61 protein-coding genes and 1 tRNA gene (1 of these 62 running past the window's edge) are annotated in these 53,615 nt (G+C 64.9%); 35 read left to right on the forward strand and 27 right to left on the reverse strand.

The window, feature by feature from the left end; translation table 11 throughout:
- Nucleotides 1–364: 364 nt before the first annotated feature.
- The 6 genes from KVT37_RS21855 to hrcA form a co-directional block, all read right to left on the reverse strand.
- Complete coding sequence (locus KVT37_RS21855; protein ID WP_217576897.1) at nt 365–988, reverse strand: glutathione S-transferase family protein; 624 nt, start codon at nt 986–988, stop codon at nt 365–367.
- Between the two features lie 333 nt (nt 989–1,321).
- Nucleotides 1,322–2,302, reverse strand: coding sequence for a cysteine synthase A (gene cysK / locus KVT37_RS21860; RefSeq protein ID WP_217576899.1), 981 nt, complete (start codon nt 2,300–2,302; stop codon nt 1,322–1,324).
- A 188-nt stretch (nt 2,303–2,490) separates the two neighbouring features.
- Complete coding sequence (locus tag KVT37_RS21865) at nt 2,491–3,108, reverse strand: LysE family translocator (protein WP_217576901.1); 618 nt, start codon at nt 3,106–3,108, stop codon at nt 2,491–2,493.
- A 509-nt stretch (nt 3,109–3,617) separates the two neighbouring features.
- Entirely contained in the window at nt 3,618–4,958 is a 1,341-nt protein-coding gene (locus KVT37_RS21870) for a sorbosone dehydrogenase family protein (RefSeq protein WP_217576903.1), read from the reverse strand.
- 121 nt (nt 4,959–5,079) lie between these two features.
- Nucleotides 5,080–5,280, reverse strand: a complete 201-nt coding sequence (locus KVT37_RS21875; RefSeq protein ID WP_112098167.1) for a hypothetical protein — start codon at nt 5,278–5,280, stop codon at nt 5,080–5,082.
- 25 nt (nt 5,281–5,305) lie between these two features.
- Nucleotides 5,306–6,403, reverse strand: coding sequence for a heat-inducible transcriptional repressor HrcA (gene hrcA, locus KVT37_RS21880; RefSeq protein ID WP_217576904.1), 1,098 nt, complete (start codon nt 6,401–6,403; stop codon nt 5,306–5,308).
- Between the two features lie 198 nt (nt 6,404–6,601).
- Here hrcA and rph point away from each other — a divergent pair, with 198 nt between their 5' ends.
- The 6 genes from rph (at nt 6,602) to KVT37_RS21910 (ending at nt 10,518) form a co-directional block, all read left to right on the forward strand.
- A complete protein-coding gene (gene rph / locus KVT37_RS21885; RefSeq protein ID WP_217576905.1) occupies nt 6,602–7,318 on the forward strand; it encodes a ribonuclease PH in 717 nt (238 codons plus the stop codon).
- A 184-nt stretch (nt 7,319–7,502) separates the two neighbouring features.
- Nucleotides 7,503–7,913, forward strand: a complete 411-nt coding sequence (locus KVT37_RS21890; protein ID WP_217576907.1) for a VOC family protein — start codon at nt 7,503–7,505, stop codon at nt 7,911–7,913.
- Complete coding sequence (gene rdgB, locus KVT37_RS21895) at nt 7,913–8,575, forward strand: RdgB/HAM1 family non-canonical purine NTP pyrophosphatase (RefSeq protein WP_217576909.1); 663 nt, start codon at nt 7,913–7,915, stop codon at nt 8,573–8,575. The genes KVT37_RS21890 and rdgB overlap by 1 nt, the downstream gene beginning before the upstream one ends.
- Complete coding sequence (hemW, locus tag KVT37_RS21900) at nt 8,572–9,750, forward strand: radical SAM family heme chaperone HemW (RefSeq protein ID WP_217576911.1); 1,179 nt, start codon at nt 8,572–8,574, stop codon at nt 9,748–9,750. Before rdgB ends, hemW begins: the two co-directional genes overlap by 4 nt.
- Nucleotides 9,751–9,846: 96 nt before the next feature.
- On the forward strand, nt 9,847–10,167 hold the full coding sequence (locus tag KVT37_RS21905) for a hypothetical protein (RefSeq protein ID WP_217576913.1): 321 nt from the start codon (nt 9,847–9,849) through the stop codon (nt 10,165–10,167).
- Between the two features lie 30 nt (nt 10,168–10,197).
- Nucleotides 10,198–10,518: a low molecular weight protein tyrosine phosphatase family protein gene (locus KVT37_RS21910; protein ID WP_217576915.1), complete on the forward strand. Its 321-nt coding sequence runs from the start codon at nt 10,198–10,200 to the stop codon at nt 10,516–10,518.
- A 187-nt stretch (nt 10,519–10,705) separates the two neighbouring features.
- Here KVT37_RS21910 and KVT37_RS21915 read toward each other — a convergent pair whose 3' ends face one another.
- Nucleotides 10,706–10,894 (reverse strand): hypothetical protein, encoded by a 189-nt coding sequence (locus tag KVT37_RS21915; RefSeq protein WP_217576917.1) that lies wholly within the window; start codon nt 10,892–10,894, stop codon nt 10,706–10,708.
- A 157-nt stretch (nt 10,895–11,051) separates the two neighbouring features.
- Here KVT37_RS21915 and rsmI point away from each other — a divergent pair, with 157 nt between their 5' ends.
- Both rsmI and KVT37_RS21925 read left to right on the forward strand, forming a co-directional pair.
- Entirely contained in the window at nt 11,052–11,948 is an 897-nt protein-coding gene (gene rsmI, locus KVT37_RS21920) for a 16S rRNA (cytidine(1402)-2'-O)-methyltransferase (protein ID WP_217576919.1), read from the forward strand.
- Nucleotides 11,941–12,318, forward strand: coding sequence for a YraN family protein (locus KVT37_RS21925; RefSeq protein WP_217577174.1), 378 nt, complete (start codon nt 11,941–11,943; stop codon nt 12,316–12,318). Before rsmI ends, KVT37_RS21925 begins: the two co-directional genes overlap by 8 nt.
- A gap of 258 nt (nt 12,319–12,576) precedes the next feature.
- Here the strand turns inward: KVT37_RS21925 and KVT37_RS21930 are convergent, their stop codons facing one another.
- On the reverse strand, nt 12,577–13,383 hold the full coding sequence (locus tag KVT37_RS21930; protein ID WP_217576921.1) for an undecaprenyl-diphosphate phosphatase: 807 nt from the start codon (nt 13,381–13,383) through the stop codon (nt 12,577–12,579).
- A 160-nt stretch (nt 13,384–13,543) separates the two neighbouring features.
- Here KVT37_RS21930 and KVT37_RS21935 point away from each other — a divergent pair, with 160 nt between their 5' ends.
- The 12 genes from KVT37_RS21935 (at nt 13,544) to KVT37_RS21990 (ending at nt 25,443) form a co-directional block, all read left to right on the forward strand.
- The gene (locus KVT37_RS21935) at nt 13,544–14,236 is read left to right on the forward strand and encodes a glutathione S-transferase family protein (RefSeq protein ID WP_217576923.1); all 693 of its coding nucleotides are present in this window, start codon (nt 13,544–13,546) and stop codon (nt 14,234–14,236) included.
- Nucleotides 14,217–15,365, forward strand: a complete 1,149-nt coding sequence (gene queG, locus KVT37_RS21940; protein ID WP_217576925.1) for a tRNA epoxyqueuosine(34) reductase QueG — start codon at nt 14,217–14,219, stop codon at nt 15,363–15,365. Before KVT37_RS21935 ends, queG begins: the two co-directional genes overlap by 20 nt.
- 13 nt (nt 15,366–15,378) lie before the next feature.
- Complete coding sequence (locus KVT37_RS21945; protein ID WP_217576927.1) at nt 15,379–16,284, forward strand: SDR family oxidoreductase; 906 nt, start codon at nt 15,379–15,381, stop codon at nt 16,282–16,284.
- 90 nt (nt 16,285–16,374) lie between these two features.
- A complete protein-coding gene (gene mepA / locus KVT37_RS21950) occupies nt 16,375–17,472 on the forward strand; it encodes a penicillin-insensitive murein endopeptidase (RefSeq protein WP_217576929.1) in 1,098 nt (365 codons plus the stop codon).
- Nucleotides 17,473–17,662: 190 nt separating this feature from the next.
- Nucleotides 17,663–18,679, forward strand: coding sequence for a glucokinase (locus KVT37_RS21955; RefSeq protein ID WP_217576931.1), 1,017 nt, complete (start codon nt 17,663–17,665; stop codon nt 18,677–18,679).
- Nucleotides 18,680–18,811: 132 nt separating this feature from the next.
- Entirely contained in the window at nt 18,812–20,683 is a 1,872-nt protein-coding gene (locus KVT37_RS21960) for an ABC transporter ATP-binding protein (RefSeq protein ID WP_217576934.1), read from the forward strand.
- The gene (gene dapB, locus KVT37_RS21965) at nt 20,680–21,501 is read left to right on the forward strand and encodes a 4-hydroxy-tetrahydrodipicolinate reductase (protein ID WP_217576937.1); all 822 of its coding nucleotides are present in this window, start codon (nt 20,680–20,682) and stop codon (nt 21,499–21,501) included. Before KVT37_RS21960 ends, dapB begins: the two co-directional genes overlap by 4 nt.
- Before the next feature lie 35 nt (nt 21,502–21,536).
- Nucleotides 21,537–22,157 (forward strand): 2,3-bisphosphoglycerate-dependent phosphoglycerate mutase, encoded by a 621-nt coding sequence (locus tag KVT37_RS21970; protein ID WP_217576939.1) that lies wholly within the window; start codon nt 21,537–21,539, stop codon nt 22,155–22,157.
- A gap of 174 nt (nt 22,158–22,331) precedes the next feature.
- Nucleotides 22,332–22,416, forward strand: a tRNA-Leu gene (locus tag KVT37_RS21975).
- 220 nt (nt 22,417–22,636) lie between these two features.
- Nucleotides 22,637–23,170, forward strand: a complete 534-nt coding sequence (locus KVT37_RS21980) for a dihydrofolate reductase family protein (RefSeq protein WP_217576941.1) — start codon at nt 22,637–22,639, stop codon at nt 23,168–23,170.
- 194 nt (nt 23,171–23,364) lie between these two features.
- On the forward strand, nt 23,365–25,044 hold the full coding sequence (locus tag KVT37_RS21985; protein WP_217576943.1) for a cyclic nucleotide-binding domain-containing thioredoxin-disulfide reductase: 1,680 nt from the start codon (nt 23,365–23,367) through the stop codon (nt 25,042–25,044).
- 93 nt (nt 25,045–25,137) lie between these two features.
- Nucleotides 25,138–25,443 carry a UBP-type zinc finger domain-containing protein gene (locus KVT37_RS21990; protein WP_217576945.1) on the forward strand — a complete coding sequence of 102 codons (306 nt, stop codon included), beginning with the start codon at nt 25,138–25,140 and terminating at the stop codon, nt 25,441–25,443.
- Nucleotides 25,444–25,477: 34 nt separating this feature from the next.
- Here the strand turns inward: KVT37_RS21990 and KVT37_RS21995 are convergent, their stop codons facing one another.
- Together KVT37_RS21995 and KVT37_RS22000 are read right to left on the reverse strand one after the other, a co-directional pair.
- Nucleotides 25,478–25,660 carry a hypothetical protein gene (locus KVT37_RS21995; RefSeq protein ID WP_112128832.1) on the reverse strand — a complete coding sequence of 61 codons (183 nt, stop codon included), beginning with the start codon at nt 25,658–25,660 and terminating at the stop codon, nt 25,478–25,480.
- Between the two features lie 179 nt (nt 25,661–25,839).
- The gene (locus KVT37_RS22000) at nt 25,840–26,532 is read right to left on the reverse strand and encodes a DUF4336 domain-containing protein (RefSeq protein WP_217576947.1); all 693 of its coding nucleotides are present in this window, start codon (nt 26,530–26,532) and stop codon (nt 25,840–25,842) included.
- A gap of 63 nt (nt 26,533–26,595) precedes the next feature.
- Between KVT37_RS22000 and KVT37_RS22005 the strand changes: the two genes are divergently transcribed.
- Nucleotides 26,596–27,177: a TetR/AcrR family transcriptional regulator gene (locus tag KVT37_RS22005; protein WP_254634188.1), complete on the forward strand. Its 582-nt coding sequence runs from the start codon at nt 26,596–26,598 to the stop codon at nt 27,175–27,177.
- Between the two features lie 270 nt (nt 27,178–27,447).
- Here the strand turns inward: KVT37_RS22005 and KVT37_RS22010 are convergent, their stop codons facing one another.
- The 4 genes from KVT37_RS22010 to KVT37_RS22025 form a co-directional block, all read right to left on the reverse strand.
- The gene (locus tag KVT37_RS22010; protein ID WP_217576951.1) at nt 27,448–28,254 is read right to left on the reverse strand and encodes an aspartate/glutamate racemase family protein; all 807 of its coding nucleotides are present in this window, start codon (nt 28,252–28,254) and stop codon (nt 27,448–27,450) included.
- Nucleotides 28,255–28,291: 37 nt separating this feature from the next.
- A complete protein-coding gene (locus tag KVT37_RS22015; protein WP_217576953.1) occupies nt 28,292–29,533 on the reverse strand; it encodes a D-amino acid dehydrogenase in 1,242 nt (413 codons plus the stop codon).
- Nucleotides 29,534–29,808: 275 nt separating this feature from the next.
- On the reverse strand, nt 29,809–30,978 hold the full coding sequence (locus tag KVT37_RS22020; RefSeq protein WP_217576955.1) for a PLP-dependent aspartate aminotransferase family protein: 1,170 nt from the start codon (nt 30,976–30,978) through the stop codon (nt 29,809–29,811).
- Nucleotides 30,975–32,411 carry a pyridoxal-phosphate dependent enzyme gene (locus KVT37_RS22025; RefSeq protein WP_217576957.1) on the reverse strand — a complete coding sequence of 479 codons (1,437 nt, stop codon included), beginning with the start codon at nt 32,409–32,411 and terminating at the stop codon, nt 30,975–30,977. Before KVT37_RS22025 ends, KVT37_RS22020 begins: the two co-directional genes overlap by 4 nt.
- 572 nt (nt 32,412–32,983) lie before the next feature.
- On the opposite strand from KVT37_RS22025, the gene KVT37_RS22030 reads away from it, so the two are divergent.
- Complete coding sequence (locus KVT37_RS22030) at nt 32,984–33,313, forward strand: hypothetical protein (RefSeq protein ID WP_217576959.1); 330 nt, start codon at nt 32,984–32,986, stop codon at nt 33,311–33,313.
- On the forward strand, nt 33,310–33,957 hold the full coding sequence (locus KVT37_RS22035; protein WP_217576961.1) for a cysteine hydrolase: 648 nt from the start codon (nt 33,310–33,312) through the stop codon (nt 33,955–33,957). The genes KVT37_RS22030 and KVT37_RS22035 overlap by 4 nt, the downstream gene beginning before the upstream one ends.
- A gap of 64 nt (nt 33,958–34,021) precedes the next feature.
- On the opposite strand, the gene KVT37_RS22040 is transcribed toward KVT37_RS22035, so the two are convergent.
- Nucleotides 34,022–34,375 carry a helix-turn-helix domain-containing protein gene (locus KVT37_RS22040; protein WP_217576963.1) on the reverse strand — a complete coding sequence of 118 codons (354 nt, stop codon included), beginning with the start codon at nt 34,373–34,375 and terminating at the stop codon, nt 34,022–34,024.
- Between the two features lie 110 nt (nt 34,376–34,485).
- On the opposite strand from KVT37_RS22040, the gene KVT37_RS22045 reads away from it, so the two are divergent.
- The gene (locus tag KVT37_RS22045) at nt 34,486–35,256 is read left to right on the forward strand and encodes a type 1 glutamine amidotransferase domain-containing protein (RefSeq protein WP_217576965.1); all 771 of its coding nucleotides are present in this window, start codon (nt 34,486–34,488) and stop codon (nt 35,254–35,256) included.
- A gap of 161 nt (nt 35,257–35,417) precedes the next feature.
- Here KVT37_RS22045 and KVT37_RS22050 read toward each other — a convergent pair whose 3' ends face one another.
- Nucleotides 35,418–36,758, reverse strand: a complete 1,341-nt coding sequence (locus KVT37_RS22050; protein ID WP_217576967.1) for an FAD/NAD(P)-binding protein — start codon at nt 36,756–36,758, stop codon at nt 35,418–35,420.
- Nucleotides 36,759–37,469: 711 nt separating this feature from the next.
- Between KVT37_RS22050 and tauA the strand changes: the two genes are divergently transcribed.
- The 5 genes from tauA to KVT37_RS22075 all read left to right on the forward strand — a co-directional run bounded on the left by tauA (nt 37,470) and on the right by KVT37_RS22075 (nt 41,484).
- Nucleotides 37,470–38,486, forward strand: coding sequence for a taurine ABC transporter substrate-binding protein (tauA, locus tag KVT37_RS22055; RefSeq protein WP_217576969.1), 1,017 nt, complete (start codon nt 37,470–37,472; stop codon nt 38,484–38,486).
- 163 nt (nt 38,487–38,649) lie between these two features.
- A complete protein-coding gene (locus tag KVT37_RS22060) occupies nt 38,650–39,423 on the forward strand; it encodes a taurine ABC transporter ATP-binding protein (protein ID WP_217576971.1) in 774 nt (257 codons plus the stop codon).
- Nucleotides 39,420–40,283, forward strand: a complete 864-nt coding sequence (locus tag KVT37_RS22065; RefSeq protein ID WP_217576973.1) for an ABC transporter permease subunit — start codon at nt 39,420–39,422, stop codon at nt 40,281–40,283. The genes KVT37_RS22060 and KVT37_RS22065 overlap by 4 nt, the downstream gene beginning before the upstream one ends.
- 22 nt (nt 40,284–40,305) lie before the next feature.
- Nucleotides 40,306–40,506 (forward strand): hypothetical protein, encoded by a 201-nt coding sequence (locus KVT37_RS22070; RefSeq protein WP_217576975.1) that lies wholly within the window; start codon nt 40,306–40,308, stop codon nt 40,504–40,506.
- A gap of 48 nt (nt 40,507–40,554) precedes the next feature.
- Nucleotides 40,555–41,484 (forward strand): TauD/TfdA family dioxygenase, encoded by a 930-nt coding sequence (locus tag KVT37_RS22075; RefSeq protein WP_217576977.1) that lies wholly within the window; start codon nt 40,555–40,557, stop codon nt 41,482–41,484.
- Nucleotides 41,485–41,547: 63 nt separating this feature from the next.
- Here the strand turns inward: KVT37_RS22075 and KVT37_RS22080 are convergent, their stop codons facing one another.
- Nucleotides 41,548–41,733 carry a hypothetical protein gene (locus tag KVT37_RS22080; protein WP_217576979.1) on the reverse strand — a complete coding sequence of 62 codons (186 nt, stop codon included), beginning with the start codon at nt 41,731–41,733 and terminating at the stop codon, nt 41,548–41,550.
- A 310-nt stretch (nt 41,734–42,043) separates the two neighbouring features.
- Here KVT37_RS22080 and KVT37_RS22085 point away from each other — a divergent pair, with 310 nt between their 5' ends.
- From KVT37_RS22085 to KVT37_RS22100, 4 genes are all read left to right on the forward strand, one after another.
- Nucleotides 42,044–42,406, forward strand: a complete 363-nt coding sequence (locus tag KVT37_RS22085) for a septal ring lytic transglycosylase RlpA family protein (RefSeq protein ID WP_217576981.1) — start codon at nt 42,044–42,046, stop codon at nt 42,404–42,406.
- Nucleotides 42,407–42,749: 343 nt separating this feature from the next.
- A complete protein-coding gene (locus tag KVT37_RS22090) occupies nt 42,750–44,027 on the forward strand; it encodes a polyhydroxyalkanoate depolymerase (protein ID WP_217576983.1) in 1,278 nt (425 codons plus the stop codon).
- A 253-nt stretch (nt 44,028–44,280) separates the two neighbouring features.
- Complete coding sequence (locus tag KVT37_RS22095; RefSeq protein ID WP_217576984.1) at nt 44,281–44,898, forward strand: transglutaminase-like cysteine peptidase; 618 nt, start codon at nt 44,281–44,283, stop codon at nt 44,896–44,898.
- A 316-nt stretch (nt 44,899–45,214) separates the two neighbouring features.
- Nucleotides 45,215–45,445: a hypothetical protein gene (locus tag KVT37_RS22100; protein WP_217576986.1), complete on the forward strand. Its 231-nt coding sequence runs from the start codon at nt 45,215–45,217 to the stop codon at nt 45,443–45,445.
- 78 nt (nt 45,446–45,523) lie between these two features.
- On the opposite strand, the gene KVT37_RS22105 is transcribed toward KVT37_RS22100, so the two are convergent.
- The 5 genes from KVT37_RS22105 to KVT37_RS22125 are packed head-to-tail and all read right to left on the reverse strand — an operon-like array spanning nt 45,524 to nt 48,830.
- On the reverse strand, nt 45,524–46,093 hold the full coding sequence (locus tag KVT37_RS22105; protein WP_217576988.1) for an Imm42 family immunity protein: 570 nt from the start codon (nt 46,091–46,093) through the stop codon (nt 45,524–45,526).
- Nucleotides 46,090–46,461, reverse strand: coding sequence for a helix-turn-helix domain-containing protein (locus KVT37_RS22110; protein WP_217576990.1), 372 nt, complete (start codon nt 46,459–46,461; stop codon nt 46,090–46,092). Before KVT37_RS22110 ends, KVT37_RS22105 begins: the two co-directional genes overlap by 4 nt.
- Nucleotides 46,462–46,471: 10 nt before the next feature.
- Nucleotides 46,472–46,993, reverse strand: coding sequence for a Smr/MutS family protein (locus KVT37_RS22115; RefSeq protein ID WP_217576992.1), 522 nt, complete (start codon nt 46,991–46,993; stop codon nt 46,472–46,474).
- Entirely contained in the window at nt 46,990–48,096 is a 1,107-nt protein-coding gene (locus KVT37_RS22120) for a murein transglycosylase A (RefSeq protein WP_217576993.1), read from the reverse strand. The genes KVT37_RS22115 and KVT37_RS22120 overlap by 4 nt, the downstream gene beginning before the upstream one ends.
- Before the next feature lie 23 nt (nt 48,097–48,119).
- Nucleotides 48,120–48,830, reverse strand: coding sequence for a Tim44/TimA family putative adaptor protein (locus tag KVT37_RS22125; protein ID WP_217576994.1), 711 nt, complete (start codon nt 48,828–48,830; stop codon nt 48,120–48,122).
- Between the two features lie 203 nt (nt 48,831–49,033).
- Here KVT37_RS22125 and KVT37_RS22130 point away from each other — a divergent pair, with 203 nt between their 5' ends.
- Nucleotides 49,034–49,528 carry an FxsA family protein gene (locus KVT37_RS22130; RefSeq protein WP_217576996.1) on the forward strand — a complete coding sequence of 165 codons (495 nt, stop codon included), beginning with the start codon at nt 49,034–49,036 and terminating at the stop codon, nt 49,526–49,528.
- Between the two features lie 118 nt (nt 49,529–49,646).
- On the forward strand, nt 49,647–50,147 hold the full coding sequence (secB, locus tag KVT37_RS22135) for a protein-export chaperone SecB (RefSeq protein WP_217576997.1): 501 nt from the start codon (nt 49,647–49,649) through the stop codon (nt 50,145–50,147).
- Between the two features lie 258 nt (nt 50,148–50,405).
- Here secB and dnaQ read toward each other — a convergent pair whose 3' ends face one another.
- The 5 genes from dnaQ to KVT37_RS22160 all read right to left on the reverse strand — a co-directional run.
- Nucleotides 50,406–51,113: a DNA polymerase III subunit epsilon gene (dnaQ, locus tag KVT37_RS22140; RefSeq protein ID WP_217576999.1), complete on the reverse strand. Its 708-nt coding sequence runs from the start codon at nt 51,111–51,113 to the stop codon at nt 50,406–50,408.
- A 73-nt stretch (nt 51,114–51,186) separates the two neighbouring features.
- Nucleotides 51,187–51,792 carry a dephospho-CoA kinase gene (gene coaE, locus KVT37_RS22145; protein WP_217577001.1) on the reverse strand — a complete coding sequence of 202 codons (606 nt, stop codon included), beginning with the start codon at nt 51,790–51,792 and terminating at the stop codon, nt 51,187–51,189.
- Between the two features lie 4 nt (nt 51,793–51,796).
- Complete coding sequence (locus tag KVT37_RS22150; protein WP_217577003.1) at nt 51,797–52,630, reverse strand: shikimate dehydrogenase; 834 nt, start codon at nt 52,628–52,630, stop codon at nt 51,797–51,799.
- Nucleotides 52,623–53,222, reverse strand: coding sequence for a Maf-like protein (locus tag KVT37_RS22155; RefSeq protein WP_217577005.1), 600 nt, complete (start codon nt 53,220–53,222; stop codon nt 52,623–52,625). Before KVT37_RS22155 ends, KVT37_RS22150 begins: the two co-directional genes overlap by 8 nt.
- A gap of 348 nt (nt 53,223–53,570) precedes the next feature.
- Nucleotides 53,571–53,615: the 3' portion of a pyruvate, water dikinase regulatory protein gene (locus KVT37_RS22160; RefSeq protein WP_217577007.1), read on the reverse strand. The gene runs 777 nt beyond the window's last position; only the last 45 of its 822 coding nucleotides appear in the window; the start codon falls outside the window, past its right edge; the stop codon is at nt 53,571–53,573.

Here is a 53,615-nt window from a genome sequence, read left to right on the forward strand (position 1 = left end):
GGAAGCTCCTGGTCGTCCTCAACGCCATCATCAGGGACAAAATCGCATTCGCATGAACACAGTTGCCATGCCGTGACCTTGATCGTAGAATGCAGCGGAGCAGAATTCTGCACCGTCGAGGCGCGTCCAAGTCACGGCATGGATCCTCGGGTCTGCGCGCGTCGCTCCGCTCCTTGCTCCGCCCGTAGATGACGAGGTGGGGAGGCTTCAGCCAATCTCCAAAGCATGCGACCTGCCAGCGCAAACATAGCCGACGGGTCAAAATTTCTGCGCTGCGGAACCAGTTCCTTGTTTTGCGCAATTCCGGACGGAAGGCTACGGCGAAGTCGCCGAGCTCAACCGCTGCGCACTTTCCTGGAAACGCCTACGCCCACATTTCGTGCGATGCGTTCAGCTTGCGCATCAGCTCGTGCTGGCGCAGCCTCGCCCACAAGCGTTCGATGTTCGCCCAGGCATTGCGCGCCTTCTCGATGTCGGGATGCCAGGCCACCAGCATGACGAGGTAGATGTCGGCAAGCGAGAGCGTCTCGCCGGCCAGCCAGTCACGCCCGGCCAGCGCCCGATCGAGAATGGCAAAGCCGCGATCCATTTCGGCGACCGCCGCCTGCTTCACCGGCTGCAGGCCTTCGCCGTCGACGGTGTAGCGGTGGGCGTAGTAGAGCCTCAGGATCGCCGGGTAGAGCACCGACGACATGAAGGCCATCCAGCGCAGGAAATCGGCGCGGGCGGACGAGCCCGCTTCCGGGGCCAAGCCGGCCTGTGGATGGCGCTCGGCGAGCAGGATGCAGATTGCCGCCGATTCGGTCAGCGAATGACCGTCCGGCAGCGTCAGCACCGGCACCTGGTTCAGCGGGCTGATGGCAAGGAAGGCCGGATCGGGCGCTTCTGTCTTCGGCACGTCGACCTGTTCGAAGGGCGCGCCGGCCATGGCAAGCGCCGCCTCGACGACGAAGCCGCCGCTGCCCGGGCGCGTATAGAGCTTGTACATGCAAAAGTCCTCCCGCCGGCCGATTGGGGCCGGGGGTGATATGAGCTGGAAGAGCGGTTCCGCTCAAGCCAGGCTCCGCCTGCCACTGGTTCTTTTTTGAGCAGTCCAGTTCGAGGCCGCCACGTAAAGGGTTGGCAACGCCGGAGGGACAGCGCCCCCCTCTGTCCTGCCGGACATCTCCCCCACAAGGGGGGAGATTGGCCATCACACCGGCTTTCGCCAATCGCCGACGTTGGAAAATCGAGCTACGCGCCGAAGCTGCTAATCTCCCCCCTTGTGGGGGAGATGCCCGGCAGGGCAGAGGGGGGCGCGAAGGATCTCGGCGCTTAGCGCCTAGGCGCCAAGCCCGTCGAACAGGATGGTCGAGAGGTAGCGCTCGGCGAAGGAGGGGATGACGACGACGAGGTTCTTGCCCTTGTTCTCGGGCCGCGAGCCGACGACGATCGCCGCCTGGAGCGCGGCGCCCGAAGAAATGCCGACCGGCACGCCTTCGAGCCGGGCGACGAGGCGGGCATTGGCAACCGAATCTTCGTTCGAGACCCTGACCACCTCGTCATAGATCGATGTGTCGAGGATCTTCGGGGCAAAGCCGGCGCCGATGCCCTGGATCTTGTGCGGACCGGGCTGGCCGCCCGACAGCACCGGCGAGGCCTCCGGCTCGACCGCCACGACATGCAGCGACGGCTTGCGCTTCTTCAGCACCTGGCCGACGCCGGTGATGGTGCCGCCGGTGCCGATGCCGGCGACGAAGATGTCGACCTCGCCACTGGTGTCGTTCCAGATCTCCTCGGCCGTGGTGCGGCGGTGGATCTCCGGATTGGCCGGGTTCTCGAACTGCTGCGGGATGATGGCGTTGGGCAGCGTGGCGGCGAGCTCGTCGGCCTTGGCGATGGCGCCCTTCATGCCTTTCGGGCCTTCGGTCAGCACCAGCTCGGCGCCGAGCAGCGCCAACATCTTGCGGCGCTCGACCGACATCGTCTCCGGCATGGTGAGGATCAGCTTGTAGCCCTTGGCGGCGGCGGCGAAAGCAAGCGCGATGCCGGTGTTGCCGGAAGTCGGCTCGATCAGCGTGGTCTTGCCGGGCGCGATCTTGCCGGCCTCTTCCAGCGCCTCGATCATGGCGACGCCGATGCGATCCTTGACCGAGGCGATCGGGTTGAAGAATTCGAGCTTGGCCATCAGGTTGGCGACGATGCCCTTTTCCTTGGCGAACTTGTCCAGCCTGACCAGCGGCGTGTCGCCAATCGTCTCCGTGATCGAGTTGAAGACGCGGCCGCGGCCGGGCACGCGCGCGGAGGTGACGGGCTTGTTCATTGGTTCGCTCCCAAGGCAATGGCACAGGCAGACAGAATAGGGCTTTCAACCGCGCAAGATAGGCCGGCGACCGAAAATATCCGAGTGGAACGATTGCTCAAAACCGCGCCGCGCCGGAAATGCATTTTCCGCCGCGAGCGGTTTCAGGAATGGTTTGGCTGAAATCCGGGACGGGTTGAGATTGGAGCCTATTGACGCGCCGCGATCGCCGCCGCCGCGCCCATCATGAAGCCGGCGGCGGTGCGGTTCAAAAGCTTCAGCGCGCGCGGCGATTTCAGGAACCAGCGCGCCTTGGCGGCCAAAGCCAGATACGGCACCAGCACGACAAACAGCACCAGCACGGTGAGCACCGCAAGGATGGCGTAGTCGGCAAAGGTGATGGTCTTCAGATCGACGATGGTCGGCGTGATGGCGAGATAGAAGATCATCGTCTTCGGGTTGCCGAGCGTGACCGTCAGCCCGGCAATGAAGCTCGACACCAGACCGCCCTTGGCCTTCCGCGCCTCGATGTTCTCGGGCGTGATGCCGCTGGTCCAGAAGCGCCAGGCGAGGAAGGCGAGATAGGCGACGCCGGCCCATTTGATGGCGAGGAAGACCATGCCGAAGGTCTGGGCGACGAAGGCCAAGCCCAGCACGACGGCGGTAAGGTAGGTGAGGTCGCCGAGCATCAGGCCGAACGACATTGCCAGCGAGGAGCGGAATCCGGAGCCGAGCGCGCGAGCGACAAGCGCCGTGACGCCGGGCCCTGGAATGGCGGCGGCGACGCCGAGGGCTGCGCTGTAAGCGAGGAATCCGGTGAGTGTCATGGTTCTGGCCTGGCGTATGATCCCCTTAGGGACCAGTGTGGAGGGCGGCTTCTACCATGATGCCGGGTCGCTGGTAATTCCCTAGCGGCGGGATTCGTTGCGCCAGCTCTACCGGGAAGCGTTCCTGGCACGAGCATTTGACCAGGCGCGCCAGCGAGTGCGCCTTTGGAGATTGGTCGAAACGGCCCAGCCTCGTCATCCACGGGCGGAGCAAGGAGCGGAGCGACGCGCGCAGACCCGAGGATCCATGCCGTTACATCCAAGAAAGGTGCCACGGTGCAGAATAAAGACCGGGCACAACAGCAGATAGTTTGCACCGTGGCATCGCCTCGATGTCACGGAATGGATTCCAGGGTCTGCGCGCGTCGCTTCGCTCCTTGCTCCGCCCTGGAATGACGAGGTTGGGAGGCTTTCGCCAATTCCCAGCGTTTGCGCCGATTTCGCGGAAATGAACGGTGAAAGCATTGTCCATCGACAGCCGGGAGCCCGTTAAACCCTCGACCGAGGAGCTACCCGCCATAAGTAATGCGCCAGATCGTGCCGTTGCCGTCCTCGGTGAGGATGAGCGCGCCGTCCTTGGCCACCGCGATGCCCACCGGCCGGCCCCAGACCGCGTCGTCGGCAATGACGAAGCCGGTGGCGAAGTCGTCATATTCGCCGGTCGGCTTGCCGTCCTTGAATCTCAGCCGCACCACCTTGTAGCCGGTGCGCACGTCGCGATTCCATGAGCCGTGCAGCGTGACGAAGGCGTCGCCCTTATAGTCGGCCGGGAAATTGCCGCCGTCATAGAAGGCTATGTTGAGCGGCGCCGAATGCGCCTGGATCAGCACGTCGGGTAGGGTGACCTTGCCGGCGAGGTCGGGACGCGCGCCCTTGTGGCGGGGGTCCTCATTGTCGCCGATGTAATACCAGGGCCAGCCGTAGAAGGCGCCTTCCTTCACGGCGGTCGCGTATTCGAAGGGGACATTGTCGCCAAGCTCGTCGCGTTCGTTGACGACGCACCAGAGCGCGCCCGTCGCCGGCTGCACGGTCATGCCGGAACAGTTGCGCAGGCCGGTGGCGACGGTTCTGCGGTTCTTGCCCTCCGGATCGAAGGCGAGCACGTCGGCGCGGCCCTCCTCCGAACCCCAGGCGGCGCCCAACGGCTGCGATTTCGCCCAGTCCTCGACACCACCCTTCGGCTTGCCACCCATGTCCTCGGCGGTGTTCGAGCCGGAGCCCACCGACAGATAAAGCGTCTTGCCGTCGGGCGAAAAAGCGATGTCGCGGGTCCAGTGATGGTTGGCCGGGATCTTGGCGACGATGGTTTCCGGCTTGCCCGAAGCCTCGAGGTCGCCGTCGCGATAGGGGAAGCGGACGACGCTGTTGCTGTTGGCGACATAGACCCATTGCGGCTTGTCGCCCGGCGGATAGAAGGCGATGCCGTAAGGCCGCGTCAGGCCCTTGGCGAAGACCGTCGTCTCGGCGGGCCTGGCGCTGCCATCGGCGAGACGATAGACGCGAACCTGGTTCGCCTGGCTGTCGGCCACGAAGAGGTCGCCATTCGGCGCCACGCGCACGACCCGGGGATTGTCGATGCCGGAAGCGACGAGCTCGGCGGAGAAGCCGGGCGGAAGCTGTGGCTTGGCGCCCTCGGGGCGATCGGCCAGGCCACCGCCATTAGCAGCGGATTCTGTCACATAGGGTTTCTGCTGATCTTCCGGCTTCAGCAGCCGGCGCACGCCCGGGCGGTCGGCCTTCCAGTCGCCGAAGGCCTTTTCGCCGCTGAGCAGGGGCTGGTCGGCCTGCTGCGCAAAGGCGCCGGTGGCGAGAACCAGCGCGAGGCCCGCAAGGCTGGCGATCCGCATCATCCTGTTCCTCCGTCGTAGTCAACCCACCTCAATCAAGCGAGCGCCACAGGCAAGAGATATTGGGTAAGTGATCTAGAAGAGAAGCTTGCGCACGCTGATTTGACGACGGAGCGCCAGGAACTCAGGTCTCCTCTTCGACGTCCAGGTCGTCGTCGAGGCGCTGCTCCAGTTCGACGAGGTCGGCCGGCAAGGGCAGGCCCATGGCGCGCAGCTCCCGCAATTTCTCGCGCAGCTGCTCCTGGATCTCGTGCTCGTCCTCGGGCTGGTTGATCATTTCCTCGAGCAGCAGGCTGATCTGGGCCTTCAACGATTCCAGCGCCATTTCCACCCTCCTTGCGGCAAGCCGCTTATCTTAGCATGCGCGAAATCAGCTGTGCCGTATAATCGACCATCGGCACGATGCGGGCGTAGTTCAACCTTGTCGGGCCGATGACACCGAGCGCGCCGATGACGCGGGCATCCTTGTCGCGATAGGGCGCCACGACCAGCGACGAGCCGGACAGCGAAAACAGCTTGTTTTCCGAGCCGATGAAGATGCGCACGCCCGGCCCCTCTTCGGCGAGATCGAGCAGCTGCAGCAGCCCGTCCTGCGTTTCCAGGTCCTCGAACAGATGGCGAAGCAGTTCGATGTCGGCCTGGGCGGTGACGTTTTCCAAGAGGTTGGCACGGCCGCGCACGATGAGGCGCGCCGGCAGGCCGCTTTCGGCGCCCGCCCAGACCGCAAGCCCCTTCTCGACCAGGTCCTGCGACAGCGTGTCGAGCGCCGCCCGGGTCTCGTCCTTGATGCGGGCGATCTCCGCCCGCGCCTCGGCCAAAGTGCGGCCGCGTATATGGGCGTTGAGGAAATTGGACGCCTCATGCAGCTGCGATACGGTGGTGCCGGCCGGCAGGTCGACGACGCGGTTCTCGACATCGCCGTTCTGCGACACCAGCACGGCCAGCGCCTTGGTCGGCTCGAGCTGGATGAATTCGATATGCTTGAGGGCCACCTCGTTCTTGGAGGCAAGCACCAGGCCGGCGCCGCGCGACATGCCGGACAGCATCTGGCTGGCCTCGGTCAGCATATGCTCCAGCGTCGCGCCCGAGCCGGAGGCGCGAACCTGCGCCTCGATGATGCGGCGCTCGTCGTCGGAAAGATCGCCAAGCTCCATGAAGGCGTCGACGAAGAAGCGCAGGCCGGTCTGGGTCGGCAGGCGGCCGGCGGAAATATGCGGCGCGTAGATCAGGCCCAGATGCTCGAGATCGCTCATCACGTTGCGGATGGTGGCCGGCGACAGCGAGGAGGGCAGGATGCGCGACAGGCTGCGCGAGCCGACCGGCTCGCCGTCACGCAGATAAGAATCGACAATCCGCCGGAAAATATCGCGCGAGCGCATGTCGAGTGACTGAAGCACCGGCGACTGAAGCCCGGGCGACTGCGACGTCGGATCGACTGGCTTGTTCATTCCGGCGAAAAACCTCCTGCCGAAAAGATATAGACTTAAGCCACCCCCGCGCAACCCGGTGCCGCGTTTGCGGTCACCCAGGTGCCGCGTTTGCGGTCACCCCGACATTTGCCTTACTGCCCCTTTTCCTTTGCGACTTGCCGCGCATGCGTCTACAAGCCGGCCACGATTCCGACAAACGAGAAGAAAGCAGGCCGAATGCGCCCCTCCAAACGCCAAGCCGACGAAATGCGCGCCATCTCCTTCGAGCGCGGCGTCTCCAAGCACGCCGAAGGCTCCTGCCTGGTGAAGTTCGGCGACACGCATGTGCTTTGCACGGCGAGCCTGGAGGAAAAAGTGCCGGCCTGGATGCGCAATTCCGGCAAGGGCTGGGTGACGGCCGAATATGGCATGCTGCCGCGGTCGACCGGCGAGCGCATGCGGCGCGAGGCCTCCGCCGGCAAGCAGGGCGGCCGCACGCTGGAGATCCAGCGGCTGATCGGCCGCTCCTTGCGCGCCGTTGTCGACCTGCAGGCGCTGGGCGAACAGCAGATCACCGTCGACTGCGACGTCATCCAGGCCGATGGCGGCACCCGCACGGCCTCGATCACCGGCGGCTGGGTGGCGCTTTACGACTGCCTGCGCTGGATGGAAGCGCGCCAGATGGTGAGCGTTTCCAAGGTGCTGAAGGACCATGTCGCGGCAATTTCCTGCGGCATCCATGACGGCCAGCCGGTCATCGATCTCGATTACCTGGAGGATTCCTCGGCCGGAACCGACGCCAATTTCGTGATGACCGGCAAGGGCGGCATCGTCGAGATCCAGGGCACGGCGGAAGGCGAGCCGTTTTCCGAGGAGCAGTTTTCCGCTCTGATGGGCCTGGCGAAGAAGGGCATTTCGCGGCTGGTGAGCTTGCAGCAGATGGCGGTGGCGTAGGGTTTCCAATGCCGAGCCTGGGCCCCCCTCTCTGGCCTGCCGGCCATCTCCCCCTCAAGGGGGGAGATTGGATGTCGCCTTGGCTTTCGCCAATCGCCAACGTTGAAGATTGGGCGCCGTCGGCGCAACTGCTGATCTCCCCCCTTGAGGGGGAGATGCCCGGCAGGGCAGAGAGGGGGGCCTCGTGACTCCCTCTGCGATTTTGGAATCAGCTCTCTACGTCACCGATTTGGCTGAAGCCGAAACCTTCTACCGCGACATCATCCGCCTTGAGCCGATGGGCAAGGTCGAAGGCCGGCACGTCTTCTTCCGCTGCGGCGACGGCGTCCTGCTTCTCTTCAACGCCGAGGCGACCAAGATCCCGCCGGCGCCCGACGCCAGGCTGAAGGTGCCGCCGCATGGCACGGCCGGCGAGGGGCATCTCTGCTTTGCCGCAAGCGCCGTCGAGATCGCCGCATGGCGCAGGCATCTCACGGCCAACAACATCGCCATCGAAAGCGATTTCGAATGGCCGCAGGGTGGGCATTCGATCTATATCCGCGACCCTTCGGGCAATTCGATCGAGTTCGCCGAGCCAAGGATCTGGGGTTTCTGATGCATTCTTTGAACGGCCGGAAGATCGTCGTCGCCAGCCACAATGCCGGCAAGCTGCGCGAATTCGCCGACCTGATGGCGCCGTTCGGCTTCGAGGCGAAGTCGGCCAAGGACTACGGCCTGCCCGAGCCGGACGAGACCGGCACCACCTTCGAAGAGAACGCCTATATCAAGGCTTTCGCAGCAGCCAAGGCCACCGGCCTGCCGGCGCTGTCGGACGATTCCGGCCTCTGCGTCGACGCGCTCGACGGCGCGCCGGGCGTCTACACCGCCAACTGGGCCGAGAAGCCAGACGGCAGCAGGGATTTCGGCATGGCGATGCAGAAGACCGAAACGGCGCTTCAGGATGCCGGCGCGACCGAGGCTTCGCAGCGAACCGGCCGCTTCGTCGCCGTTATTTGTCTCGCCTTTCCGGACGGCGAGGCGGAGTATTATCGCGGCGAGGCCGAAGGCACGCTGGTATGGCCGCCGCGTGGCACGCTGGGTTTCGGCTACGATCCGGTGTTTTTGCCTAATGGTTTCGACAAGACGTTTGGCGAGATGAGCGCCGAGGAGAAACACGGCTGGAAAACCGGCCAGGCAACGGCGCTTTCGCACCGCGCCCGCGCCTTCCAGAAATTCGCCCAGGCGCGGCTGGATCTGGAGCGGCTCGGCTCAAAATGATCGGGACCGGCCAGACGATGCAGCTCGACCGCAGCCCAGGCTTCGGCGTCTATATCCATTGGCCGTTCTGCGCGGCCAAGTGCCCTTACTGCGACTTCAACAGCCATGTCCGCCACCAGCCGGTCGACCAGGAGCGTTTCGCGCGCGCCTTCGAAACCGAACTGGCAACCATGCGCGCCCGCACCGGGCCGCGCGAGGTGACCAGCATTTTTCTCGGCGGCGGCACGCCATCGCTGATGAAGCCGGAAACGGTGGGCGCCGTGCTGGAGGCGGTGGCGAGGAACTGGACGGTGCCGGCAGGCATCGAGGTGACGCTGGAAGCCAACCCGTCCTCGGTCGAGGCCGAGCGTTTCCGTGGCTATCGCGCCGCCGGCGTCAACCGCGTGTCGCTCGGGGTGCAGGCGCTGAACGACAAGGATCTGCGCTTTCTCGGGCGGCTGCACAATGTCGAGGAAGCCTTGCACGCAATCGGTTTGGCGCGCGAGATTTTTCCGCGCCTGTCCTTCGACCTGATCTATGCGCGGCCCGGCCAGACGCCGGAGGAATGGGGCGCGGAGCTGGAGCAGGCGATCGGCTATGCCGTCGACCATCTCTCGCTCTACCAGCTCACCATCGAGGAGGGCACGCCCTTCCACGCGCTCTATGCGGCGAAGAAATTCTCGCTGCCCGACAACGACCACGCCGCCGACCTCTATGCGCTGACGCAAGAGGTAACGGCGGCGCATGGGCTGCCGGCCTATGAAATCTCCAACCATGCCCAGCCGGGTGCCGAGAGCCGGCACAATCTGACCTATTGGCGCTATGGCGAATATGTCGGCGTCGGGCCGGGAGCGCATGGCCGCTTCGTCGAGAACGGCCGTCGCACGGTGACAATCGCCGAGAAAATGCCCGAGACCTGGGCCAATCTGGTCGAAGCCAAGGGACACGGCGTTACCGGCGGCGAGATTCTGACGCGCTCCGAAGAAGCGGACGAGTTCCTGCTGATGGGGCTGCGGCTTGCCGAAGGCATTGACCTGCAGCGCTACGAGACGTTTTCCGGGCGCAGCCTTTCGACGGATCGGCTGTCGGTGCTGCAGGAGGAAGGGTTGGTGGCACCGGTCGGCAACGCAAGGCTCCGCGCCACGACCGCCGGCATGATCGTGCTGGATGCGGTGGTGGCGGATCTGGCCAGGTAGTCAACCGTCGACTGATTTTTCGATCTGTGCGTGTATGTTAGACATTCTGCTCGCTTTGGCCGAATGCCGTTGCGGTACATCCCTATAGGATCTGCCATGAAGTTCCTGATCCACGAGACACTTCGAACGTTGAACACGGATGACGTTTTTGAGTTTGGATTGAGTGAGATCACCAAATCTCTGGAATACGATGATATCTACGAGGCCAAGGCTGTGTTCCGTAGAAATGGGAAAGAACGAACCCACAAAGTGCCTGGACTCTCCGAATTCGACGTGGTGCGCGGATTTATGACGTATATTGGAATAAACCTTAGGGCAGCCGCAAAGAACGACCTCGTTGAATTCGACCTAAACGGACTTACCCTGGATCAGTACATACCGCTGACCAAGACGATCCGGGAGATATGGGATGAGTAATTGGCACTTTTGGACCGGCGATGACGGGTCTTGAAAAACGTCCTCTTCGTCTGCAGCCAGAACCGGCTGCGCAGTCCGACCGCCGAGCAGGTGTTTTCCAGGCGCCGCGACATCGAGGTCGAATCGGCCGGCACCAATCACGATGCCGACAACCCGCTGACGCACGAGTTGGTGGCCTGGGCCGACATCATCTTCGTCATGGAAAAGGCGCACCGCGCCAAGCTGCAGAAGATGTTCCGGTCGAGCCTGAAGGGCGCCAGGGTGATCTGCCTGGACATCCCGGACGACTACGAATTCATGGACCCGGAACTGGTGCGATTGCTTGAAGTCCGGGTCGGCAGATACCTCTGAAGATAGCGCGCTTCCCGGCGCGTTTGTCACTCTCGGGCTTGACCCGAGGATCCATGCCTTGATCTATGCGAAGGGCGCGGCGGAGCAGAATTCTGCACCGTTGGGGGCGCTTCAGTGTAACGGCATGGATTCCAGGGTCTGCGCGCGTCGCTTCGCTCTGGAATGACGAAGCGCGAAATCACGAAGGTTAAGCGTCGTGCTTCTGGCGATGCTTGCCGCGGTTCTTCTCGCCATGCACCTCGCCATGGCGAACCTGCTTCTGGTCGGCCTTGTCGCGGCGTGCGCCGTTCTGCTCGGTGATCGGATGTGGGGGCATGCCCTCGCGGGCGGTTTTGCTTTCAAGTCGGCTGATGAAGATGTCGAAGCGATTGGGCATCGTCCGGTCCTGCCTCCTCCCGGGGAATCAGGGGTTAAATTCGCCGTTGCCGGTTTCGTTCCGCACTGTGGCAAAGGCATGGCGATTTCCTTGGCTCGACCTCACGTTTTGCAACAAGCCGTCAGCCGTGCCAAACAGGGTGAACGGAGGGTTATCCTTGACCGGCGACAAACGCAGCTACCTGATCGGACAGACCGAGATCGCGGCACGGCCGCTCGCGCCGGCGCTCTATCTGGTGGCGACGCCGATCGGCAACCTTGCCGATATCACGCTGCGCGCGCTGGAGACGCTGGCCGCCGCCGATATCGTCGCCTGCGAGGACACGCGCGTGTCGCGCGTGCTGCTCGAACGCTACGGCATACGGCGGCGCACCACCGCCTATCACGAGCACAATGCGCAAGAAGCCGGGCCGAAGCTGATCGGGGCGCTGGCAGCAGGGCAGAGCGTGGCGCTGATCTCCGACGCCGGCACGCCGCTGGTCTCCGATCCCGGCTACCGGCTGGTCGGCGAGGCGCTGGAGCAGGGCATCCGCGTCGTGCCCATCCCGGGACCTTCGGCGGCGCTCGCCGCGTTGACGGCATCCGGCCTGCCATCCGACGCTTTCCTGTTCGCCGGGTTCCTGCCGGTGAAGACCGGACAGCGGTTGACCAAGCTCGAAACCTTCAAGGCGGTGCCGGCAACGCTGATCTTCTTCGAGTCGCCGCGGCGGCTTGCCGAGACGCTTGGCGCCATGGTCGAGGCGCTCGGCGGCGCACGCCAGGCCGCGATCGGCCGCGAGCTGACCAAGACCTTCGAGGAAATGCGCACCGGCACGCTGGCCGATCTGGCCGACCACTATGCGGCGGCCGACACGCCGAAGGGCGAGATCGTCATCTGCGTCGGCCCGCCGGAAGCGACGGAAGACCAACCCGCGGACATCGATCGCCTGCTGTTGTCGCTCGCGGCGGAAATGTCGGCGTCAAAGGCGGCGGCTGAGGCGGCGAAAATGACCGGCGGGCAGAAGCAGGCGCTTTACCGGCGACTCTTGGAACTCAAGGAAGGCGATGGTGGCTAAACGTTCGGCCGGCCATCGTCGAAAAGCCTATCGGCGCGGCCATCGCGGCGAGTGGCTGGCGGCGCTGGCGCTGATGCTGAAAGGCTACCGCATCCTCGCCCGCCGCCACCGCACGAAACTTGGCGAGATCGACCTGATCGCCCGGCGCGGCGACCTCGTGCTGTTCGTCGAGGTCAAGGCACGCCGGACATTGATCGAGGCGATGGAAGCGATCGGCCATGAATCGGAGCGGCGCATCGAAGGCGCGGCGGATTTGTGGCTGTCGCGCCAGCCTGACTATGGCAGGCTTTCGATGCGTTTCGACATGGTCGCGGTGCTGCCCTGGCGCTGGCCGGTGCATGTCGAGAACGCGTTTTATGGGCGGAATTAGGCCATGTGCTTCGTCATCCTAGGGTGGAGCAGCCGAGAAGCGGCGTCGCGGAAACCCTAGGATCCATGCCGTGACCTAGACGCGCTGCCACGGTGTAGAATCTGAATCAAAGAGCGTCGCGCCTGACGAGGGGCTGTTTGCGACCGCCGCGTTCTACGGTCGGCGGCACGGCATGGATCCTCGGGTCTGCGCTGCGTCGCTACGCTCCTTGCTCCGCCCGTGGATGACGAAGGCGTGGTTGCAGCGTCTGCGCTTTGCTCACCCCCACACCATCAGCGCCGCCAGCCCCGCGATACCCACCACCAGCCGCCACCAGCCGAACAGCGAATAGCCGTTCTTCGAGACGTAATCGAGCAGGAAGCGCACCACGAACAGCGCGGTGACGAAGGCGGCGATGAAGCCGACGGAAATGATCGGCAGGTCGGCCGAGGTCAGCACGTTGCGGTTCTTGTAGAGGTCGAAAACGAAGGCGCCGACCATGGTGGGCATGGCGAGGAAGAAGGAGAACTCCGCCGCCGCGCGCTTGTCGACGCCCATCAGCAGCGCGCCGACGATGGTAGAGCCGGAGCGCGAGGTGCCGGGGATCAGCGACAGGCACTGGAACAGGCCGATCTTGAGATAAACGCTCAACGGGAAGCGCTCGACATCGTGATGCACCGGCTTGAAGTTGATGCGGTCGACGACCAGCAGCACCACGCCGCCGATGATCAGCATGATGCAGATCAGCCGCGGCGATTCGAACAGGATGGTCTTGATGAAGTCATGCGCCAGCGCACCGATGACCGCCGCCGGCAGGAAGGCAATGAGGATGCCGATGACGAAATGCCTTATTTGCGGGTCGCTGGGCAGCTTGATCAGCATCTGCCAGAGCTTGCTGAAGTAGACGCTGAGGATCGCCAGGATCGCGCCGAGCTGGATCAGGATCTCGAAGGCCTTGCCGGTGGAATGGAAGCCGAGGAAATGGCCGGCAAGCAGGATATGGCCGGTCGAGGAGACCGGGATGAACTCGGTCAGGCCCTCCAGCAGCCCAAGCAGCAGGGCTTCGACAATGGTCTGGCTTTCCATGGCAACCTCAGGATTTCGGGGACAGCTGGGGACAACGGCTTGCTTGTCACGGCGCGGAAGTCCCCCTATAGGTCGCAACACCGTGACGGCCGCATGACGGGCCGCCAAGACTTACCGGCGCGGGTTACGATTCGCCAGTGCGCCCTATCATCGCGGAACCATGCTGACGCTTTTCCATCATCCGATGTTCGCAACCTGCCGGTTCGTCCGCCTCGCCTTCGGCGAGTATGGCGAGGAACTGGCGCTGATCGAGGAAAAGCCGTGGACGCGGCGCAAGGAGTTCCTGGCGCTGAACCCGGCCGGCACGCTGCCGATCCTGCTTGCCGAAGGCGACGTGCCGATCGTCGGCGCCATGGTGATCGCCGAATATCTCGACGAGACGCGCGGCGTGTTGAAGCGCGACAAAAGGCTGTTCGCCGAAGACCCGATGCAGCGCGCCGAAATCCGCCGGCTGACTGACTGGTATCTGGCGAAGGCCGAGAGCGAAGTGACCCGCCATCTGGTGCGCGAGCGCGTGCTGAAGCCGGTGATGCCGGAAACCGCCGGCGGCGGCTCGCCGGACTCGGCGGCGATCAGGGCCGCGCGCGCCAATATCCGGCAGCACATGAAATACACCAACTGGCTGGCCGGCACGCGTCATTGGCTGGCCGGCAGCAAGGTGACCTATGCCGACCTCGCGGCGGCGGCGACGCTGTCGGTGCTCGACTACCTCGGCGAGATCGACTGGCGCGAACACAGCGCCGCGCGCGAATGGTATACGCGGGTGAAATCGCGGCCATCGTTCCGGCCGCTGCTCTCCGACCGGGTGCGCGGCCTGTCGCCGGTATCGCATTATGCGGACCTCGACTTCTGAGAAACTTCGCGCGCTGATCGACGCCGAGGCGCGCCGCGCCGGCTTCGAGGCGGTTGCCGTGACCAGGCCGGACGCGATCCCGCTGGCGCCCGCAAGGCTCGCCGAATTCGTCTCGGATGGTTTCCACGGCTCGATGGAGTGGATCGCCGAGACGCTCCAGCGGCGCGCCGAGCCCTCGACGCTGTGGCCCGAGGTGCGCTCGATCGTCGTTCTGGCGATGAATTACGGCCCGGATCACGATCCGCGCGACATCCTTGCAAAGCCTGACCTCGGCGCCATCTCGGTCTATGCGCAGAACCGCGATTATCACGACGTGATGAAGGGCCGGCTGAAGGAGATCGCCGGCAAGATCGTCGCGCGCGCCGGCGGCGACGTGAAGGTGTTCGTCGATACCGCACCCGTGATGGAAAAGCCGCTGGCGGAGGCTGCGGGGCTCGGCTGGCAAGGCAAGCACACAAATCTGGTCAGCCGCGCGCATGGCTCGTGGCTGTTCCTCGGCACGATCTTCACCACGGCCGAGCTCGAGCCGGACAAGGCCGAGATCGACCATTGCGGCTCCTGCCGCGCCTGCCTCGACGTCTGCCCAACCGACGCTTTCCCCGCGCCCTACCGGCTCGATTCGCGGCGCTGCATCTCCTACCTCACCATCGAGAACAAGGGGCCGATCCCCCGCGAATTCCGCGAAAAAATCGGCAACCGCATCTATGGCTGCGACGATTGCCTCGCCGCCTGCCCGTGGAACAAATTCGCCAGCGCGGCTTCGGAGGCGAAGCTTGCCGCGCGTGCGGATTTGCGCGAGCCGAAGCTTTCGGAGTTGCTGATCCTCGACGACGCGGCGTTCCGCGCTTTCTTCTCGGGTTCGCCGATTAGGCGCATCGGGCGCGACCGTTTTGTGCGCAACGTGCTGATCGCCGCCGGCAATTCTGGCGATCCGTCACTAACGTCGCTCGTGCGCCGCCTGCTCGACGATGTCTCGCCACTGGTGCGGGGTGCGGCAATCTGGGCCCTGTCGCGACTGCTGTCCGATCGCGAATTTAGCGACCTCGCCGCCACGGCTTCGAAGACCGAGGACGACGCATCGGTCCGCGAGGAATGGCTGGCGGCGTCAAATCTCGCAAAGGTCGATTGATGGGGATTCATTGATGGGCGAAAGACGCTTCTTCATCTTCGGCGCCGGCTATTCCGGCAAGGCTTTTGCGCGGGCCAACCAGCAGCGGGCGCCGGTCTCCGGCACGACCCGGGCGCCGGAAAAATTCGAGGCGCTGCGATCGGTGGGCATTGAGCCGCTGCAATTCGACGGCGCGCTGTCGCCCGAGCTCAGCGATGCGCTCGCCAAAACCACGCATCTCATCGTCTCTGTCGCGCCGGACGAGGCCGGCGATCCAGTGCTCAACGCCGCCGGCGAGGTGCTGCGAGAAAAGATGCCGGCGCTGGAATGGATCGGCTATCTCTCAACGGTCGGCGTCTATGGCGATCATGGCGGCGCCTGGGTGGACGAGACCGGCGCGTGCCGGCCGGTGTCGAAGCGTTCGGTGATGCGGGTGGCGGCCGAACAGGAATGGCTGAAGCTTGGCCGGGAGATCGGCAAGCCGCTGGCGATCCTGCGGCTTTCCGGCATTTACGGCCCGGGTCGCAACGCGCTGGTCAATCTCGAGGACGGCACGGCGCGGCGGCTCGTGAAAGCCGGCCAGGTGTTCAACCGCATCCATTGCGACGACATCGCCGGGGCGCTCTGGCATCTGGCCGACAACAATCTCGGCGGGATTTTCAACGTCACCGATGACGAGCCGGCACCGCCGCAGGATGTCGTCGCCTATGCCGCGGGATTGATGGGCGTGGAGCCGCCGCCGGAAATTCCCTTCGAGACTGCCCAACTTTCGCCCATGGCGCGGTCTTTCTATGGCGAGAACAAGCGCGTCGCCAACAAGGCGATCAAGGCGGCAGGCTATCGTTTCCAGTTCCCGAACTATCGGGTGGCATTGGAGCGGATGTGGGCCGAGGGCGACTGGCGGGACGGAGAGCCACGCAGCCCGATGAAACGCTCGTGATCGAAGCCTGGCACTCGGCGTGCTATGATTCGGGCCTGATTCATGAGGGCCAGGACGTGCGTAGCGGACGACTGGAAGGGGACCAGCCTGATGAATTTGCGATCGCTGCCTGACCGCAAGCCGTTCCTGACCGCAGCGCTGGCGCTGGTGACCTTGGCCGCATTGGCGGCTGTCGCCATTTCGGCCGAGCCCCGCGCGAAAGACCTGTTCGGTGCCCGGAAACTGCCGGCCGTGGCGCCGGCGCAATCCTTCGGCTTCTATTCGAAAGGCTGCTTCACCGGCGGCGTGGCGCTGCCGATGGACGGGCCGAACTGGGAAGTGATGCGCCCGTCGCGCAACCGCCGCTGGGGCCATCCGGCGATGATCTCGCTGATCGAGAAGCTCGCGCGGGACGCCCAGGCGGATGGCTGGCCGGGCCTTCTGGTCGGCGACGTCTCGCAGCCGCGCGGCGGGCCGATGATGACCGGCCATGCCTCGCACCAGATCGGGCTCGACGCCGACATCTGGCTGACGCCGATGCCGAAGCGGCCGCTGACCACGGCGCAGCGCGAAAACATGAGCGCGACGCTGATGGTCGACGAAAAAACGCATCTGGTGAAGGATGCGCTGTGGACGCCGGCGCACACCAGGCTGCTGAAGCGCGCGGCGAGCTATCCGGAGGTCGAGCGCATCCTGGTCAATCCCGGCATCAAGAAGAAGCTCTGCGACACCGTCACCGGCGACCGCACCTGGCTGCGCAAGGTGCGGCCGTTCTGGGGCCATGACTATCATTTCCATATGCGCATCGGCTGCCAGCCGGGTTCGCCCTTCTGCAAGGCGCAGGAGACGACGCCGGACGATGACGGCTGCGGCAAGCCGCTGGCCTGGTGGTTCACCGAGGAGCCCTGGCGGCCAAACAAGAACCCGGATGCGCCCAAGGCGCGCGACCTGATGACGATGGCCAATCTGCCTAAGCAGTGCCAGGACGTGCTCGGGGCGCCGGACGCGCCTTCGCTCGAGGCGGTGACCTATCATGGCGGTGCGGCCGCCGCTGTCGCCGTGGCCGAGCCGCAGCCGGCCGAACCGCAACCAAGCGAGCCGGCGCAAATGATTTCGAGCGGCAACGCGTCCCTGCCGGCGGCGGCCAGCGCTTTCGCGCCGACGCCCTCGATCGGCATTCCGCTGCCAAGGCCACGACCCGGCAACTAGTGCGTTTCACAGTTTCACGGAAACGGCGAAACGCCCTATCTCTTTGCTTTGACGCAATTCCAGACTGAAAACCGCACACACTTTTCTGGAATTGCTCTAAGGCGCAAGCGGGCTTCCCCTTTAGGGGGTCATGCGCTAGTCAATCGATTGAAACGACGCCCGGGGCTCCGCAAAGAGGACGACCAAGAGTATGGCAGGCGAAGAGACAGCGCTGCGGTTTCCTGTCCTGATCGGCGACATTGGCGGCACCAATGCGCGCTTCTCGATCGTGCTCGACGCCAATTCGGAAGCGACCGAGCCGCAAATCGTCCAGACCGCCAATTTCAAGACCATCGACGAGGCGATCCAGGCGGCGGTGCTCGACCGTTCGTCCATCCAGCCGAATTCGGCCGTGCTGGCGATCGCCGGGCCGGTCGACGGCGACGAGATCCCGCTCACCAACTGCCCCTGGGTGGTGAAGCCGAAGCAGATGTTTCGCACGCTGGGCCTGAGCGAAGTCGTGGTGCTCAACGATTTCGAGGCGCAGGCGCTGGCCGTGGTGGCGCTCGGCGAGGAGCATATGGAAAAGATCGGCGGCGGCACGCCCGAGCCCAATGCCGGCCGCGTCGTGCTCGGCCCCGGAACCGGGCTCGGCGTCGCCGGACTGATCTATGCCCTCAACCACTGGATCCCGGTGCCGGGCGAGGGCGGGCATATGGATATCGGCCCGCGCACGCCGCGCGACTTCGAGGTGTTCCCGCATATCGACAAGCTCGAAGGCCGCATCTCCGGCGAGCAGATCCTGTGCGGCCGCGGGCTGGTCAATGTCTATCGCGCCGTGGCCAAGGCCGACGCCAGGCCGGCGCCCCTCGCCACGCCGGCCGAGGTCACCGCGGCGGCGCTTTCTAAATCCGATCCGGTAGCCGAGGAGGCGCTGGCGCTGTTCGTCACCTGCCTCGGCCGCACCGCCGGCGATCTCGCACTGGTGTTCATGAGCCGCGGCGGCGTCTTTCTGACCGGCGGCATCGCGCAGAAAATCGTGCCGGCGCTGAAGGCCGGCAATTTCCGCGCTGCCTTCGAGGACAAGGCGCCGCACAGCGCGCTGATGCGTGAAATGCCGGTCTATGTCATCACCCACCCGCTGGCGGCGCTGCTTGGGCTTGCCGCCTATGCCAGGATGCCGTCGCTGTTCGGCGTCAACACGGCGGGACGGCACTGGCGGGCCTGATCGCGCCCGGGTTCGGGACGGCGGTCGGCTGCCGCGACGAAGTTTCGCCATAGGCAAGCCGTAGCCGGGGCGTTAAGAGGATGCCGAAAAGCGGCCCATCTGACACGCGGACAACCACGAAGCGCCCCTGATTTGACTGTTCAAACCCCACTCAAACTGAAGGTCCAGCCCACTGAGGTCAGGGCGGTGCTGCGCCGCATCCTGGCTGAGAACGGTAGCGAATATCGCTGGACCTATGTCGTCGCCGTCGTCTGCCTGCTGATCGTTTCAGGCACCACCGCCTTCACAGCGTGGATCATGGCCCCGATGATCAATGAGATATTCGTCGAACGGCGCGGCGACATGATCGTCTGGATCTGTGCCGGTTTCATGGGAGCCTCGGTGCTGCGCGGCTTTGCCGGTTACGGCCAGGCAGTGGCGTTGGCGAAAATCGGCAACAATCTGGTCGCGCGCTACCAGAAGCGCAGCTTCGACCATCTGATGAAGCTCGGCGTCAACTTCTTCAACGATACGCGTTCGGGCCGGCTGTCGGCGCAGGTCAACGAGAATGTCGGCGGCGTTCGCGATCTGCTGTCGCTGACGCTGACCTCCATCAGCCGCGATGCTGTCTCGCTGGTCGCCCTCGTCGGCGTCATGATCTACCAGGATCCGGTGCTGTCGCTGAGCTCGCTGCTGATCGGGCCGCCGCTGATCTGGGCGGTCATCTACATCACCCGCCGACTGCGCAAGATCAACCGGGAATCCGTGCTGATCAATTCGCGGCTGAACGGCTCCGTGCAGGAGGCCACGCAAGGCATCGCCATCGTCAAGGCTTTCACCCTGGAGGACGAGTTGGCGCGCCGCATCGGCGCCATGGCCGACACGGCCGAGCAGCGTAACAACAAGATCGCCCGGGTCGCGGAGCGGCTGTCGCCGATTTCGGAGATTCTCGGCGGCCTCGCCATCACCGCCGTGCTCGCCTATTCCGGCTACCGTGCCCTGTTTCTTGGGCAGCCGCCCGGCGCGGTGTTTTCCTTCATCACCGCGCTGATCCTGGCCTACGACCCGGCAAGACGCCTGGCGCGCACCCAGGTCGGCATGGAACGCGCACTGGTCAATGCGCGCATGATCTACGAGCTGCTCGACCTCGAGCCGAAACAGAGCGACGCGCCCGACGCCGTCGAGGCCAGGATCACCACGGGCGAGGTGCGCTTCGACAATGTGACGTTCGGCTACAGCGCCGACATGCCGGTGCTGCGGGAGCTGAGCTTCACAGCCGCCGCCGGCAAGGTGACGGCGATCGTCGGCGCTTCGGGCGCGGGCAAGTCGACCATGGTGGCGCTGCTGCAGCGCTTCTATGACGTCGACCAGGGCTCGATCGAAATCGACGGCCAGGACATCGCCAAGGTGACCAAGCATTCGCTGCGCAGCGCGATCGCCTATGTCTCGCAGGCGCCCTATCTGTTCGAGGGCACGATCCGCGACAACATCCGCTACGGCCGGCTTTCCGCGACCGACGCCGAGGTCGAGCAGGCGGCGAAACTGGCGGCGGCAGACGAGTTCATCCGCCAACAGCCGAAAGGTTACGACACACCGGTCGGCGAAGGCGGCTCGACGCTGTCCGGCGGCCAGCGCCAGCGCGTCTCGATCGCGCGCGCCATCGTGCGCCAGGCGCCGATCCTTTTGCTCGACGAGGCGACCTCGGCGCTGGACAACGAGGCCGAGGCGCGCGTCCAGGAGGCGCTCACCCATGTCATGGAAGGCCGCACGACGATCGTGATCGCGCACCGGCTGTCGACGGTTGTCAATGCCGACCACATCATCGTGCTGGAAGAGGGACGGCTGGTCGAGGAAGGCACGCATGCGACGCTGATGGCCGATCCGCACTCCATCTATGCCCGCTTCCACCGGATTCAGGGCAAGAAGGGGCTGGGGCTTGTCGACGACGCCAAGGCAAGCCAGACTTCGGGCCAAACTCCGGCGCCGCGCAGCCGCGCCAAGAAGACCGTCAGGAGAAGCGCATGAGTGAATCCGGCGATATGGGCCTGGTGGTGGTGGGCGCCGCCGGCCGCATGGGCCAGACGCTGATCCGCGCCATCCACACCATGCCCGGCGCGTGTGTCGCCGCCGCGGTCGAACGGCCGGACTCGGCCCATCTCGGCAAGGATGCCGGTGAGCTCGCCGGCATCGGCATCATCAACGTGCCGATCGTCGACGATCCGCTGCCGGCCTTCGCCAAGGCCGACGGCGTGCTCGATTTCACCGCGCCCGCGGCAAGCGTCGAATTCGCCGGTTATGCCGCGCAGGCGCGCATCGTCCATGTCATCGGCACGACCGGCTGCTCGGCCGACGACAATGCCAAGATCGCCGCTGCCGCGCGCCATGCCACCATCGTGAAATCCGGCAATATGAGCCTCGGCGTCAATCTTCTGGCGGTGCTGGTGGAGCAGGCGGCGAAGGCGCTCGACCCGGAGGATTTCGACATCGAGATCCTGGAAATGCACCACCGGCACAAGGTCGATGCGCCGTCCGGCACGGCGCTGCTGCTCGGTGAGGCGGCGGCAAAAGGGCGCGGCATCGATCTCGGGGACAACAGCGTGCGGGTGCGCGACGGCCATACCGGGGTACGCAAGGCCGGTTCGATCGGCTTCGCCACGCTGCGCGGCGGCTCGGTGGTCGGCGACCACAGCGTGATCCTTGCCGGCACCGGCGAGCGCATCACGCTGGCCCACAATGCCGAGGACCGAGCGATTTTTGCGCGGGGCGCCGTCAAGGCGGCGCTCTGGGCGCGCGGCAAGAAACCCGGTCTCTATTCCATGCGGGACGTGCTCGGCCTGAGCTGAGAACGGCCCTTCCACAAAATCTCTAAGGAGCAAACATGTCGGGAACTCTCGTGCTCGTGCGCCACGGCCAGAGCGAATGGAACCTGAAGAACCTGTTCACCGGCTGGCGCGATGTCGACCTGACCGAACAGGGCAATGCGGAAGCGCTCGCCGCCGGCGAGAAGCTCAAGGCGCGCGGCCTGAAATTCGACATCGCCTACACATCGGCGCTGAAGCGGGCGCAGAAGACCTGCCAGCATATCCTCGACGTGGTCGGGCAGAGCGATCTCAAGACCATCCGCGACCAGGCGCTCAACGAACGCGACTATGGCGACCTCTCCGGCCTCAACAAGGACGATGCGCGCAAGAAATGGGGCGAGGAGCAGGTGCATGTCTGGCGCCGTTCCTACGACATCGCGCCGCCCGGCGGCGAAAGCCTGAAGGACACCGGCGCGCGCGTCTGGCCCTATTACCTGCACGACGTGCAGCCGCATGTGCTGCGCGGCGAGACCGTGCTGGTCGCCGCCCATGGCAATTCACTGCGCGCGCTGATCATGGCGCTGGACGGCAAGAGCGGCGAGGAGATCGTCAAGCTCGAGCTCGGCACCGGCGTGCCGGTGATCTACCGGCTTAACGCCGATTCGACGGTGGCGTCGAAGGACGTGCTGGAAGGCTAAGGCGCAGCAAGCGGGGCGCCGACGCCGCGGCCAGCCTCTTTCTCCCCGTTTACGGGGAGAAATGCCCGGCAGGGCAATGAGGGGCGGCGCCGACGCCGGGAACAAAGAGAGCCGGCGCCGACGAAAAAACCGCGTTGACACATATCGTTTGCCCGCTTACATGAGCGCCCACCAGCCCAGATGGCGGAATTGGTAGACGCGCACGGTTCAGGTCCGTGTTCCGCAAGGAGTGGAGGTTCGAGTCCTCTTCTGGGCACCATCTCATCCCGACTGCCAACGGGAAGATAAGCCTTTCCAATTCATTGCGCTCGCCCTTGTGTGTTACAAAGGTGTGCAACAATGCATTTCCGGTTGGTCAAACCCGTGAAGCGAAAAGGCACCGTCAACCAGCGGTTCGGTCGCGGTGGGCCGCGATACGCGTTATCCATCGAATGAAAGCGCGGGAGTCGAAGCAGCCAATGCGCAGGACAGTTCTGATCATGACGATGTCGCTTGACGGCTTCGTCGTTGCGCCCGAGGGATTTCCAACCGGCGCTTTGCCGGAGCCTGCTGAACTCAAAAGATGGAAGCTTGATCGCATCAGCCATGCTGGCGCCCATTTGATGGGTCGCGTCAGCTATGAGGAAATGGGGCCCTACTGGCAGTCATCGAAGGACGATTATGCGGCTCCTATGAATAACATTCCTAAGGTTGTGTTCTCCAGAACCCTCAAGAAAGCCGACTGGCCAGTCACAACCATCGCCAACGGCGACCTCGCCCAAGAGATCACGGCGCTCAAGAATCAACCGGGTGGCGAACTCGTCGTATGGGGAGGCGCTGGATTCGCTCAGGCTGTTACCCGAGCCGGGCTCATCGACGAATATGCAATCATCTCCAAGCCCATTGCCTACGGCGGCGGGAAACCCTTGTTCCGCGACCTTGAACAGGCCCTGAAGCTGAAAGTCCTGGCGACAACGGCCTACGAGGGTGGCACAATTCTACGGCTATACGAGCCCGACCAACCGACACGCTAGCCAATCTGCATCTTCGCGTCCCACCGGGCGCCAGGATCCAGCTGTCACCGACGGGGATTGATTTCAACGAGGAACAGTCCGCCGGCAGCGGTATCGGGCAAGCTGCGCGAAAGGTGGAAAGCGAAACCTCCCCTTCCGGCCAGTCCCCCAACAAAGCGCTTCAAACCCGGCGCCCCTGACGCTACGGTCGCGCCATGGCCCCTTCCGTCAGCCCGACCATCACCGCGCGGCGCGACCAGATGTTTCCCGTGCTCACCGACGCGGATATCGAACGCATGCGCCGCTTCGGCGAAGCCAGAGCCTACGCCGCCGGCGAACACATCGTCACCGCCGGCACGGTTTCACCCGGGCTGATCCTCATCCTGTCTGGCAAGGTCGATATCACGCAGTCCGGCGGGATCGGGCCGCGCGAGGCGATCGTCAGCTATGGCGCCGGCAATTTCATCGGCGAGCTGGCGCAGCTTTCCAACCGGCCGTCGCTGGTCAATGCCGAGGCGATCGAGCCGGTCGAGGCGATCGTCATACCCTCGCAGCGGCTGCGCGACCTGATGGTGCAGGAGGCCAATCTCGGCGAGCGCGTCATGCGGGCGCTGATCCTGCGCCGCGTCGGCCTGCTCGAAAGCGGCGCCAGCGGACCGGTGGTGATCGGCCCGCCCGGCAATGGCGACGTGCTGCGGCTGCAGGGTTTTCTGCGCCGCAGCGGGCTGCCGCACCGGGCGCTCGATTCCGACACCGATCCCTGCGCGAAAACGCTGATCGAGCGTTTCCATGTCGATCCGCACCATCTGCCGATTGTGCTCTGCCCGAACGGCAAGCTGATGCACAATCCGGGCGAGAACGAGCTCGCCCGCTGCGTCGGCCTGCTGCGGCCGATCGATGCCGACAAGGTCTATGACGTGGCGATCGTCGGCGCCGGCCCGGCGGGGCTGGCGGCGGCGGTCTATGCGGCCTCGGAGGGTCTGTCGACCATCGTGCTCGACTGCCGCGCCTTCGGCGGACAGGCTGGCGCCTCGGCGCGAATCGAGAACTATCTCGGTTTCCCGACCGGCATCACCGGCATGGCGCTGATGGCGCGCGCCTATAACCAGGCGCAGAAATTCGGCGTCGAGATGGTGATCCCCGACGAGGCGAAGCTGTTGGGCGCCGCCGACGATACTTCCGGCGCCCGCTATCAACTGGCCATCGGCGACGGCGAGAGCGTGCGCACGCGTTCGGTGGTGATCGCCAGCGGGGCGCGCTACCGCCGCCTCGACATCGCCAACCTGGCGCAGTTCGAGGGCACCTCGGTGCATTACTGGGCCTCGCCGATCGAGGCCAGGCTTTGCCAAAGCCAAGAGGTGGCGCTGGTCGGCGCCGGCAATTCGGCCGGGCAGGCCGCCGTCTATCTCGCCAGCCAGGTGCGCAAGGTGACGCTGCTGGCGCGCCGCGACAGCCTCGACGCCACCATGTCGCGCTATCTGGTCGAGCGGATCAAGGCGCAGCCCAACATCGAGGTGCTGACCGAGACCGAGGTCGCGGCGCTGGAGGGTCATGAGGGCAATCTCGAGCGGCTGCGCTGGCGCAACCGGGTGACCGGCGAGGAGACGACGCGCGCCATCCACCACCTTTTCCTGTTCATCGGCGCCGATCCGAACACCGACTGGCTGGCGAACTGCAACGTGGCGCTGGATGCCAAGGGTTTCGTGCGCACCGGGCCGGACACGACGCCGGGACACGGGCTGATGGAAACCAGCCGCAGCGGCGTGTTCGCCATCGGCGACGTGCGCTGCGGCTCGACCAAACGCGTCGCGGCCGCCGTCGGCGAAGGCGCGCAGGTGGTCGCGGCATTGCATGCCTATCTGGCGCGAAACGGCGCCGCCGCGGCGAACGAATAAATCTCTTTGCTTTGACGCAATTCCGGACGGAAAACCGTGTGACACTTTTCCTGGAATTGCTCTAGATCAGCCCGAACCGGCGAGGAACCAGCGATGGACGAATGCAGGCACACCAGGGACATCAAAAAGGTCACGCCGAGCGCGCTGGGCTGCGAGGAATGCCTGAAAAGCGGTTCCTGGTGGGTGCATCTCAGGCTCTGCCGGACCTGCGGCCATGTCGGCTGCTGCGACGACTCGCCCAACCGCCACGCGACAAAACATTTCCACGCCACGCAGCATCCGGTGATCGAGGGTTACGACCCGCCGGAGGGCTGGGGCTGGTGCTTTGTCGACGAGGTGTTCATCGACCTCGGCGAGGACACGACGCCGCAGAGCGGGCCGATCCCCAAATTCGTTTGAGGCTGCGCAGCGAGCCGGCGGAAGGTCTCCGGCTTTATCGCACCGAGCTGGTCACTGTCGGATCGACGGCGTCCGGCACGGATTTACGCTCATTGCCGGCGAAAATGCCGATGAGGAGAAGGCTGAGCACAACCGGCACAAACAGGATGGCGACGCGCGCCTGCACGTAGAAGATGGCACGCCATTCGTTTCGCTTTTCGGGGCTGTCGTTCATCATGCTCGCTCTGTTGTGCCGCCCAGGGCGCGGCATAGAGAGGAAGCGTTAAACATCTCCTTCCAATTCCGTTAACGGGGGGATGATCTGCTTTAATCGCACAGGGCAGCGCTGCCCCCGCTCCGTCCGCTTCGCGGCCACCTCTCCCCCACTTTGTGGGGGCGAGGAAACGCCAACTGAAATCAGAGCAACCAGCCGAACGCTCGCCGCAGAAACGTGACGCCGTCTCCCCTGACCGGCTCGCCGTGCGACATCACCACGTTCTCCACCGGCCATGCCAGGATGCGCCCAACGGCAGCCCGAGCCGCCTGCCTGTCGATGAAGGCGAGGCGGAATTTGCGCGGCACGGATGGCTCCGCCGCGGCCATCAGATCGAGACGAGCGACGATGGCGCGCCAGCCCTTGAACCAGCCGGGGCGGAACTGCTGGATGAGGTCGGTGAAGAGCGCAGTCTGGCTCGGAAGGTGGAAGAATACCACCTCCGTGGTGATCCTGTTGCCGCGCATCGCCACCTGGTCGAGATCGTCCTTCCATTCGGCGATCGGGCTATCGCCAAGGTCGCCGTCGAAGCGGATGTCCGGGCGCTTTTCGCGCAGGCCCGGCGGCGCGTAGACTTTTGCTTCTGGATAGACGTGCTGCCAGTCGGCCAGGAAGACGTGGTGCAGCGAGTTGGGCGGGATCAGAAAGCGCACCTCGCCGAGTTCGCTCAATTCCGCACGCAGATCGTCGCTGAGCGCGACCGGCGACCAGACGAACAGGCCGCCGCCGACCAGGCGGATGACGGCCATACGTGTCGGGTAGTGGAAACCGGCCGCGGCGGTGACGACCGGTCCATCGGCAAGCCAGATTTCGGGACCAAACTGCTGCAGGATCATGGTGGATAACCGCCAGCGTTGTTTTACACACGTGTAAATTTACACTAGTGTATAAAGATGGCAATGCTGAAACGCACCGAACGGTCCTGCGCCTTGATCCTCGATGCCGCCGACGCGGCTTTTCGCGAGCTCGGCTTCGAAGCCACCACGATGGACGAGATCGCCCGCCGTGCCGGGCTGACGCGCAAGACCGTCTACAATCTGTTCAGTTCCAAGGAAGAGATCGCGCTGCATCTGATCGCGCAGGTGGAGGCGGCGTCCGATCCGGCCTACCGCGCCCGCATCGCCGCCAACGAAGACGTCTTCGCGCAGCTCGAAAATGTGCTCAACGACAGCGCCGGCTGGTGCCTGGCCAACCCGTCGCTGGCCAGACTCGCGCTGGCGCCGGCCGAGCGCCCATCGCTCGAGCCGCCGACCGGCCGGCCGTCGTTCCAGCGTCTGGTGCGCGACATCCTCGTGCTCGGCCAGGCCCAGGGCAAAATCCGCGCCGACGAGGACCCCAACTTCATGGCGCTGGTGCTGCTCGGCATCTATGGCCAGGCGATGCTGTCGGCGCTCGCCGGCTTCCCGTTCGGCGCGGACGACATCGGCCGGCTGATCCGTGTCGTGGTCGAGGGGATCGGCGCGCGACATCGGCCAAACTAGCCTTGAGATTGGCCGAAACGCCCATCGCGATCGTCATCCACGGGCGGAGCGGAAGCGAAGCGGACGCGCAGACCCGAGGATCCATTCCGTGACATCCAAGCTCTGCTGCGGTGCAGACGTCTGCTCCGCTGCATTCTTCGATCAGAGTCACGGAATGGATTCCAGGGTCTTCGCGACGCCGCTTCGCGGCTGCTCCGCCCAGGAATGACGAGGTTGGGAAGGCTTCGAGCAATCTCCAGCGTTTGCGATGTGTCGACGAAACCCAGCCGCTCAACCGGCCTTCAGCGCAAACAGCCTGCCGCCGGCCTGCACGACGTCGTCGATGCCGGCGAGCCGCAGGCAGTGCCAGGCCATGGCGTGGTTCGACGAGGTGACCGGAATGCCGATGCGCCGCTCCAGTTCCGCCACCGCCTCGGCGACACGCAGGCTGGTGCAGGAGATGAAGATCGCTTCCACCCCCGGCACCTCAGCCATGCGCTCTGCCGCCGCCTCGATCGAATCCAGCGAAATGCGGGCGGCCTCGCGGTCATCGCGGCGGTCGAAGGTGGCGACGGCTGATATGTCGAGGCCGCGACCGGTGAAATAGCGCACCAGCCCTTGGTTGATCTCGGGCGCATAGGGCGTCAGCAGTCCGATGCCCTTGACGCCGAGCGCCTTGAAGGCGGCCAAGGCGCCGGTGACCGGCGTGGTGCAGGCGACGCCCGGCCGCGCCTTGCGGATCTCGGCGAACACGGCCTCCTCGCCGAGCGTCATGGTGGCCGAGGTGCAGCCGAAGCCGACGACATCGAGCGGGATCGAGGGCAGGATGAGGTCGACGGTCGGCGCGATGCGCGGGCCCATGGCGCGCAGGGTTTCGGGCGTGATGTCGTTGTCGTTGAAGAGCCGCGCCTCGTAGAAGGCGACGCCCGGAATGCGCACCAGCGCGCGGAATTCATGCTCCAGCGTCTGGTCGGTGGCGAGGATCGCCAGCCCGATCGCCGCGCGCGAGGCGAGGCCGCCGTCGATCTCCGATGGCAGCACGCCGAGGTCCACGGGCCCGGAGGCGGGAAGCGGCGCGGCGGCTGAAGTGGCGGACATGGCATTCCCTTTCCCGATCGAAGCGGAGACCCTGCTCTCAGTTCAAAAGTCCATCCATCGAAATGGCCGGCTTGCGACCGGCGATCAGGTCGGCGGTGATGCGGGCCGAGCCATGCGACATGGTCCAGCCGATATGGCCGTGCCCGGTGTTGAGATAGAGGTTGCGCAGGCGCCGCTGGCCGAATTCGGGCAGATTGTTCGGCGTCATCGGCCGCAGACCCGCCCACATCTCGGCGCGGTCGTAATCGGCGCCTTCCGGGTAAAGGTCCTCGGTCACGCCCTTCATGAAGGCGAAGTCGGCCGGCTTGTGGCTGGTGTCGTAGCCGGCGAATTCGGCGGTAGCGGTCACGCGCAGCCGGTCGCCGAAGCGCGAGACGGCGACCAGATTGTGCTCGTCGATCGCGGCGATGGTCGGAGGGGCGGGCCGGTTGCCGATGGGAATGGTCAGCGAATAGCCCTTGATCGGGTAGATCGGCAGGCTGAGCCCGACCGTCTTCGCGATCAGCGGGCTGTAGGAGCCGAGCGCCAGCACATAGGCATCGCCCTTGACCGCGCCCTTGTCGGTCGTCACCTGGGCGACGCCGTCGTCCGAAATCTCTATGCCGGTAATGGTCGTGCCGGTGCGGATCTCGCCGCCGCGCTCGACTACCCTGGCCGCGAGCGCCCGGGTAAACTTCGCCGGATCGCCGGTCTCGTCGGTCGGGCAATGGATGCCGCCGGCGATCTTTTCCTTCGCCGATGCCAGCGACGGATCGAGCGCGACGATGGCGTCGCGGTCGAGCACCTTGATCAGCTGGCCGTCGGATTCCAAGAGCCGCATATGCTCGACGCCTTTGTCGAGCGCCTGCTGGCTGCGATAGAAATAGAGGATGCCGCGGTCGTTGAGGTCGTATTCTATTCGCTCGTCGGCGACGACCTCGCGCAGGACCGATTGCGAATAGACGGCGAGCCGGTGCTTGAGCAGCGTGTTGCGCCGGGCCTTCTCGGCCGTGCATTCCATCAGGAACAGCCAGGACCAGCTGTAGAGCCGGGGATCGGCCGACAGCCTGAAGCGCAGCGCTTGATCCTTCAGCACCAGCGATTTCAAGAGGATCATCGGCGCCTTGGGCGACGACCAGACGAAGGAATGTCCCGGCGCGATCATGCCGGCATTGCCCCAGCTGGTCTCGGCGGCGACCTGAGGCTGGCGCTCGAGGATGACGACCTCGTGCCCGTCCTTCTGCAGCTGGTAAGCGGTGGTGACGCCGACCACGCCGCCACCCAACACGATCACGCGCATGACGCCTCCGGAGATCGCAAGTTGTCACACTGTAAAGTGTAAGCTGCGGTCTGCAATGGCACACATAATGAGATGTTGGCGGGACAGCACCCCCCTCTGCCCTGCCGGGCATCTCCCCCGCAAGGGGGGAGATTAGCAGCTCCGCCGGCGGCGCCCTTCCTGCAACGTCGATGATTGGCGAAAGCGGTCGCGACATCCAATCTCCCCCCTTGCGGGGGAGATGGCCGGCAGGCCAGAGGGGGGTGTGACGGAACTCGACGACTGCCCCAAGACCGTCACCCCGCCAACGCGTGCTCCAGATCCGCGATCAGATCATCCCCATCCTCGATCCCGCAGGACAACCGCACCAGCGAATCGGTGATGCCGATGGCGCCGCGTTTCTCCGCCGGGATCGAGCCGTGCGTCATCAGCGCCGGGTGCTCGATCAGGCTTTCGACGCCGCCGAGGCTCTCGGCGAGCGTGAAGAGCTGGGTGCGCTCGAGGAAGCGTTTGGTCCCGGCAAGATCGCGGTCGAGATCGACCGAGATCATGCCGCCGAAGGCGTGCATCTGCTGGACGGCGATGGCGTGCTGCGGGTGGCTGGCGAGGCCGGGATAGATGACGCGGCGGACATCTCTGCGCGTTTCCAGCCATTGCGCTATTTTCAAGCCGTTGGCGGAATGGCGCTCCATCCTCAGCGCCAGGGTTTTGATGCCGCGCAGGGCGAGAAAACTGTCGAACGGGCCGGAGATGCCGCCGATGGCGTTCTGCAGGAATTTCAATTGCGCGGCGAGGTCCTTGTTGTCGCTGACCACCGCGACGCCGCCGACCATGTCGGAATGGCCGTTGAGATATTTCGTCGTCGAGTGGACCACGATGTCGATGCCGAGCTCCAGCGGGCGCTGGATGTAGGGGCTGCAAAAGGTGTTGTCGGCGACGGTGAGCAGGCCCTTGCGTTTGGCCAAGGCGGCGAGCGCTTCGAGATCGACGATGCGCAGCAGCGGGTTGGTCGGCGTTTCGACCCAGAGCAGCTTGGTGTCCGGGCGGATCGCGGCTTCGACGGCCGCCAGATCGGTGAAGTCGGCAAAACTGACTTGCAGGCCGGCGGAGCGCTTGCGCACGCGCTCCATCAGCCGGAAGGAGCCGCCATAGATATCGTCGGTGGCGACGATGTGGGCGCCGCTGTCGAGCAGTTCGAGCACGGTGCCGATCGCGGCCAGGCCCGAGGCGAAAGCGAAGGCGGCCGAGCCGCTTTCGAGATCGGCCACGGCGCGCTCGAAGGCGAAGCGGGTCGGGTTCTGGCTGCGGGCATATTCAAAGCCCTTGTGCACGCCGGGCGACTGCTGGCCGTAGGTGGAGGTGGCGTAGATCGGCACCATCACCGCGCCGGTCAGCGGGTCGTGGCTCTGGCCGCCATGGATGGTGCGGGTGGAAAAGGCCAGGCGGTTCTTGCCGTTCGATGTCATTTTGCGCGGCGCCTCAGATGGTTGATCAGGTCGATACGGGTTATCAGGCCGATGAACTCCTCGCCATCGAAGACGATGGCGACCTCGTTGCGGTCGAAGACCGGCAGCAGCGCGTCGAGCGTCTGGCTGGCCTGCAGCGTGTGCAGGCTGGACGTCATGGCCGAGCGCACAGGACCGTTGAAGCGGTCCCAGCGGCCGTCATAGGGGCCGTCGACCTTGGCCAGGATATCGCTCTCGTCGACGATGCCGATCAGCTTGCCCTCGTCAAGCACCGGCAGTTGCGAGACATCGGAGCGGCGCATGCGGCCATAGGCGTTGAGCAGGCTTTCGTCCGGGCCGACGGTGACGATATCGCCGGTGCGCGGCGAGCGCATGACCAGGTCGCGCAGGTCGCCATGCTGTTCCTGGTCGGCGAGGCCCTGCTCGGCCAGCCAGATATCGTCGAACACCTTCGACAGATATTTGTTGCCGCTGTCGCAGACGAAGGTGACGACGCGCTTCGGCGTCGTCTGCTCGCGGCAATAGCGAAGTGCGGCCGACAACAATGTGCCGGAGGACGAGCCGGCGAGGATGCCTTCGCGCGACAAGAGATCGCGCACCGCCAGCATGCTCTGCTTGTCGGGGATGGAATAGGCCTTTTTCACCAGCGACAGGTCGGCATTGGGCGGCACGAAATCCTCGCCGATGCCTTCGACGGTCCAGCTGCCGGCCTCTTCCATCTTGCCGGTCTTGATTAGCGGCGCCAGCACCGAGCCGACCGGGTCGGCCAGCACCATCTCGGTCTTCGGCGAATGTTTTGCGAAATAGCGGCCGAGCCCAGTGAGCGTGCCGCCGGAGCCGACGCCGACCACCACGGCATCGATATCGCCATTCAGCTGCGAAAAGATTTCCGGGCCGGTCGTCGTCTCATGCGCCAGCGGGTTGGCCGGGTTGGCGAACTGGTTGGCGTAGAAGGCGCCGGGCAATTCTGCGGCAATCTTTTCGGCCATGTCCTGGTAATATTCCGGATGGCCCTTGCCGACATCGGAGCGGGTCATGCGCACCTCGGCGCCCAAAGCGCGCAGATGCTGGATCTTTTCGCGCGACATCTTGTCGGGCACGACCAGGATGATGCGGTAGCCTTTCGGGATGCCGACCTGGGCGAGGCCGAGACCGGTGTTGCCGGCGGTCGCCTCGACGATGGTGCCACCACGCTTCAGCCGGCCATCCTTCTCCGCCGCGGCGATCATCGACAGCGCGATGCGGTCCTTGATCGAGCCGCCCGGGTTCTGGCTTTCGAGCTTGATGAACAGGCGGCATTTGCCGGTGTCGAATTTGGTCAGCTCGACGATCGGCGTCTGGCCGATCAAGTCGAGCACCGAGGCGTAAGGCGGGCGCAGCCTCGACAGATTGGTGTCCGCGCCGCCGGGCGCCGGTTGTCTCTGCTCGCTCATCTGGTTGCTCCATCGGAAGCAGACGCGGGGTGTCGGCAATCTCGCGCATCGAGCCGCCGGAATCCATTCCGGTTTCGCGGATCGCGCGATCCGTCTTTTCCAGCCCTTTGCCTTCGGAAAGAAGATAGATCGTGCCAATCCGGCGGCGAGTGGAGGAATGGAATTTCACGGCGAGCGGTCGAGGAGAAGGGGGGTTGAGGATCGATTATCTATGTCGAGTTCCTTCACACCCCCCTCTGTCCTGCCGGACATCTCCCCCGCAAGGGGGGAGATCAGCAGTTGCACCGGCGGCGCCCTTCCTGCAACGTCGATGATTGGCGAAAGCCGTCGCGACATCCAATCTCCCCCCTTGCGGGGGAGATGGCCGGCAGGCCAGAGGGGGGTGCTGTCCCGCCGGCCTCAGAAATTTCGCATCGCGAGCAGACTCAAATCGCGAGCAGACTCAAATCGACCAGCACAAAGGCGCTGTCAGGAGACCGGTTCAACGAACCATGTCGTTCGTTGCCGCTGCCTTTTCCACCGTGCTAGCCGAACGCTGCACGGGGCGAACAAGCAATCTCGAGGAACGGCCGATGAAGATTCTTGCCTATGACAATTTCAAGCCCGGCGTCACGCTCGACGATTTGCAGCCCTATCTGCGCGACGAGGTTTCGAACGTCTGGCGCCTGTGGAAGGCGGGCATCGTGCGCGAGAATTACGCGCGCGCCGATGTCGGCGGCGTCATCATCGTCTTCGAGCTCGACAGCGTCGAGGAAGCGATGCGCTACACCGACGATTTCCCGCTCTCCAAGGCCGGGCTGCTGGAATGGCATTTCATCGCCTTCGATGCGCCGCTGCCGCTCGAATTCCTGTTCGACCCGAGCGTCGACATCGCCAAGCCGTGGGATCGGACGGCGGCATGATCCGGTCGCGCGAAGGCATCGAAATCCCAACCGCGCTGGCGGAATGGTGCGACCCGCGCCGCATGGCGCTGGTGGTCTACGACATGCAGATCGGCATCTGCCGTCAGGTCGAGGGCGCGGCGGCAATCGTCGAGCGCACCGGCACGGCGCTGGAAGCGGCGCGCAAGGCCGGCATGCGGGTGGCGTTCACGCGCCACCTTTCGCTGCCGAGCAAATGGATGGGCGCCACGCAATTGCGCACCGCCATGGCCTGGCAGCGCCGCGACAACCCCGATGCGGTTGAGCCCTGGTTCCCGCGCGATGCCGAAGCGACGCGGATCGTGCCCGAGCTCGCGCCGCGCGCGGACGAGGCGGTGTTCGACAAGCTGACCATGTCGGCCTTCGATGCCACCGCGCTGGGCTTTGCGCTGCGCGATTGCGGCATACGTGCCGTGGCGCTCGCCGGCATCGCCATGGAGATCGGCATCGAGCCGACGGCACGCCAGGCGACCGACAACGGCTTTGTGGCCGTCGTCATCGAGGACGCCTGCGGCTTCGGCAACAAGGACGCGCGCGACCGTTCGATGGCGACGCTGCGCTTCCTTGGCGAGGCGGTCGTCACCGATGTCGCCGGCTTTTGCGGCACGCTCGCCGGTGCGGCGTGAAATGAACTTTTTTTCTTTCGCAATTCCGGACGGAAAACCGCTTCACACTTTTCCTGGAATTGCTTTAAGCCGCCGCTTCAATGTCGGTGCGGAAGCGCACGCCTTCAGCGCGGCCATGGATGCTGCCCCAGTCATAGAGCGCCTGGAGCGCGGCGGCGAGATCGCGGCCGCGCTCGGTCACGGCGTAGCGGTCCTTGCCGTCGGGCGATTTTTGGAGCGTGACGAAGCCGATCTCGACGAGATCGGCGAGGCGCTGCGTCAACATCTTGTCGGAAAGCGAAGGGATCTGCCGGCGCAATTCCGAATAGCGCATCGGCCCCTGCTTGATCCGCGCCAGGATCACCGTCTTCCACTTGCCGCCCAAAGCGTCGAGCGCGAACTCGACCGGGCAGCCATACAATCGACCGCGCTGTGCCATGCGCCGATCCTAGGCAAGGGGCAGGCGCGGCGAAAGCGGAAATTGCCCCGCCATGTGGCGAGGCGACGGGCGGCAGCGCCCGGCATAGACTTCACCAGGGAGGAGCGATCATGAGTGTGCGGGATCCGAACCCGGTCGATCAACGCAAGCCGAAACGCGTGGCGATCGTCATCGCCAATCCGGCCGTCTCGACCACGACCGGATGGCCGGTCGGCTTCTGGTGGAGCGAGCTTACCCACCCCTGGTTCGCCTTCACCGAGCGCGGCTACGAGGTGGAGATCTTTTCGCCAAAGGGCGGCAGATGCGAGGCCGATGCGCTCAGCGATCCGCGCGATCCGTCTGGCTATTCGGAGACCGACCTCATCTCGCTCGGCTTCATCTCGAGTCCAAAGCTCAGGGCGCTTGTCGACGAGACGCGGCCGGTGATCGAGATCGATGTCGAGCGCTTCGACGCCATCGTCGTCGCCGGCGGCCAATCGCCGATGTTCACCTATGAAAGCGCAACCGGCTTGCAACAGGTGTTCGCCGCCTTTCATGAAGCCGGCAAAATTGCCGCCGCGCTCTGCCACGGCACCGCCATCCTGCGCTACGCCAAACGTGCGGACGGCACTCTGCTTGCCGCCGGCAAGACGGTGACCGGCTTTGCCAATGCCGAGGAGGATTTCGCCGACAACGCCACCTGGGCAATGGGCGCGCTGGAACGCGGCAAGCATCTGATGCCGTGGCGGATCGAGGATGAGCTCAAGGCGATCGGCGCCAATTATATCCAGGCCGGCCTGTGGCGCGGCTTTGCCGTGCGCGACGGCAACCTGATCACCGGCCAGCAGAATTTTTCGGGCGCCGAAACGGCGCGCGTGGTGTGCGAGGCGCTGGGCGGCTGACGCGGCAGCTTAAACGCTCCAAGGTGTGTTGAGATTCAGGTCAGGCCGAGTCGAAAATGGTGGTCTCCGAGAACCGGAGCGGAGCGTACTTAAGTACGTGAGCACCGGAAGCGCAGGAGACCGCCATTTGCAGGCCGGCCTCACCTGGAACTCGGCATACCTTATCCCAGCAGCAGCTTGCCGAGCTTCGCGCATTGCACGCGGATGTCGGGAATGGCGTCGATCTCGAAGAAGGTGCCGCGCGTCAGCGGTCCGACGGCGAGAAGCTTCGACGACACCGCGCCGTCGGATGCGATCAGCTCGCATTTCGCCGTGACGTCGAGGCCGAGGCGCAGCGGGTCGGGCCGCGCCAGGCTGCGCTCGATCAGCGAGCGCACGACGCCGTTCGACGTCCTCGAAATGTCGCGGGCGATGCCCATGCAATCATAGAGGCGGGCGACGTCGAGGGTCTCGACCTCCTGCGTGCCGCGCGGCTGGATTTTTACGACGAAGCCGTCGTTCGGCTCGACGTTCACGACCCTGCCGGCGACGAGGCGAAGGCGACCCGACCCGACCGCCTCGGTGACGCGCGCGTAGACCTCCGGCGCCATGCGGTGGCGGTGGATATCCCACCAGGCCTTGGTGTGCTCGACGAAACGGCGCTTGGCCGAGGACGGCCAGTTCTGCCAGATCGTCTGGTTGAAGGGCCTCAAGCCGTCGACGACGTCGCGCCAGTCGCCACCGGCCTGCTGGGTCTCGCGGATCAGGTCGCGGAACCAGCCGACGAAATAGGAAAGCTGGGTGCCCAGCGGAATGTCGGCGACATCGAGCTTGATCGGGTTGCCCTTGCGGTGCGGCGACGGCAGCAACCCGCGCCGCGACACCGCGACGATGGCGCCGCGATGGCCGCGCTGTTCCAATGACAGGAAGGCATCGACCATGCTGAGGCCGGTGCCGAGCAGCAGGACCGGAGCTTCGGGATCGAGCGTGGTGTCGGCGTCGGAGCCCATGCGGATGGCCTGGCCCTGGAACGCGCCGGGCTGCTCGTCATGGCCGGTGGCAAGCACGGCCAGATGGCCAACGACGCTGGTGCCATTGGCGAGCACCACCTCGACGCCGGCCGGCGTCGGCGAGATCGACAGGCTCTCCTCCGCGATCAGCCGCAACCGGCCGGTTTCGCGCTCGCGTTCCACCAGATCGTCGAGCAACTCCCTCAGGTAGCGCGCATAGAGGCTGCGCGGCGCATAGAACGGTCCCTGGTCGGGTTTGGCGAAGCCGCGCTCCAGCACCCAGCGCGCGAAGTGATTGGGGTCGTCGGCATAGGCGCTCATGCCGGAGGCTTTGACGTTCAGCACATGCGCCGACAGCAGGGTGGAATAGGCAATGCCCTGGCCGAAATGCGGCCGCTTCTCGATCAGCGTGACGCGCAGATCGGGATTTGATGACATCAGCAGATGCGCCGCGAGCACCACGCCGCTGGCGCCGCCGCCGACAATGATGATGGAGTTGCCGCGTCCAACCATGGTTGCGAGCCGGATTTCTGACTTAAGCGATCAGCGCGCGGCGATCGCCGCGGGCGGCTTCGGCCGCAGGCCACGAACGATCGCCGGAACGGTTTTTAGAAGGTTGCGCATCGTTCTCTCACTCCCAATGTTGATAAGATTACTATACTAAGCGCACCAGGCACGAAACCAGAGTTCCAATTGGCGCGCCTTTTGAGGCATGGATTTGCCTGGATGGGCTGATTGGAGAATTTTCGTTCGCTGTGGCTGGTCGTATCGGGCCCGCATCCGCGTGGTCGTCATCCTAGGGCGGAGTGACGCGAAGCGTCGCGTAGACCCTAGGATCCATGCCGTGACTTGGGACATAGAATGCAGCGGTTCAGAATGGGAACCTTGCCGACGCCTCACTGTTAGATTGTTCTGCACCGTAGCATCGCTTCTACGTCACGGAATGGATTCTAGGGTCTGCGCGCGTCGCTTCGCTCCTTGCTCCGCCCTAGAATGGCGACGGAAGGACGGCTTCGCCAACTGCCAAGGGCGGCCGAGGCGCGGCAGCCGGCCCGCCCATCAGCGCCCCCACCACAACCGTCCTTTTGCGCCCCTTCCGCCGGTACCCGGCGACACTTTTCCAACAAAGTCCACTTCGTTGGAAGGATTTAACTCTACAAACCCGATAGAATTAACCGACGATAGAAAGGCAATCCAGTTTTCAGGAGTTTATGGAGCCTTTCAATGTCAATCATCTCACGACGCATTCTGCTGCTTTCGTCGGCAGCCGCTCTCGCCGGCGCCGCCCTGCTCGGCCCGGCCAGCGCCGAGGATCTCAAGATCACCATCGGCTACCAGACGGTGGTCGAGCCATCGAAAGTGCCGCAGGCCGACGGCGCCTATGAAAAGGCGACCAAGGCCGCGATCGACTGGCGCAAGTTCGATTCCGGCGCCGACGTCATCGCGGCGATCGCCTCGGGCTCGGTCGATATCGGCTATGTCGGCTCGAGCCCGCTGGCCGCGGCCGCCAGCCGCGAATTGCCGATTGAGACCATTTTCGTCGTCGGCCTGATCGGCCCGTCCGAGGCGCTGGTCGCCCGCAACGGCGCCGGCATCGAGAAGGTCGCCGACCTCGCCGGCAAGAAGGTCGCGGTGCCGTTCGTCTCGACCACGCATTACAGCCTGCTGGCGGCGCTGAAGCATGAAGGCGTCGATCCGAAGTCGGTCCAGATTCTCAATCTCAGGCCGCCGGAGATCGCCGCCGCCTTCGCGCGCGGCGACATCGACGCGGCCTATGTCTGGGATCCGGCGCTCGGCCAGGTCAAGACGACCGGCAAGGTGGTGCTGGATTCCTCGCAGGTGGCCGCCTGGGGCGCGCCGACTTTCGACGCCTGGATCGTGCGCAGCGATTTTGCCGAAAAGCACCCCGAGGCCGTGCGCGACTTCGTCAAGGTGACCGGCGAAGCCTATGCGCAGTTCCTCGCCAGGCCCGACGCCTGGTCGGTGTCCTCGCCCGAGGCCGGCAAGATCGCCAAGCTCACCGGCGCCAAGCTGGACGAGGTGCCGGAGCTGCTGAAGGGCTATGTCTTCCCGCCGCTGGAAGAGCAGGCCTCGGACAAGTTCCTCGGCGGCGCGACCGTCAAGGCGATCGCGGCGACGTCTGCCTTCCTCAAGGAGCAGGGCAAGGTCGACGCCGTGCTGCCCGACTATTCGAAATATGTGACGGCCAAATATGCCAGCGAGGCGCTCGCCTCGAACTGAGCTTTCTCCATGCAATTCCCGGAAGGATGACCGCCTTTCCGGGGATTGTTCGGAAGCGCGGCCTTCTTCCCTGGCCTTGCGCTTGCCTGTCCCGGAGCCGCGTACGAGGCGCGGCTTCGGGGCAGGCCCCCAGGTCCAGCGCCTTGATGCAATAGAGGCCCCAATGCCGCATCTCACCCTCGACAAGGTCAGCGTCCATTATGACGGCCAGCCGGCGCCAGCGGTGGAGCGTGTCTCGCTCGACGTCGGCAGGGGCGATTTCGTCGTGCTGGTCGGACGCTCCGGCTGCGGCAAGACCTCGCTGCTCAACGTCGCCGCCGGGCTGGTGGAGCCCGCGCGGGGCCTGGCTACGGTTGGGGGCCGGCCGATCACGGGGCCCGGACCGGACCGCGCCGTGGTCTTCCAGAACGATGCGCTTTTTCCCTGGCTGACGGCGCGGGAAAATGTCGCCTTCGCACTTCGGCTGCGCGGCGTAAGCGCCGACAAAAGGGCGCGGCGCGCCGACGAGCTGCTGTCGCTGGTCAAGCTCGGCGATGCCGGCGACAAGCGCATCTGGGAACTTTCCGGCGGCATGCGCCAGCGCGTCGGTCTTGCCCGCGCCTTGGCCGCCGAACCCGAATTCCTGCTGCTCGACGAGCCGCTCGGCGCGCTCGACGCGCTGACGCGCGAGCGCATGCAGACGACATTGCTCGACCTCTGGGCCGCAGCCCAGGTCGGCGTGCTGATGGTGACGCATGGCATCGAGGAAGCGCTGGTGCTCGCCACCCGCATCGTCGTGCTGGCACCCGGCCCCGGCCATGTGGTGCGGACCCTCGAGACCCATTTCGGACGGCGCTACGCCGCCGGCGAGCCCATCCGCGCGATCAAGGCCGATCCGGCTTTCGCCGCCGCCCGCGCGGAGCTGACCGACGCGATCTTCGAGGGAGAGGCGGCATGAGTGTCGGCACCTACAGCGAAAGGCCCGCCGCGAAGGCCGAGGAGACCGACGGGTTTGCCGTGCCATGGTCGCGGCCGCGGCCAAGGCCGAGACGAGCGATTTCAGCCAGGCTGGTCAGCGCGATCACTATCCTCGTGCTGCTCGCCGCCTGGACGGTATCGGCCTCGCTGCAGCTGGTATCGCCGGTCTTCCTGCCCTCGCCCGCCGCCGTCTGGGCCAAGTTCGTGATCGTCGCCCGCGACGGCTTCGTCGATGCGACGCTGCTCCAGCACCTCCTTGCCTCGCTCTGGCGCGTGTTCGCGGCGCTGATCGCCGCCATCCTCGTCGGCGTTCCGGTCGGCCTCGCCATCGGCATCAGCCGGATCGGGCGCGGCGTGTTCGACCCGCTGCTCGAGTTCCTGCGGCCGATCCCGCCGCTCGCCTATCTGCCGCTGATCATCATCTGGTTCGGCATCGGCGAGCCGTCGAAGATCCTGGTGATCGCCATCGCCATGCTGGCGCCGGTGGCGCTGTCGACCGCGGCCGGCGTGCGGGGCGTGTCGCGCGAGCGCGTCGACGCGGCGCGCTCGCTGGGCGCCACCCGCGCCCAGGTCATCCGCCACGTCATCGTGCCAAGCGCGCTGCCTTCGATCCTCACCGGCCTGCGCATCGCGCTCGGCGCCGGCTGGTCGACGCTGGTCGCGGCCGAGCTGGTGGCGGCGACGCGCGGGCTCGGTTTCATGATCCAGTCGGCAGCGCAGTTCCTGGTCACCGACGTGGTGGTGATGGGCATCCTGGTGATCGCGATCATCGCGTTCGTGCTCGAATTCGTCATCCGCCGGATCGAGCGGGTGCTGGTGCCCTGGTCGGGGCGGGAATGAACGCGAGCCAAGGAGAAGGACGATGACCCATTCCACCGCGGTGCTTTTCGCTCATGTCGGCACATGGCTGTTGCGCCTGCCGCCGGGCGACAAGCGCCTGGAGGACGGGCGGCCCGAGGGCGAAGCAAATTCGCCGACGCCCGTGCCTTTTGCCGGCGAACGCGACCGACTGCCGCCGCGTGACGAAAGCTTCTACTGGGCCTGGCAGTACTGGTCGCAGTGACCGATCCGGAAGCCCACCCCTCCCCGAAGAGCAACCAGGAGAAACCCCATGAGCAACCCAGTCCTCGTCGACCAGATCATCCCAGCGGCCGATGTCGTTCCCCTGACCGCCCGTGTCGGCGCCGAGATCAGGGGCATTCGCCTCGGCGGCAGCCTGTCGGATGCAGCAATCGCAGCCATCAACCAGCTTCTCTTGAAGCACAAGGTCGTCTTCTTCCGCGGCCAGGAGCATCTCGACGATTCCGAGCATGAATTGTTCGCGCGGCGGCTCGGCGATCTCGTGCCGCACCCGACGCAAGGACCGGTGGCGGGCACCGCTTCGATCCTCAATCTCGATTCCAGCCGCGGCGGCGGCCGCGCCGACCAGTGGCACACCGACGTCACCTTCGTGGACGCCTATCCGAAATTCTCGGTGCTGCGCGGCGTCGTCATTCCGGCGGCCGGAGGCGATACCATCTGGTCCAACACGAATGCCGCCTATGAAAGCCTGCCGGCGCCGCTCAAGCTCCTGGCGGAAAACCTCCGGGCGATCCACAGCAATGCCTATGATTACGCCGCCGTCCGTCCGCGCGCCTCTGCCGAGGAAAGGAAGCATTTCGAGGAGGTCTTCACCTCGACCGTCTACGAAACCGAGCATCCGGTGGTGCGGGTGCATCCGGAGACCGGCGAGCGCTCGCTGCTGCTCGGCAATTTCGTCCAGCGTTTCGTCGGCCTGTCGAAGAGCGACTCGGCGAAACTCTATGAGCTGTTCCAGAGCTATGTGACGACGCCCGAAAATACTGTCCGCTGGCGGTGGCAGGCCGGCGACGTGGCGATCTGGGACAACCGGGCCACGCAGCATTATGCGGTCAATGATTATGGCGCAGAGCACCGGATCGTGCGCCGCGCCACGGTCGACGGCGACGTGCCGGTCAGCGTCGACGGACGCCGCAGCGTCACCCACGTCAAGTCGGCCAAGCCGGCGGCAAAGGCGGCGTAAGGCTGCCGGGCGGCACCTCCCTTCTCCCTTGCGGAGAAGGGGTGCTGTCCCTGCAGCGGCTGCTCAGACGCGCGAGCGGCTCGCCCAGCTGAGCCCGACGATGCCGATCAGCATCGTGACGAGACCGATATAGAGCCACTGCGTCTGTCCGGTCATGAAGCTGCCCTTGACGAGGCCAAGGCCCTGCAGCGACCACAGCGCCCCCAGGCCAAGTACAATCAGCGCCAGCACAAACCTGATCAATCGCATCGGCAAGACACTCTCCGGAAGTCGATCCTGAAAGGCGATAGGGACACGACAAAAGACGCTGAGGAAGCGGAGCAGTTCCGTTCCTCTGTACTTCAAATCTCGAGGGCCGATCTTGCCCGGAACGTCCCGGATGCCGGCCCGATATTCATCGAGAATACGCCAGTCCCGCACCGGAAATATCATGACAAACTGTTTCGCGGCGACTCCAAACGTGTGCCGTTGCCATGGAACCGCCAGAAGGCTGCCGCATTTCCCGCCTCATTCGGCACCTAACGGCGGGGTCTATCTCTAACGGAGCCCTCCCCAAAGCATGAAGAAAACCAACCAGACCGCGCTTGTCGCGGTAACGATCGCGGCTGGCCTGATGGCTGGCGCCTCTTCCGCTTCCTCCGCCGCCGCGCAGTGCGGCCGTGCCTCCTGGTATGCGCTGCATTCCAGAACCGCCTCAGGGGAACGCATGAACCCCTCGGCACTGACCGCTGCCCACCGCACGCTGCCTTTCGGCACCAAGCTCAGGGTCACCAATAAGAACAATGGCCGCAGCGTCATCGTGCGCATCAACGATCGCGGTCCGTTCGTGAAGGGCCGCGTGCTCGACCTGTCGCGCGGCGCCGCGGGCCAGCTGGGTTTCATCGGTTCGGGCCAGACCGCCGTCTGCATGGCGCGCGTCTGAGCTCTCTTTAAGAATAGAGCATGATGTGATCCGAAAACCGCGTCACACTTTTCGGCACCATGCTCTTGCTATCGGACCATGATCCAAGGCGACCGCTGCGGTCCAGGATCATGGCCGGTGCCCGGCATGAAGGGCCGGACACATATCCTTCACATTTCGGCAGCGCACATTGAGCCGGCTCGACCGCTCAAGCCCGATTTTCAACAGGTTGAACCAAAGAAGCATTCGTCAGACAAAATGACGTATTGCATCGCAACAATATCTTGTTAACCTCGCCGGGAGACATTCAAGGCCGGCGCTGTTCGTCGTCCCTTTTGGTCGTCGGACGGCAGCGGGGTTCTCGATGTTCTACCAGCTCTACGAATTGAACCATGCGGCGCTGCAGCCGGCGCGCCTCTACGCCGACGCCGTCCGGCTGTTCTATTCCAACCCGCTCAATCCGATCTCGCACACGCCCTTCGGCCGTTCGGTCGCGGCCAGCGCCGAACTCTTCGAGCGCACCACCCGCCGCTACGGCAAGCCGCAATTCGGCCTCGACAAGACGGTCGTCGACTGGAAGAGCGTCGGCGTCACGGAAAAGACCGTCTGGTCGAAGCCGTTCTGCAATCTCATCCGTTTCGAGCGCGCGCTGCCGGCCGGACGCAAGCCCGACCCGAAGCTTCTGATCGTGGCGCCGATGTCGGGCCATTACGCGACGCTGCTGCGCGGCACGGTCGAGGCGATGCTGCCGCACGCCGACGTGCACATCACCGACTGGGTCGATGCCCGCATGGTGCCGGTGGCGCAAGGCAGCTTCGATCTCGACGACTACATCGACTACGTCATCGAGATGTTCCATGCGCTCGGCCCCGACACGCATGTGATGGCGGTGTGCCAGCCTTCGGTGCCGGTGCTGGCGGCGGTGGCGCTGATGGAAAAGCGCGGCGATCCCTTCGTTCCCTCCACCATGACGCTGATGGGCGGTCCGATCGACACGCGCCGTAATCCGACGGCGGTCAATCTGCTTGCCGAAGAAAAGGGCATCGCCTGGTTCCGCGACAACGTCGTCATGCAAGCGCCCTGGCCGGTGCCGGGCTTCGGCCGCGACGTCTATCCCGGCTTCCTGCAGCTGTCGGGTTTCATGAGCATGAACCTCGACCGCCACATCATCGCCCACAAGGACTTCTTCATGCACCTTGTGAAGCATGACGGCGACAATGCCGAGAAGCATCGCGACTTCTACGACGAATATCTGGCGGTGATGGACCTGACGGCGGAATTCTACCTGCAGACGGTCGATACCGTGTTCGTGCGCCACGCGCTGCCGAAGGGCGAGATGAAGCATCGCGGCGAGACGGTCGATTGCACGGCGATCCGCAACGTTGCGCTGCTCACCATCGAGGGCGAGAACGACGACATTTCCGGCCTCGGCCAGACCCAGGCCGCGCATGATCTGTGCGTCAACATCCCGGCCGACAAGCAGGTGCATTACATGCAGCCAGCCGTCGGCCATTACGGCGTCTTCAACGGCTCGCGCTTCCGCTCGGAGATCGTGCCGCGCATCGCCGACTTCATTTCCAGCTATGGCCGTCAGCAGCGGGTGGCGGCGAAGCCGAAGCTGGTCCGTTCCGCCAAAAGCTGAGCGCTGGAGCAATTCCAGGAAAAATGCGCAGCGGTTTTCCGTCCGGAATTGCGCAGAAACAAAACACTTAGCGCCGCCTCTGTTCCTGCCGCCGCCGTGGCGGCCACCGGTGTTGCGCGGTTGCCTCTGTGGCGAAACTGCCGCTACGGGATCGCGCAGGTAACCATGCCGTCAAACTAGCCGCTGTCTCTAATTGACACGGACTGTAAATCGCCTTTAACGTTTCGTTAATAAAAACAGGGCGGCGGGGGCAATGACTTCCTCAGCGATGACGCGGATTCTGCGTTTGTGTGCAGTCGCAGGGCTGGCGATTTCTGCGCATTGGGCAGTTCCCGCCTGGGCGGCGGGCGCGATGGCCACGGGCGGCCTGACCTCGCAGCCGATCGGCCATTATGATTTCTGCAAGGCGCATCCGAGCGAATGCAATATCCGTCCGGCCAATCTCGAACCGGCCAAGATGACGGACGGCTTGTGGCACAGGCTGGTGAGCGTGAGCGCCAAGGTCAACGCCGCCGTCAAGCCATTGAGCGATCTCGATCACTACGGCAAGGACGAAGTCTGGGCCTATCCGGATGACGGCTATGGCGACTGCGAGGACTATGTGCTGGAAAAGCGCCGCCAGCTCTATCGCATGGGCATGTCGCTGGCCGACCTGCTGATCACCGTGGTGCGCAAGCCCGACGGCGAAGGCCATTCGGTGCTGACGGTGCGCACCGACAGGGGCGACTACGTCCTCGACAACCTGACCGACAAGGTCAAGGCCTGGGATGCGACCGGCTACCGCTTCCTGAAGCGGCAGGCGATCGACAACACTGGACGCTGGGTCTCGATCCGCGACGGCCAGGCGGTGCTGGTCGGCTCGGTCCAGTAGGAACTAGGCGCGCCAACCTAGGCTTCGTCATTCTGGGGCGGAGCAAGGAGCGTAGCGACGCGGCGTAGACCCTAGAATCCATTCCGTGACCTATAGGCGTTACCGCGGTGCAGAACGACCTCTGTTCTGCACCGCTTTTACTCTTCGACCAAGGTCACGGCATGGATCCTCGGGTCTGCGCGTCCGCTTCGCTTCCGCTCCGCCCGTGGATGACGAGCGATGGGCCTTCGAAAATTTTTGCACGACTCCATGAACCGTTTGCGTCCGGCTGGCGACACACAGCCGTAGACGACAAACCCAACCATGGAGACTTCAAATGACTGCTTTCTTGCGAAACACCCTGCTTGCCGTCGCCGCGGTGTCGGTCTTGACCGGATCGGCCCTTGCGGACCAGACCGACATAAGCTGCGCCAAGACCAAGACCAACGATCTGTGGGCCGGCCGCTGCTGCAGCTATAGCTCCGCGAATTGTCTTGGCGGCGGTGGCCGCGACCATCACGGCAATGGCGGCCGCGGCGGCAGCACCAACGGCGCCGGCAAGCAATGATCTTCACAGCCGCTGGCTGCCTGTGTCGCTTCAGGCGAAGCGAACGCAGGCACCAGCGGAAGAATCTCGGCGACCAGTCTACCTTTGCGACCTCAACAGCGCTGCTCGTTCCGCGGCAAAGAGGCTGCTCCAGCGTGACAGGGTGTCGTAAAAGACATCAGCGTCGACGCGCTCTTCCACGATCGAGGCCGCCAAATCGGATTCGGACCCCGTGTCAACGAGACCAATCAGGCGAACGCCGCTACCGACATCGAATTGGAGCACATGGCTTCCATCGTCGAATGCTTCGTCGCCGTCCGGCGCCCAGACTATCGAATTGCGGCGAAGTGCCTGCGAGAACTCGCCGTGCGACAGCCCGAAGTAATCAGCTCGTGCGGTTTCTCGATAGAAGGCGTCGAGATAGGCCTGCGCGATCTCGGTCGCGTCAAAGGCCGAAAGGTTCGCGGCCTGGTGCGTTCCGCGCCGACGTAACCGGTCGCTCACCGCGTCCACCGAACACGCCAGCAGCGAAGCATCCGGCTCCTTGACCCCATGCATCTTCGCGCGGATGTGAATGATGAAATACCCCAAGGCAAACTGCCCGGGATTCGCAAAGGCCTGCGTGATGCCGCTCTCTATCGCAAAGGACGAAGGGTCGCCGACAATCATTTTGTCCGGCTCCCAAGCGCGGCGCGGATCGACGCGCTGAGGCGTCGCAGTTCCGCTTCGTCGAGCTTCTCGATGCTTTCGGCCAGAAGATTGGCCAGTTCGGTGGCCGCCGGCGACAGGCCCGACGTGTCGATCCTGACCCTCGGATGCGAATTCTCGGCGAGGCGGGCAAGGTCCTCGGCATCGTCCCAGATGATGTTGAAATAGCCGATGATCTTCTGGATCAGCGTCCAGGTCGGCGCACCGCGGCGGCCATGCTCGAGCGCCGACAGATAGGCGGCGCTGACGCCGATCGCCTCGGCCATCGCCTTCTGGCTGACGCCGCGCTCGGCGCGCAGCGCCCTGAGCTTCTCGCCGAACGGGGTCATAGGGGCCTGCTCACGAGCGTATCCGCCGCAGCCGCACATAGAGCGCGCCGGAGCCGCCATGGTTGCGCGCGGCATGATCGTGGCTGGAGACGAGATGCCGGAAAGCCGGCGTCGACAGCCAGGCCGGGACGGCGCGGCGCAGGATGCCGGCGCCGCCGGAGGACGAGCCCTTGCCGGTGATGATGAGCACGTAACGGATGCCGCCGGCATGCGCACGGTGCAAGAAGGTGAGCAGCAGCGAATAGGCTTCGTCCTGCGTCATGCCGTGCAAGTCGACCCGACCTTCGATCGGCAGCCGGCCCTTTTTCAGTTTCTGCAATGTCTGGTCGTCGAGCGCATGCGAGACATGCGGCGTCTTCGGCTTTGCGGCAGCCGGAACGCCATTGACCGGTGCGGCAGCCGGAACCGGTTTCGGCTCGATGATGTCGGGAATCTCGACGGCGGTCTTGCCTTTCAACGGTCGGGCCGACCGCGCGACCAGATTCCACAGGATGCGGTCGTCGTCGCTCAGATGATCGTCGCGGCGGCTCACCGGCGCGCTCCCTCGAACAGCGCGCGCGGCACCAGCGCGTAGAAGTCGGCCGCGTTGCGCACCACCCCGGCGATCTCGCCGGCGGCCTCGCCGGAGCCGGCGAAGAGATCGCCGCGCGCCGGCCCGGTGATGGCCGAGCCGGTGTCCTGCGCGATCATCAGCCGCCGGAACGGTTTTTGGTCGAAAGCGGTGAGCGTCGGCGCGTCGATATAGAAAGGCGTGCCGAACGTGTGCAGCAGGCGGTCGACCGCGACCGAGCGTCCCGGCGTCAGCGGCACCTTGGCGGCGGCGATGGGCCCAAGCGCCGGGTCGTCGACCGCGGCTTCGCGGAAAAAGATGTAGGAGCGGTTCTGCCAGAGGATCTCGTCGACTCGGTCCGGATGCGCCCTGAACCAGGCGCGGATCGACTGCATCGTCACCTTTTCGAGCGGGATTTCGCCGAGATCGCTCAAGGTCCTGCCGGGGCCGCTAAAACGCTGGCCCGACTTCGCGGCATAGGTGACGCGCTTCAACTTGCCGCCGGGCATCTTCAGCCGCGCCGCGCCCTGGACATGGATAAAGAACGCATCGACCTTTTCGGCGAGCCAGGCGATTTCGAGATTTTTGCCGGCGAGCGCGCCGCGCTCGATTTCGCCGCGGTCGAAATATTCGACCGGAGCACCATCCGTCCGGCGGGCGAAGGCCAGATAGGTGTCCATGCCAGCCGGCCGGTTGCCGTCGTCTATGTCGATCAGGTCGGCGGGGCGGGACAGCAGCGGCACGGTGAACCGATCGGTCCTGACCGGCGAGGCTTCGACTTCCGGTTCGTAGAAGCCGGTCACCAGGCCGGCGGCGCCATTGTCGGGCGCGACCAGAGCGGGGGCAAAATGCCGTTCGAAGAAGGATCGCGCCTCGGACCGATTCGGCGCCGAAACGGCACGCGCCTTGGCATAAGCCTCGGCAAAGGCATTGAAATCGACGCCGAGCGATCCGGTGCGATAAGGTTTTACCGGCGCGTGGTAGGCCGAGCGGCGAAAGGCGGCGAAGGCCGCAAGATGGTCATCCTCGCCCCAGCCGGGCAAGTCGCTGAAAGATGTCTCGATGAATGTGGGAGAGAGCGGCACGACTGGGGCCCCGCCGCTTTATCTCAATCTTCTTCTTCGGTGGCGACCAGCTTCCAGTTCGGGTCGCGCGAGCGGGTGTCGCGGGCGAAGGTCCAGACATCCTTGACCTCGGCCACGGTTTCCGGGTCGCCGTCGATGACGGCGCCGGCCTTGTCGCGGGTTGCCGAGATCAGCTCGGAGACGACGCGCAGCGTGATATGCGCTTCCGAGCCTTTCATTTCGGCCGAGACGATATCGGCCTTGTCGATGCCGACGAAGGACGACTGGATCTTTTCCGACTTCGCCTCGCGCTCGCCGATCGCGGCGACGAAACCGTCATAGACCTCGCGCGACAAAAGGTTCTTCAGCGTCTTACGGTCGCCGTCGGCATAGGCCATGACGATCATCTCATAGGCCATCTTGGCGCCGTCGACGAAGGTCTTCGGTTCGAAGGAGGCGTCATTGTCCTTGATGGTGCGCAAGCCCTTGTTGAGATCGGTGTCCGGCTTGGCGAAGGCGTCGATGTCGGCATAGGTCTCGGCCGCGGTTTCGCCAGGCATGCGCTTGCGCGGCAGCGACACCACATTTTCCGGCTTCTGCGCCGCATCGGCGGCCTCGCGCGTGCGGCTCGCCGAATAGGGATCGAAGGGCGGGCGCTCGTTTCCGGTGCGACGTCCAAGCACGTTGCGCAGCTGGAAAAAGATCACAACCGCCGCAATCAGAAAGAAAATCGTGCCGAAGTCGAAGAAACCCATATTTTCCGCCAACTCGAACCCTGTTCTTGCCGGACCGTCCTGACCCCGTCGGGGACCGCGGTCGCATAGCGTTCAACATTCAAAGCATATAGAACGGCAGGCGCAATCATTCAAATCAAAGGCAGCCATACCTATCTAAGAGCGCCAAGGCCAGTGGCGATTGTCCGCCGGGCCGCAAAAGAAGAAAGCGATCGGTCAAAGACTTGCGCATTTCGTTCATCCCGCTGTTCCTGCTTCTGCTGCCGCTGCTGGAGATCGCCGGCTTCGTCATCGTCGGCCGCGAAATCGGCGCTTTGGCGACGGTCGGGCTAGTCATCCTGTCCAGCGTCGCCGGCAGCCTGCTGCTTCGGCATCAGGGTTTGGGCGTCATGACGCGGGTGCGGGCCGAGATGGATGCCGGGCATGATCCCAGCCGCCAGCTCGCGCATGGCGCGATGATCGTACTGGCGGCGATCCTGCTCATCATCCCGGGCTTCATCACCGATATTTTCGCCATTCTTCTGTTGCTGCCGCCGGTGCGCGACTTCGCCTGGCGCCTGCTCAAGAACCGCATCGTCATGGCGACCAGCTTCAGCAGCGGCTTTTCGGCCCGCCGGCGCGACACTGTCATCGACCTCGACGACAGCGACTATTCGCGCGACGATTATCCGAACCGCCCGGATCACAATTCGCCGTGGCGGCGGCTGAAAAACGACTAGTCCTGGGCCTGCCGCCCGACGGAGGCGGCAAAACTTGTTTTGTCCAGCCGAGCATGGTAGCGAACCCGCGATTTCAATCCGGTCAGCAGTGCTGCCCAGGCAAAAGGACTAAAGGCTCATGGCCAGCAATGATGACGCCGCGACCGGCGCCGCCAACGGCAACGGCACCCAGAACCAGCCCTCGCTCAATGTGCTTGCCCAGTATGTGAAGGACCTGTCCTTCGAAAGCCCCGGCGCGCCGAATTCGCTGCGCGGCCGCGACAAGGCTCCCGGCATCGCCATCAATGTCAACGTCAATGCCAACCCGCTTTCGGACAAGCAGTTCGATGTCAATCTGACGTTGAACGCCAAGGCCTCCTTCGACCAGGAAGTGCTGTTCAATGTCGAGCTGGTCTATGGCGGCGTCTTCGCCATCTCTGGCTTCCCGCAGGAGCACATGCTGCCGATCCTGTTCATCGAATGCCCGCGGCTGCTGTTCCCGTTCGCCCGGCAGGTCATCGCCGACGCCACCCGCAATGGCGGCTTCCCGCCGCTGATGCTCGATCCGATCGATTTCGCGCAGATGTTCCAGCAGAGGATTGCCGAGGACCAGGCGGCGAGCAAGGTCCAGGTGAGCTGAGGCTACGCCTCATCGAGTTAGGAAAAGCCCGGCACTTAGCCGGGCTTTTTTGTTGGAGACGCCGGCGGGACAGCGCCCCCCTCTGGCCTGCCGGCCATCTCCCCCACAAGGGGGGAGATTGATGTCGCGCAGGCTTTCGCCAATCTCGAAGGTTGCAGGATGAGCGAGGCGCCGAACCGCTAATCTCCCCCCTTGTGGGGGAGATGCCCGGCAGGACAGAGGGGGGCGCGAACGATCGCCGCCTACGTGGCTAACCGCTCAGCCCGCAGCCGCCATCTTCAGCCACAGCGCCTTTTCGCCCAGCGTCGAGACCAGCCCGGCATGCGCCGCGCGGTCCGCTTCGCTCAAGCGCGGCGGCAGGGCGATCGGCCTGGCGCCGATCGAGATGTCGATGTCGGCCACCTCGCCGGAGCCGTTCATCTGCACCGCCACGGCCTCGAGCACCAGCGCCGCCTGCTTGCCGCCGATGAGCTCGATATAGACTTCGGCCAGCAGCTCGGAGTCGAGCAGCGCGCCGTGCTTGGTGCGGCGGGTGTTGTCGATGCCGTAGCGGCGGCAGAGCGCGTCGAGCGAGTTCGGGCCCATCGGGTGCTTGCGGCGCGCCAGCGCCAGCGTGTCGATGATGCGGCCGGGGTCGATGGCCGGCTGGTCCAGCCGGCTATATTCGAGATTGAGGAAGCCGAGGTCGAAGGTGGCGTTGTGGGCGATCAGCTTGGCGCCGTCGGTGAAGGCCAGCCACTCCTCGACGATTTCGGCGAAGGTCGGCTTGCCGACAAGATCGGCGGCGCTGATGCCGTGCACGGCCTGCGCCTCGGCATGGATGGCGCGGCCTTGCGGATTGATGAATTTGTGGAAGGTGCGGCCGGTCGGGAAGCGGTTGACCAGCTCGACGCCGCCCAGCTCGATGATGCGGTCGTCGCGCAAATCGAGGCCGGTGGTTTCCGTATCGAAGATGATCTCACGCATCGAATCAGTTTGCTCCTCAGAGCACAATCATGGACCGGAACAAAATGGCAATGGGCTATGCTGACAACAAGAGTCAGGAGCGCGGCTTCGCCGGCTTATCCCCTGCAAGTTCAGCGATGATCATTTCGACCGCTTCTCGCGCGGCCTCGAAGCCGTGGCCGGTGTCGATGATGAAATCGGCCTGGCGGCGCTTTTCGGCATCGGGCACCTGCTTGGCGAGGATCGACAGGAATTTCTCCTCGCTCATGCCCGGCCTGGCGAGCACGCGGGTGCGCTGGATTTCGGGCGAGGCGGTGACGACCACGACCTTGTCGACGCGGTTGCGGCCGCCGGTTTCGAACAAGAGCGGGATGTCGAGCACGGCGACCGGCGCCCCGGCGGCGCGATGTTTTTCCAGAAACGCATCGGCGTCAGCGCGCACCAGCGGGTGCACGATCGCTTCGAGCTTCTTCAGCGCGGCAGGATCGGCGAGCACGTGCTGGCCAAGCTTCACGCGGTCGACCACGCCCGCTTCCGTCGTGCCGGGAAAAGCCGCCTCGACCAGCGGCGCGGCCTTGCCGGAGTAAAGCCGATGCACGGTCTCGTCGGAATCATGCACCGCCACGCCCGCCTCGGCGAACATCTTTGCCGTGGCCGACTTGCCCATGCCGATCGATCCGGTGAGGCCGAGCACGATCATGCCGTCAGTGGCCTTCGATGTCGGCGACGATCATGCGCCGCAGCTCGGGTGTGACCTCCGGCTTCCGGCCGAACCAGCGTTCGAAGCCGGGTGCGGCCTGATGCAGCAGCATGCCTAGCCCATCGACGGTCTTCAGCCCGCGCGCCCTGGCGGCGGCAAGCAGAGGCGTCTCCAGCGGCACATAGACGATGTCGGTGACGATGGCACCGTCCGGCAGCCCGGCCGGATCGGCGGAGAGCGTCGCGTCGCCATGCATGCCGAGCGAGGTGGTGTTGACGAGCAGGCCGGCGTCGGCAAGCAGCTCGCCCACGGCATCCGCGCCATGCGCGGAAACGCCGGCGCCGAAACGGTCGGCGAGTTCGCGCGCCCTCGGCAGCGTGCGGTTGACGATGTGGATGTCCTTCACGCCGCGCTCCTTCAGCGCGTGGATGACGGCGCGCGACGCGCCGCCGGCGCCAAGCACCACGGCCGGCCCATTCGCCGCCCAGCCCGGCGCATATTGATCGAGATTGCCGGCGAAGCCGAGGCCGTCCGTGTTGCCGCCCCAAAGCAGGCCGTCTTCCAGCCAGAGCGTGTTGACCGCGCCGATCGCTTCGGCCGCCTCATCGCGGCGATCGACCAGGGCGAAAGCCGCTTCCTTGTGCGGAATGGTGACATTGCCGCCGCTGAGACCGCTTTGCCCGAGCGATCCCAGGAACGCGGCGAGATCTTCCGGCCGCACGTCGAGCGCCTGGTAGCTGCCGTCGATACCGTATTTCTTGAGCCAATAGCCATGGATCCTGGGCGAGCGCGAATGCGCGATCGGATGTCCGGTGACAAAAGCTTTCGTCTCAGCCATCGATCGCCCCCAGCGCGCGCAGTTCCTGCAGCACCGGCAGCAGCGGCAGGCCGACAATGGTGAAATAGTCGCCTTCGATCTTCTCGAACAGCTGGATGCCTTCGCCCTCGATCTGATAGGCGCCGACGCTGGACAGCGCCTGGGCGCCGACGCGCGCCAGATGCCTGCCGATGAAAGCAGGATCGAGCTTGCGCATGGTAAGGCTGGCGACGCCGACATGGCGCCACAGCAATTCGCCGTCGCGGCAGAGCACGGCGGCGCTGTTCAATTGATGCGTCTTGCCGGAGAGCGCGAGCAGATGGCGACGGGCGCCTTCCATGTCGGCGGGCTTGTGAAAGATCTCGTCGCCCAGCGACAGGGTCTGGTCGCAGCCGAGCACCAGGGCGCCGGGCCTGCGCTCACTGACCTCGGTCGCCTTGGCCTCGGCCAGGATCGAGGCGACATCCTCCGGCGAGGCGCCGCTGTCCTTCAGCGGAGCCTCGAGCGCGCGCTCGTCGACATCGGCCGGCACCGCCTCGACGTCGAGGCCGGCGTTGACGAGCATGGTTTTTCGGAATGGGCTGCCGGAGGCGAGGATGATCTTTTCGGCCATGATGTACTACCTGATTAGGTCCTTCACGCTGTTGATCCGGCAAGTTGAAAGCGAAGCCCTTACGAACGTCGTCATCCTAGGGCGGAGCAGGAGCGAAGCTCCGTCGCGGAGACCCTAGGATCCATTCCGTTCCCTCAGTCGAAGAGCGCAGCGAAGCAGAATTCTGGACCGTCGCAATACTTCGGCGTCACGGCATGGATCCTAGGGTCTACGCTGCGTCGCTCCGCTCCTTGCTCCGCCCTAGGATGACGAAGCGATGGGCGTTTCGGCCAATCTTCAACGCATGCGATCCGTCGTGACTTTTCGATCTCCTCGGCGGCGGTAGCTCTTCATCCCGCTTGGTCTCCGTTAGCGCGTCTTGCCCCGCAGGGCAACGATCGCCGCCGCCGTTTC

The organism is Mesorhizobium sp. GbtcB19, from assembly GCF_019091085.1.
Classification (GTDB): Bacteria; Pseudomonadota; Alphaproteobacteria; order Rhizobiales; family Rhizobiaceae; genus Mesorhizobium.

What these genes read in the sequence shown, in the direction of transcription:
- KVT37_RS21855 (WP_217576897.1), bottom strand. Translation starts at nt 988, where the DNA reads ATGTACAAGCTCTATACGCGCCCGGGCAGCGGCGGCTTCGTCGTCGAG.
- cysK (WP_217576899.1), bottom strand. Translation starts at nt 2,302, where the DNA reads ATGAACAAGCCCGTCACCTCCGCGCGCGTGCCCGGCCGCGGCCGCGTC.
- KVT37_RS21865 (WP_217576901.1), bottom strand. Translation starts at nt 3,108, where the DNA reads ATGACACTCACCGGATTCCTCGCTTACAGCGCAGCCCTCGGCGTCGCC.
- KVT37_RS21870 (WP_217576903.1), bottom strand. Translation starts at nt 4,958, where the DNA reads ATGATGCGGATCGCCAGCCTTGCGGGCCTCGCGCTGGTTCTCGCCACC.
- KVT37_RS21875 (WP_112098167.1), bottom strand. Translation starts at nt 5,280, where the DNA reads ATGGCGCTGGAATCGTTGAAGGCCCAGATCAGCCTGCTGCTCGAGGAA.
- hrcA (WP_217576904.1), bottom strand. Translation starts at nt 6,403, where the DNA reads ATGAACAAGCCAGTCGATCCGACGTCGCAGTCGCCCGGGCTTCAGTCG.
- rph (WP_217576905.1), top strand. Translation starts at nt 6,602, where the DNA reads ATGCGCCCCTCCAAACGCCAAGCCGACGAAATGCGCGCCATCTCCTTC.
- rdgB (WP_217576909.1), top strand. Translation starts at nt 7,913, where the DNA reads ATGCATTCTTTGAACGGCCGGAAGATCGTCGTCGCCAGCCACAATGCC.
- hemW (WP_217576911.1), top strand. Translation starts at nt 8,572, where the DNA reads ATGATCGGGACCGGCCAGACGATGCAGCTCGACCGCAGCCCAGGCTTC.
- KVT37_RS21905 (WP_217576913.1), top strand. Translation starts at nt 9,847, where the DNA reads ATGAAGTTCCTGATCCACGAGACACTTCGAACGTTGAACACGGATGAC.
- KVT37_RS21915 (WP_217576917.1), bottom strand. Translation starts at nt 10,894, where the DNA reads ATGCCCAATCGCTTCGACATCTTCATCAGCCGACTTGAAAGCAAAACC.
- KVT37_RS21930 (WP_217576921.1), bottom strand. Translation starts at nt 13,383, where the DNA reads ATGGAAAGCCAGACCATTGTCGAAGCCCTGCTGCTTGGGCTGCTGGAG.
- KVT37_RS21935 (WP_217576923.1), top strand. Translation starts at nt 13,544, where the DNA reads ATGCTGACGCTTTTCCATCATCCGATGTTCGCAACCTGCCGGTTCGTC.
- queG (WP_217576925.1), top strand. Translation starts at nt 14,217, where the DNA reads ATGCGGACCTCGACTTCTGAGAAACTTCGCGCGCTGATCGACGCCGAG.
- KVT37_RS21945 (WP_217576927.1), top strand. Translation starts at nt 15,379, where the DNA reads ATGGGCGAAAGACGCTTCTTCATCTTCGGCGCCGGCTATTCCGGCAAG.
- mepA (WP_217576929.1), top strand. Translation starts at nt 16,375, where the DNA reads ATGAATTTGCGATCGCTGCCTGACCGCAAGCCGTTCCTGACCGCAGCG.
- KVT37_RS21955 (WP_217576931.1), top strand. Translation starts at nt 17,663, where the DNA reads ATGGCAGGCGAAGAGACAGCGCTGCGGTTTCCTGTCCTGATCGGCGAC.
- dapB (WP_217576937.1), top strand. Translation starts at nt 20,680, where the DNA reads ATGAGTGAATCCGGCGATATGGGCCTGGTGGTGGTGGGCGCCGCCGGC.
- KVT37_RS21970 (WP_217576939.1), top strand. Translation starts at nt 21,537, where the DNA reads ATGTCGGGAACTCTCGTGCTCGTGCGCCACGGCCAGAGCGAATGGAAC.
- KVT37_RS21980 (WP_217576941.1), top strand. Translation starts at nt 22,637, where the DNA reads ATGACGATGTCGCTTGACGGCTTCGTCGTTGCGCCCGAGGGATTTCCA.
- KVT37_RS21985 (WP_217576943.1), top strand. Translation starts at nt 23,365, where the DNA reads ATGGCCCCTTCCGTCAGCCCGACCATCACCGCGCGGCGCGACCAGATG.
- KVT37_RS21990 (WP_217576945.1), top strand. Translation starts at nt 25,138, where the DNA reads ATGGACGAATGCAGGCACACCAGGGACATCAAAAAGGTCACGCCGAGC.
- KVT37_RS21995 (WP_112128832.1), bottom strand. Translation starts at nt 25,660, where the DNA reads ATGATGAACGACAGCCCCGAAAAGCGAAACGAATGGCGTGCCATCTTC.
- KVT37_RS22000 (WP_217576947.1), bottom strand. Translation starts at nt 26,532, where the DNA reads ATGATCCTGCAGCAGTTTGGTCCCGAAATCTGGCTTGCCGATGGACCG.
- KVT37_RS22005 (WP_254634188.1), top strand. Translation starts at nt 26,596, where the DNA reads ATGCTGAAACGCACCGAACGGTCCTGCGCCTTGATCCTCGATGCCGCC.
- KVT37_RS22010 (WP_217576951.1), bottom strand. Translation starts at nt 28,254, where the DNA reads ATGTCCGCCACTTCAGCCGCCGCGCCGCTTCCCGCCTCCGGGCCCGTG.
- KVT37_RS22015 (WP_217576953.1), bottom strand. Translation starts at nt 29,533, where the DNA reads ATGCGCGTGATCGTGTTGGGTGGCGGCGTGGTCGGCGTCACCACCGCT.
- KVT37_RS22020 (WP_217576955.1), bottom strand. Translation starts at nt 30,978, where the DNA reads ATGACATCGAACGGCAAGAACCGCCTGGCCTTTTCCACCCGCACCATC.
- KVT37_RS22025 (WP_217576957.1), bottom strand. Translation starts at nt 32,411, where the DNA reads ATGAGCGAGCAGAGACAACCGGCGCCCGGCGGCGCGGACACCAATCTG.
- KVT37_RS22030 (WP_217576959.1), top strand. Translation starts at nt 32,984, where the DNA reads ATGAAGATTCTTGCCTATGACAATTTCAAGCCCGGCGTCACGCTCGAC.
- KVT37_RS22035 (WP_217576961.1), top strand. Translation starts at nt 33,310, where the DNA reads ATGATCCGGTCGCGCGAAGGCATCGAAATCCCAACCGCGCTGGCGGAA.
- KVT37_RS22040 (WP_217576963.1), bottom strand. Translation starts at nt 34,375, where the DNA reads ATGGCACAGCGCGGTCGATTGTATGGCTGCCCGGTCGAGTTCGCGCTC.
- KVT37_RS22045 (WP_217576965.1), top strand. Translation starts at nt 34,486, where the DNA reads ATGAGTGTGCGGGATCCGAACCCGGTCGATCAACGCAAGCCGAAACGC.
- KVT37_RS22050 (WP_217576967.1), bottom strand. Translation starts at nt 36,758, where the DNA reads ATGGTTGGACGCGGCAACTCCATCATCATTGTCGGCGGCGGCGCCAGC.
- tauA (WP_217576969.1), top strand. Translation starts at nt 37,470, where the DNA reads ATGTCAATCATCTCACGACGCATTCTGCTGCTTTCGTCGGCAGCCGCT.
- KVT37_RS22060 (WP_217576971.1), top strand. Translation starts at nt 38,650, where the DNA reads ATGCCGCATCTCACCCTCGACAAGGTCAGCGTCCATTATGACGGCCAG.
- KVT37_RS22065 (WP_217576973.1), top strand. Translation starts at nt 39,420, where the DNA reads ATGAGTGTCGGCACCTACAGCGAAAGGCCCGCCGCGAAGGCCGAGGAG.
- KVT37_RS22070 (WP_217576975.1), top strand. Translation starts at nt 40,306, where the DNA reads ATGACCCATTCCACCGCGGTGCTTTTCGCTCATGTCGGCACATGGCTG.
- KVT37_RS22075 (WP_217576977.1), top strand. Translation starts at nt 40,555, where the DNA reads ATGAGCAACCCAGTCCTCGTCGACCAGATCATCCCAGCGGCCGATGTC.
- KVT37_RS22080 (WP_217576979.1), bottom strand. Translation starts at nt 41,733, where the DNA reads ATGCGATTGATCAGGTTTGTGCTGGCGCTGATTGTACTTGGCCTGGGG.
- KVT37_RS22085 (WP_217576981.1), top strand. Translation starts at nt 42,044, where the DNA reads ATGAAGAAAACCAACCAGACCGCGCTTGTCGCGGTAACGATCGCGGCT.
- KVT37_RS22090 (WP_217576983.1), top strand. Translation starts at nt 42,750, where the DNA reads ATGTTCTACCAGCTCTACGAATTGAACCATGCGGCGCTGCAGCCGGCG.
- KVT37_RS22095 (WP_217576984.1), top strand. Translation starts at nt 44,281, where the DNA reads ATGACTTCCTCAGCGATGACGCGGATTCTGCGTTTGTGTGCAGTCGCA.
- KVT37_RS22100 (WP_217576986.1), top strand. Translation starts at nt 45,215, where the DNA reads ATGACTGCTTTCTTGCGAAACACCCTGCTTGCCGTCGCCGCGGTGTCG.
- KVT37_RS22105 (WP_217576988.1), bottom strand. Translation starts at nt 46,093, where the DNA reads ATGATTGTCGGCGACCCTTCGTCCTTTGCGATAGAGAGCGGCATCACG.
- KVT37_RS22110 (WP_217576990.1), bottom strand. Translation starts at nt 46,461, where the DNA reads ATGACCCCGTTCGGCGAGAAGCTCAGGGCGCTGCGCGCCGAGCGCGGC.
- KVT37_RS22125 (WP_217576994.1), bottom strand. Translation starts at nt 48,830, where the DNA reads ATGGGTTTCTTCGACTTCGGCACGATTTTCTTTCTGATTGCGGCGGTT.
- secB (WP_217576997.1), top strand. Translation starts at nt 49,647, where the DNA reads ATGGCCAGCAATGATGACGCCGCGACCGGCGCCGCCAACGGCAACGGC.
- dnaQ (WP_217576999.1), bottom strand. Translation starts at nt 51,113, where the DNA reads ATGCGTGAGATCATCTTCGATACGGAAACCACCGGCCTCGATTTGCGC.
- coaE (WP_217577001.1), bottom strand. Translation starts at nt 51,792, where the DNA reads ATGATCGTGCTCGGCCTCACCGGATCGATCGGCATGGGCAAGTCGGCC.
- KVT37_RS22150 (WP_217577003.1), bottom strand. Translation starts at nt 52,630, where the DNA reads ATGGCTGAGACGAAAGCTTTTGTCACCGGACATCCGATCGCGCATTCG.
- KVT37_RS22155 (WP_217577005.1), bottom strand. Translation starts at nt 53,222, where the DNA reads ATGGCCGAAAAGATCATCCTCGCCTCCGGCAGCCCATTCCGAAAAACC.